43 protein-coding genes, 1 tRNA gene, 7 pseudogenes and 1 riboswitch (2 of these 52 only partly in view) are annotated in these 57,671 nt (G+C 42.7%); of the genes and pseudogenes, 21 read left to right on the top strand and 30 right to left on the bottom strand.

Going from position 1 to position 57,671, the window contains the following annotated elements:
* Positions 1-927: pseudogene (tauD, locus tag GT348_RS01925) on the bottom strand (taurine dioxygenase); it reaches 47 nt to the left of the window's first position.
* A gap of 1,540 nt (positions 928-2,467) precedes the next feature.
* Here tauD and GT348_RS01930 point away from each other — a divergent pair.
* Both GT348_RS01930 and GT348_RS01935 read left to right on the top strand, forming a co-directional pair.
* Positions 2,468-3,445, top strand: a complete 978-nt coding sequence (locus GT348_RS01930; RefSeq protein WP_160619401.1) for a CobW family GTP-binding protein — start codon at positions 2,468-2,470, stop codon at positions 3,443-3,445.
* Positions 3,442-4,524, top strand: a complete 1,083-nt coding sequence (locus GT348_RS01935) for a WD40 repeat domain-containing protein (protein WP_201740056.1) — start codon at positions 3,442-3,444, stop codon at positions 4,522-4,524. The genes GT348_RS01930 and GT348_RS01935 overlap by 4 nt, the downstream gene beginning before the upstream one ends.
* A 74-nt stretch (positions 4,525-4,598) precedes the next feature.
* Here the strand turns inward: GT348_RS01935 and GT348_RS01940 are convergent, their stop codons facing one another.
* The 6 genes and pseudogenes from GT348_RS01940 to GT348_RS01965 form a co-directional block, all read right to left on the bottom strand.
* On the bottom strand, positions 4,599-4,907 hold the full coding sequence (locus GT348_RS01940) for a hypothetical protein (protein WP_160618284.1): 309 nt from the start codon (positions 4,905-4,907) through the stop codon (positions 4,599-4,601).
* Positions 4,908-6,421: 1,514 nt separating this feature from the next.
* Positions 6,422-8,575 (bottom strand): TonB-dependent receptor, encoded by a 2,154-nt coding sequence (locus tag GT348_RS01945; protein WP_236646551.1) that lies wholly within the window; start codon positions 8,573-8,575, stop codon positions 6,422-6,424.
* Between the two features lie 104 nt (positions 8,576-8,679).
* A pseudogene (locus GT348_RS01950) lies at positions 8,680-10,142 on the bottom strand (carbohydrate porin).
* Positions 10,143-10,153: 11 nt separating this feature from the next.
* Positions 10,154-11,496: pseudogene (locus GT348_RS01955) on the bottom strand (GntT/GntP/DsdX family permease).
* Between the two features lie 129 nt (positions 11,497-11,625).
* Entirely contained in the window at positions 11,626-12,543 is a 918-nt protein-coding gene (locus tag GT348_RS01960; protein ID WP_160618285.1) for a cation diffusion facilitator family transporter, read from the bottom strand.
* Between the two features lie 20 nt (positions 12,544-12,563).
* On the bottom strand, positions 12,564-13,616 hold the full coding sequence (locus GT348_RS01965) for a cation diffusion facilitator family transporter (RefSeq protein WP_160618286.1): 1,053 nt from the start codon (positions 13,614-13,616) through the stop codon (positions 12,564-12,566).
* A gap of 131 nt (positions 13,617-13,747) precedes the next feature.
* Here GT348_RS01965 and GT348_RS01970 point away from each other — a divergent pair, with 131 nt between their 5' ends.
* Complete coding sequence (locus tag GT348_RS01970; RefSeq protein ID WP_160618287.1) at positions 13,748-15,358, top strand: NAD(P)/FAD-dependent oxidoreductase; 1,611 nt, start codon at positions 13,748-13,750, stop codon at positions 15,356-15,358.
* A 1-nt stretch (position 15,359) separates the two neighbouring features.
* Here the strand turns inward: GT348_RS01970 and GT348_RS01975 are convergent, their stop codons facing one another.
* Positions 15,360-16,577: an MFS transporter gene (locus tag GT348_RS01975; RefSeq protein WP_160618288.1), complete on the bottom strand. Its 1,218-nt coding sequence runs from the start codon at positions 16,575-16,577 to the stop codon at positions 15,360-15,362.
* A gap of 304 nt (positions 16,578-16,881) precedes the next feature.
* Here GT348_RS01975 and hemA point away from each other — a divergent pair, with 304 nt between their 5' ends.
* Positions 16,882-18,087, top strand: a complete 1,206-nt coding sequence (gene hemA / locus GT348_RS01980; protein WP_160618289.1) for a 5-aminolevulinate synthase — start codon at positions 16,882-16,884, stop codon at positions 18,085-18,087.
* A 65-nt stretch (positions 18,088-18,152) separates the two neighbouring features.
* On the opposite strand, the gene GT348_RS01985 is transcribed toward hemA, so the two are convergent.
* The 3 genes from GT348_RS01985 to GT348_RS01995 are packed head-to-tail and all read right to left on the bottom strand — an operon-like array spanning position 18,153 to position 20,562.
* The gene (locus GT348_RS01985; protein WP_160618290.1) at positions 18,153-19,157 is read right to left on the bottom strand and encodes a ShlB/FhaC/HecB family hemolysin secretion/activation protein; all 1,005 of its coding nucleotides are present in this window, start codon (positions 19,155-19,157) and stop codon (positions 18,153-18,155) included.
* Entirely contained in the window at positions 19,136-19,843 is a 708-nt protein-coding gene (locus GT348_RS01990; RefSeq protein ID WP_160618291.1) for a POTRA domain-containing protein, read from the bottom strand. Before GT348_RS01990 ends, GT348_RS01985 begins: the two co-directional genes overlap by 22 nt.
* Before the next feature lie 26 nt (positions 19,844-19,869).
* Positions 19,870-20,562: a hypothetical protein gene (locus tag GT348_RS01995; protein WP_160618292.1), complete on the bottom strand. Its 693-nt coding sequence runs from the start codon at positions 20,560-20,562 to the stop codon at positions 19,870-19,872.
* A gap of 175 nt (positions 20,563-20,737) precedes the next feature.
* On the opposite strand from GT348_RS01995, the gene GT348_RS02000 reads away from it, so the two are divergent.
* The 4 genes from GT348_RS02000 (at position 20,738) to GT348_RS02015 (ending at position 25,391) form a co-directional block, all read left to right on the top strand.
* The gene (locus tag GT348_RS02000; protein WP_160618293.1) at positions 20,738-21,034 is read left to right on the top strand and encodes a hypothetical protein; all 297 of its coding nucleotides are present in this window, start codon (positions 20,738-20,740) and stop codon (positions 21,032-21,034) included.
* A gap of 64 nt (positions 21,035-21,098) precedes the next feature.
* Positions 21,099-21,830, top strand: a complete 732-nt coding sequence (locus tag GT348_RS02005; RefSeq protein WP_160618294.1) for a CvpA family protein — start codon at positions 21,099-21,101, stop codon at positions 21,828-21,830.
* An 83-nt stretch (positions 21,831-21,913) separates the two neighbouring features.
* Complete coding sequence (gene purF / locus GT348_RS02010; protein ID WP_160618295.1) at positions 21,914-23,353, top strand: amidophosphoribosyltransferase; 1,440 nt, start codon at positions 21,914-21,916, stop codon at positions 23,351-23,353.
* A gap of 541 nt (positions 23,354-23,894) precedes the next feature.
* Entirely contained in the window at positions 23,895-25,391 is a 1,497-nt protein-coding gene (locus GT348_RS02015) for a sugar porter family MFS transporter (protein WP_160618296.1), read from the top strand.
* 73 nt (positions 25,392-25,464) lie between these two features.
* Here the strand turns inward: GT348_RS02015 and GT348_RS02020 are convergent, their stop codons facing one another.
* The 9 genes and pseudogenes from GT348_RS02020 to ccmC all read right to left on the bottom strand — a co-directional run bounded on the left by GT348_RS02020 (position 25,465) and on the right by ccmC (position 34,033).
* Positions 25,465-26,862 carry a class II fumarate hydratase gene (locus tag GT348_RS02020; protein ID WP_160618297.1) on the bottom strand — a complete coding sequence of 466 codons (1,398 nt, stop codon included), beginning with the start codon at positions 26,860-26,862 and terminating at the stop codon, positions 25,465-25,467.
* Between the two features lie 23 nt (positions 26,863-26,885).
* On the bottom strand, positions 26,886-28,547 hold the full coding sequence (locus GT348_RS02025; RefSeq protein ID WP_160618298.1) for an NAD-dependent malic enzyme: 1,662 nt from the start codon (positions 28,545-28,547) through the stop codon (positions 26,886-26,888).
* A 47-nt stretch (positions 28,548-28,594) separates the two neighbouring features.
* Positions 28,595-28,882 carry a zinc ribbon domain-containing protein gene (locus GT348_RS09315; RefSeq protein ID WP_236646552.1) on the bottom strand — a complete coding sequence of 96 codons (288 nt, stop codon included), beginning with the start codon at positions 28,880-28,882 and terminating at the stop codon, positions 28,595-28,597.
* Positions 28,879-29,619 carry a c-type cytochrome biogenesis protein CcmI gene (gene ccmI / locus GT348_RS02030; RefSeq protein WP_160618299.1) on the bottom strand — a complete coding sequence of 247 codons (741 nt, stop codon included), beginning with the start codon at positions 29,617-29,619 and terminating at the stop codon, positions 28,879-28,881. The genes GT348_RS09315 and ccmI overlap by 4 nt, the downstream gene beginning before the upstream one ends.
* 4 nt (positions 29,620-29,623) lie before the next feature.
* Positions 29,624-30,076, bottom strand: coding sequence for a cytochrome c-type biogenesis protein (locus tag GT348_RS02035; protein WP_160618300.1), 453 nt, complete (start codon positions 30,074-30,076; stop codon positions 29,624-29,626).
* On the bottom strand, positions 30,076-30,648 hold the full coding sequence (locus tag GT348_RS02040) for a redoxin family protein (RefSeq protein WP_160618301.1): 573 nt from the start codon (positions 30,646-30,648) through the stop codon (positions 30,076-30,078). The genes GT348_RS02035 and GT348_RS02040 overlap by 1 nt, the downstream gene beginning before the upstream one ends.
* Before the next feature lie 11 nt (positions 30,649-30,659).
* Positions 30,660-32,647: pseudogene (locus GT348_RS02045) on the bottom strand (heme lyase CcmF/NrfE family subunit).
* Complete coding sequence (ccmE, locus tag GT348_RS02050; protein ID WP_160619404.1) at positions 32,647-33,168, bottom strand: cytochrome c maturation protein CcmE; 522 nt, start codon at positions 33,166-33,168, stop codon at positions 32,647-32,649. The pseudogene GT348_RS02045 and the gene ccmE overlap by 1 nt, the downstream one beginning before the upstream one ends.
* A 184-nt stretch (positions 33,169-33,352) precedes the next feature.
* Positions 33,353-34,033 (bottom strand): heme ABC transporter permease CcmC, encoded by a 681-nt coding sequence (gene ccmC / locus GT348_RS02055; protein WP_160619405.1) that lies wholly within the window; start codon positions 34,031-34,033, stop codon positions 33,353-33,355.
* Positions 34,034-34,214: 181 nt separating this feature from the next.
* Here ccmC and GT348_RS02060 point away from each other — a divergent pair, with 181 nt between their 5' ends.
* Both GT348_RS02060 and GT348_RS02065 read left to right on the top strand, forming a co-directional pair.
* The gene (locus tag GT348_RS02060; protein WP_160618302.1) at positions 34,215-34,637 is read left to right on the top strand and encodes an EVE domain-containing protein; all 423 of its coding nucleotides are present in this window, start codon (positions 34,215-34,217) and stop codon (positions 34,635-34,637) included.
* 48 nt (positions 34,638-34,685) lie between these two features.
* Positions 34,686-35,518, top strand: a pseudogene (locus GT348_RS02065) (EcsC family protein).
* 9 nt (positions 35,519-35,527) lie between these two features.
* Here the strand turns inward: GT348_RS02065 and GT348_RS02070 are convergent.
* Positions 35,528-35,710: a hypothetical protein gene (locus GT348_RS02070; protein ID WP_160618303.1), complete on the bottom strand. Its 183-nt coding sequence runs from the start codon at positions 35,708-35,710 to the stop codon at positions 35,528-35,530.
* 43 nt (positions 35,711-35,753) lie between these two features.
* Here GT348_RS02070 and aat point away from each other — a divergent pair, with 43 nt between their 5' ends.
* The 9 genes and pseudogenes from aat to GT348_RS02115 all read left to right on the top strand — a co-directional run bounded on the left by aat (position 35,754) and on the right by GT348_RS02115 (position 46,770).
* Positions 35,754-36,416 carry a leucyl/phenylalanyl-tRNA--protein transferase gene (aat, locus tag GT348_RS02075; RefSeq protein ID WP_337251985.1) on the top strand — a complete coding sequence of 221 codons (663 nt, stop codon included), beginning with the start codon at positions 35,754-35,756 and terminating at the stop codon, positions 36,414-36,416.
* A complete protein-coding gene (locus GT348_RS02080) occupies positions 36,413-37,240 on the top strand; it encodes a DUF4412 domain-containing protein (RefSeq protein WP_236646553.1) in 828 nt (275 codons plus the stop codon). The genes aat and GT348_RS02080 overlap by 4 nt, the downstream gene beginning before the upstream one ends.
* On the top strand, positions 37,237-37,734 hold the full coding sequence (gene bcp / locus GT348_RS02085; protein ID WP_160618304.1) for a thioredoxin-dependent thiol peroxidase: 498 nt from the start codon (positions 37,237-37,239) through the stop codon (positions 37,732-37,734). Before GT348_RS02080 ends, bcp begins: the two co-directional genes overlap by 4 nt.
* Positions 37,735-37,750: 16 nt before the next feature.
* On the top strand, positions 37,751-40,987 hold the full coding sequence (locus tag GT348_RS02090; RefSeq protein WP_160618305.1) for a YhdP family protein: 3,237 nt from the start codon (positions 37,751-37,753) through the stop codon (positions 40,985-40,987).
* Positions 40,988-41,069: 82 nt separating this feature from the next.
* A complete protein-coding gene (locus tag GT348_RS02095; RefSeq protein WP_160618306.1) occupies positions 41,070-42,473 on the top strand; it encodes a replication-associated recombination protein A in 1,404 nt (467 codons plus the stop codon).
* Positions 42,470-43,439 (top strand): annotated as a pseudogene (locus GT348_RS02100) (RluA family pseudouridine synthase). Before GT348_RS02095 ends, GT348_RS02100 begins: the two are co-directional and overlap by 4 nt.
* A gap of 51 nt (positions 43,440-43,490) precedes the next feature.
* Positions 43,491-43,760, top strand: a complete 270-nt coding sequence (locus GT348_RS02105) for an AsmA family protein (protein ID WP_160618307.1) — start codon at positions 43,491-43,493, stop codon at positions 43,758-43,760.
* Positions 43,748-46,060 (top strand): AsmA family protein, encoded by a 2,313-nt coding sequence (locus GT348_RS02110; protein WP_160618308.1) that lies wholly within the window; start codon positions 43,748-43,750, stop codon positions 46,058-46,060. The genes GT348_RS02105 and GT348_RS02110 overlap by 13 nt, the downstream gene beginning before the upstream one ends.
* On the top strand, positions 46,060-46,770 hold the full coding sequence (locus GT348_RS02115; protein WP_160618309.1) for an ATP12 family protein: 711 nt from the start codon (positions 46,060-46,062) through the stop codon (positions 46,768-46,770). Before GT348_RS02110 ends, GT348_RS02115 begins: the two co-directional genes overlap by 1 nt.
* A 58-nt stretch (positions 46,771-46,828) precedes the next feature.
* Here GT348_RS02115 and ispF read toward each other — a convergent pair whose 3' ends face one another.
* The 3 genes from ispF to GT348_RS02130 form a co-directional block, all read right to left on the bottom strand.
* Entirely contained in the window at positions 46,829-48,028 is a 1,200-nt protein-coding gene (ispF, locus tag GT348_RS02120) for a 2-C-methyl-D-erythritol 2,4-cyclodiphosphate synthase (RefSeq protein ID WP_160618310.1), read from the bottom strand.
* A 25-nt stretch (positions 48,029-48,053) separates the two neighbouring features.
* Complete coding sequence (gene apaG, locus GT348_RS02125; RefSeq protein ID WP_160618311.1) at positions 48,054-48,527, bottom strand: Co2+/Mg2+ efflux protein ApaG; 474 nt, start codon at positions 48,525-48,527, stop codon at positions 48,054-48,056.
* A gap of 116 nt (positions 48,528-48,643) precedes the next feature.
* Positions 48,644-49,858 carry an aminotransferase class I/II-fold pyridoxal phosphate-dependent enzyme gene (locus tag GT348_RS02130; RefSeq protein WP_201740057.1) on the bottom strand — a complete coding sequence of 405 codons (1,215 nt, stop codon included), beginning with the start codon at positions 49,856-49,858 and terminating at the stop codon, positions 48,644-48,646.
* 68 nt (positions 49,859-49,926) lie between these two features.
* Positions 49,927-50,006: riboswitch (SAM riboswitch) on the bottom strand.
* Positions 50,007-50,137: 131 nt separating this feature from the next.
* Between GT348_RS02130 and GT348_RS02135 the strand changes: the two genes are divergently transcribed.
* Positions 50,138-50,211 (top strand) — tRNA-Gly (locus GT348_RS02135).
* A gap of 19 nt (positions 50,212-50,230) precedes the next feature.
* Here GT348_RS02135 and GT348_RS02140 read toward each other — a convergent pair.
* The 6 genes and pseudogenes from GT348_RS02140 to GT348_RS02165 form a co-directional block, all read right to left on the bottom strand.
* Positions 50,231-50,737 carry a hypothetical protein gene (locus GT348_RS02140; RefSeq protein WP_160618312.1) on the bottom strand — a complete coding sequence of 169 codons (507 nt, stop codon included), beginning with the start codon at positions 50,735-50,737 and terminating at the stop codon, positions 50,231-50,233.
* Between the two features lie 40 nt (positions 50,738-50,777).
* Positions 50,778-51,542 (bottom strand): 2OG-Fe dioxygenase family protein, encoded by a 765-nt coding sequence (locus tag GT348_RS02145; RefSeq protein ID WP_160618313.1) that lies wholly within the window; start codon positions 51,540-51,542, stop codon positions 50,778-50,780.
* A 68-nt stretch (positions 51,543-51,610) separates the two neighbouring features.
* The gene (locus GT348_RS02150) at positions 51,611-52,495 is read right to left on the bottom strand and encodes an NAD(P)/FAD-dependent oxidoreductase (RefSeq protein WP_236646595.1); all 885 of its coding nucleotides are present in this window, start codon (positions 52,493-52,495) and stop codon (positions 51,611-51,613) included.
* Positions 52,496-52,500: 5 nt separating this feature from the next.
* Positions 52,501-52,875, bottom strand: coding sequence for an FAD-dependent oxidoreductase (locus tag GT348_RS02155; RefSeq protein ID WP_160618314.1), 375 nt, complete (start codon positions 52,873-52,875; stop codon positions 52,501-52,503).
* A 183-nt stretch (positions 52,876-53,058) separates the two neighbouring features.
* Positions 53,059-54,296 (bottom strand): annotated as a pseudogene (gene argJ / locus GT348_RS02160) (bifunctional glutamate N-acetyltransferase/amino-acid acetyltransferase ArgJ).
* A gap of 18 nt (positions 54,297-54,314) precedes the next feature.
* A complete protein-coding gene (locus tag GT348_RS02165; RefSeq protein ID WP_160618315.1) occupies positions 54,315-55,235 on the bottom strand; it encodes a peptidylprolyl isomerase in 921 nt (306 codons plus the stop codon).
* Positions 55,236-55,650: 415 nt separating this feature from the next.
* Between GT348_RS02165 and secA the strand changes: the two genes are divergently transcribed.
* On the top strand, positions 55,651-57,671 hold the 5' portion of the coding sequence (secA, locus tag GT348_RS02170; protein WP_160618316.1) for a preprotein translocase subunit SecA. It continues 640 nt past the right edge of the window; the window shows 2,021 of its 2,661 coding nt (coding positions 1-2,021); its start codon is at positions 55,651-55,653; its stop codon lies off the right edge, out of view.

A 57,671-nucleotide genomic window follows, 5' to 3' on the forward strand; every position in this document is an offset into this window, starting at 1 on the left:
TCGTAATACGATGCATGATACGATGATGAGGGCGGTAATCGTCAACTGCATAATGTTGTGTAATGCGATTGTCCCAAAAAGCAACATCTCCCTCTTGCCAAGACCAACGTATATGAAATTCTGGTCTTTTTATGTGCTGAAAAAGAAAAGCAAGAAGTGCCTGACTTTCTTCTGGTTCTACACCGCAAATTTCAGTCGTAAATCCCTCATTAACAAAAAGCGCCCGTTGTCCTGTCTCGGGTGGATGCGGATAACTGGATGCTCGACTGGGGGATGATTAGCTCGGTTTTCGAGCCATTTCTTACGTTCTTCTTCGGTTCTGCCAAAGCGTGATATGGGAAAAGAGCGCGTAATATCATGCAAGGCTGTGAGATTATTGAGGTGCTCTTTCATATAAGGGGATAGGGCATCATAAGCGCCTGAAGCACTGGCCCATAATGTATCACCACCAAGAGGTGGAAGGTGACGTGCAACCAAAATAGCGCCTAAAGGTGGTGTTTCACTAAAGGTCACATCTGTGTGCCATAAAGCGTTATCTTTAAGGTCATTCAGAGCTGTGTCTAAAATAATTGCTTCTGGTACGTCTGGCACAGTTGGAAATACAGGGTGCAGGTGTAAGGAACCAAAAGCACGCGCAAAATCACGATGTTGATGCGGCGTTAAATTTTGTTTGCGCATAAATAAAACCTGGTGACGATGCAAAAGCTGTGTAAGCTCTTCTATGGTTTGCGCAGACAAACTGGCATTCATGTCAATGCCATGAATAATTGCCCCTATTTGTGGTGAAAGTCGTTCAATGTGCCAATTTTGATGACCAAAAGAATAAAATTTCAAATCACGATAATTTTTAGTTAAATTTTCATTATTGTGGCTAAAAGTGTAAGATTCTGAAAATTCTGCCAAATTTTGGGCATTAGAAGGAAGCATGAGAAATAAGTCCTTAGCGGGTTTGAGCAGTTATTATCTTTATTAGTTATCTAATATGAGTGTGAGTCAATAATTTAACGATTAAATTTATATATATTTTATATATAACTATTTAATTATGTTATTTAGGAAATAACGTTCTAATTTTCATGCTCAGATGCGCTTTCCTGCCGCGGTGTCGTAACAATTTTTATCAGGATGGTCGGGGATAATATAAAAAAGGTTATTTTAAGGCTGTACACAGAGTCATTTTTCTGTCGCGTGGAAGAAAGCTAACAATCAATGAGGCAATATTTAGCATAATTATTTCATGTTCCGCCAAAATTATAACGTTGGTTAAATAGCGTTATTTTGTAATTTTAAAATTCGACTTATTTATTGTGGTGTCTCATTTAGAGATAAGAAAAACTCGTGAATTCTAGTAATTTTATATTGTGACACTCAACTTTGGCGCTTTTAGCCAGTGTGAATATTTATTTTGCGGGGCTGGATACGGTTTAAAATCTCACAAGCGCATTTAACCTATTTGCAGGGTGATCTCTAACATTCTAAATTAATGAACTTTGCTTTCAACGCTGCGAGCTACCATAATTCCAGTAAAAATAAGGGTGCTAATGTGGCAGCGATAAAATAGATCAGTTTCCCTTATTGTAATGTGCTTTAGTAAGGTGACGCAGCTTGCGCATATTTCCTTTGGGCAGCTATGCGTATCTATTGTCTGGTAATAAATGATGTAAAGCTAAATTTTGCATAATCATTATGTGGTACGAGCAGAATAAAGACTTATCCTTCTATATCTTCATATATATATATGGCTCAGTAATTTATATTTCATCAAATCAAGAATCGGCGTTTCAATTGTAACATGTCATCTTAGATGTCGTTCTTAAGAACAAATTGCGTAATATTTTTACTGCTAAATTTGGTTTCTTTATTCAGATAAAAGAGTGTATTGAAAATATAATTGCTTTCTAAATAAAATTATAAATTTAGAATTTTTCTGATTGTAATTTTTGTTTCATATCATGAAAAGACTCTAGTTTGTCCTCCAGGTGCAGGTGGATTAGGTTAGGTAACGTGAGGATATATTTTTCAGATCTTACAAGTAAATCGTAGCTGTGATTTTGTAAGTGAGAAAGCTACCCTTAATATAAGGGTAAAAAAATTTAATATTAAATGGTTCAAGTTTTTATTCTAAAATATAGAATAAAAAATAGGACAAGGCCCTATGTTTGAAAAATGTAATGTGCCTAATTTTAAAAAAAAGAAATCTTTGTAATAAAAAAGAAAAATAAATATCTTTTGTGATCGGGTATTATCCTTTCTATTTCAGCAAAAAATAATTTAATGAGGTACTTTTATTTTTGATTAAAGCTTTATAACGCAACAATTATTCATAAATACTAACAAAAAAAGACAAGAATATTGTGATTGGTAAAAATTTATACAAACCAGTGACACAATCTCCCATAAAGGCTTATTCTTACTTAAAGCTGATATAAAAATTTATAGAGGAGAGCTTTTAGTGACTGTCCCAGAAATGCAAAATGAGACCCCTGATACTGTGCCAGTAACCGTGCTTACCGGGTTTTTAGGTGCTGGTAAAACGACCTTACTAAATCATATTCTCACGACTGATCACGGCCGAAAATATGCAGTTGTTGTAAATGAGTTTGGCGAATTAGGTATTGATAATGACTTGGTCGTTGATGCCGATGAAGAAGTTTTCGAGATGAATAACGGGTGCATTTGTTGCACAGTTCGTGGTGATTTAATCCGTATTTTGACCAGACTTCTTCGTAAACGTGGCCGCTTTGATGGTATTATCGTTGAAACAACAGGTTTGGCCGATCCTGCTCCTGTAGCGCAAACTTTTTTTGTAGATGAAACTGTTCGACAAAAAGCACGGCTAGATGCAGTTATTACAGTAGTTGATGCTTATAATGTTCTGCAAACGATAAAAGAAAGCCCAGAGGCAGTGCATCAGCTTGCATTTGCCGATGTTATAATTCTTAATAAATGTGATTTGGTTGACGAAACTCAGCAAGCAGAGATTATCCAAAAAATTCGCTCTATCAATGCTGTGGCGCAAATTCATAAGGTTGAGCGGGGTCAGGCTACCCTTACAGATGTTCTTGATAAGGGAGGTTTTGACCTTAAACGCGCACTCTCCACGATGCCTGACTTTTTAGAGAGTGATCATCACCATCATGAAGAAAATATAACCAGCGTTTCTTTTGCTGTAAAAGAACCTCTTGATGAGCAGCGTTTTCAGGAATGGATCGGAACCATTTTGCAGCAGCAGGGTCCTGATATCTTGCGGGCAAAAGGAATACTTCATTTTAAAGGAGAAAAAAGGCGTTTTGCTTTTCAGGCTGTGCATATGATGGCTGATGGCGACTTTATCGGTGAGGCAAAAGATCCTGCCGAAGCCACAGAGTCACGTATTGTTTTCATTGGCCGTAATCTTAATAGACCGCGTTTGCGTCGTGGCTTTGAAAGTTGCGTTGCTCAATGAGTACTCCATCATCTTCTCATAACAACCCTTTGAGTCACGAAATTTTTGCAACTCGCGGGGCAGAGAAACAATTTGAAGGTCCCATTATAGGGGTGCAAATTTCACGCGATGGCAAAGCCATAGCTGCCCTGACATCAGATGGAGACATGATCCTTCTAAAGCACCAGGATTTGCGTGATACTGCCAAGTGGCAACTCATTTCTGTGCATGATGGTGGTCTTTGTTTGAGCCAGGGATGCGAGGGTGACAGTTTTTTAAGTGGCGGAGAAGATGGCTCTCTGATCCGTGTAACAGCAGATGGCGATCGTAATATAGTTTATGAAGGTAAAGGCTGGATTGAATCTGTTGTTAGTACACCAAAGCACTACGCTTTTTCGGTTAAAAAAGACGTTAAATTGCGTGATGCCGCTGGCAAAGAGGATTTAAAATCATTTGAACATCCTTCAACCGTTACGGGGCTAGCTTTTGACCATAAAGGCTTGCGGCTTGCAGCTTCACATTATAACGGTGTGTCATTATGGTTTGTAAAAGCTAAAGAAAGCTCAGCACGATCTTTGGACTGGAAAGGAAGTCATATCGGTCTTGCCATCCATCCTGAAGGTGAAGCTATTGTGACCTCTATGCAGGAAAATGAGCTGCATGGATGGCGCCTTTCTGATGGGCATAATATGCGCATGAGCGGTTATCCTCGCCAGGTGCGTTCAATGGCTTTTACTAAAAAGGGACGTTGGCTTGCCACATCAGGAGCCGACGCGGCGGTCTTGTGGCCATTTTTTGGAAATGGGCCAATGGGAAAGCCTCCTTTAGAGCTCGCAAGATTGCCAGGACTTTTCAGTTCAGTTGTAGCAGCACATCCTTGTGATGATATTGTGGCTATTGGCTATGAAGATGGCACAGTAGTCTTAGCTGAAATTGGAGGAGAAGATCAGCGTGCTCTTCCTATCTGTCGTGGCAAAAAAAGTGGAGGTATTGAGCGCGGTGCGGTCACGTCTCTGTGTTTTTCGCCAAAAGGTGGGACGTTGGTTTTTGGGACAGAAGAAGGTTATTTGGGAGTTGTAGATCTAACGGCAAAAAATTAAAATTTTGCCTTTATGAAAGGGGAAATTTACTTTGCCCCTTTCAATTATAAAATCCCTCATTTCTACTTAAAAAGCTAAAAAGTAGAAAAACTAAAGTTATTAATGGTGATGAAAGATTCAGACTGGAATATGTCCAAGTCCTCCTGTGGATCTGGGACAGATTTAGGTAAGTTCTTCTCGAATTTTTCGGTTATATGCAGAATGGCATTTTCTAAGAGCTTCAAATCATCTATATCAATTTGAGGGTTGTCTTGATATTCAGTAATTTCGTTGCGTACCCACTGAAGTAATCCCAAAATTTTATTGCCCAAATCTGGGGTTTCTAGAGCCTGAGCAATACTAGATTTATTCCAAGAGGACGTGCTATCAGTACACTTAGCCATTTGACTGATTTCCTTGTTTTTTAGTCAATTGGTTAGGACCATGGCAGAGTGCTAGTCTGCTATGGTCCGTCTTATAGTAAAATATGTGTCCATAATATTTGAGCACATCAAATATTATTTTTCACCTAATAAAATCATTTTAACAGCTAAAAAATTAAACATAAGGTCATTTTTTTATATTATTCAAAAGTTTCTTAAATATAAACAGGGCCGTCCCAGCTATAAAAAAAGTTAAGAACTACCATAACTCCTCTTACAGCTGAACTAAGGCATATAACAACTACCTGGCACTATCGCCTGTTAGGCACCGCTCCTGCTAGGTGAGCAATAACTTAGTCTTTTAAATTCCTTTTGTTTAAAAGACGAAAGCAAAGCCGAGAGACCCTCTATTTGATGAAACATTGCCAGAATATTGCACAAATAGAAGAATAGTGTAGGTGTGTTATATAGTTTTACTGAATTTAATGGGGTAGAAGATTTTGATTTAGCGCGAGCAGACGCGCTATCAGTAAGGACGGGCATTGACTGATTCCTTGTTTAGTCAACCAAATTGGGGCTGCTTGGAGTGCTAGTTCCGCTACAGCCTGCTCTTTTTGTTTACTCCCAATAATTTATGTAAGTCAAGATTTTCTTTTACGTAATATTTTATTCTAAAGGAAAATTGAAGCGAAAGCTAAATATAACCCTATATATAAAAAGTTTTTTGTGTCTTATGATTCTTTTACTCGGAAGTTATAAACTTTAATTATTAATGTGGTTCAGTTCACTTTAGATATTTATTAATGAATAATTAAAAAATTTTGCATATGATGGGTTTATATGGCGTATTAATTTATGAAAGTATATTTTAGTTAGAACAAAATTAAAATATATGTTCCTAGACAAAATTTTGTTAGAGTATACTTTTTAAGTAAATACTCTTCTGATTGCAGAAAATATAAGTGGATTCAAATTAATTTTCTAATAATGACTAAATTTTTTTGGATAAAATATAAATATTATTATATTTTTACATCTCTTATAGTAGAGGATCTTGGCCTTAAAGGGGATAATTTTTAATATTACCTGTATCACCATATTACAAAAAAAGCAACTTGATGCATAATTTAATCAGATCGTGAAAGTAATAGAATAAAATGCACACTAATTTTAGCAATGATTTTTTATTGTTTTTATGAAACGAAAAATCAAATATAGATAAATTTGTCTCAGAAAAACACGCTTTTGTTTGGGTTTAAGAAGCAGTCCTGATACTCAATTTTTTTATATCTGACATGTGCTTCAGTAATTTGGGGCTGAAAGCGGTTTGGTCCTGAAAGTCATAACATAACAGTTCTAGAGGGATTATAAATCTTTTACGATGTCACAAAAGCCCTACTTTTAAGGTTAATAGAATACAGAAAAATATAGAGAAAACACTTTTCAAGCAAAGTTGTTTAGATGAATCCTTAAAAAGTGTTTTCTCTATATTTTAAAGCAGATGGAGATCATAGTTTATTTTAAAGGTTACATATTTAAAATTCTCCTATAACTGAAAAATATGTACCGCGCCTCTGTCCATATTGCGCTTGGTAAATGCCGATGCCACTACCGTCATGAAGAGCATATTTTTTATCAAAAAGATTTACGACATCCATACGTGCTTTGATTGTATGGTCCTTCACTAAGTGCAGAAAACTATATTGGTAGCCAATATTGAAAATGTCGTAAGGAGATTGTTTTCCTAAATTGGCAAAGCCCCTTCTTAAGCCATTTCCGTATAGGAAATCTATATAAGCAAGTTGGCGTTTTGTTTGCCATGCAAGTCCGGCGCTGGCTGTATATTTTCCCTGGTGGTCGAGGGTAACACCGCGTCTTTTAGCGTAATCAAGCTCTTCTTGGTCAAAGTGATATTGAGCTGAATTAATGTCACGGCCAAATGTTTTCACATAGGAAAAATTGCCAAAAACGCGCCACGGCCCAGAATGCCAGGAAATGCCAGCCTCGCTACCATAAACATGAGCGCGGCGATAGTTAAAGGGGGTCAAAATAATGGCTTGGCCGAATTGTCCAGAATCAAGAAGATTATGGGCCCATTTGCTAAAGGCATCGACGCTTATTTCTAAAGTGCGTGTAGGCGTAATAATGAAACCTGCATCAATATAGTGGGATTTCTCTACTTTGATTTTGTCATTCTTATGTGTTTCAGGTGCATTAGTTGTGTTTTCGTAAAGATCAATAGATCTAGAAGAAAGATATTGCGGCGAAGGCGGGGTGAAATAGCGCGCATAGCCAATATGGAAGGAAATTTTGCGGTTTGGTTTCCACACAATATTGGCGCGGGGGCTGAGCTGATTATCATTTTTAAAAGAAGAGGCAAAATTGTCGTAACGTAAACCATAATTCAGGGTCAAAGTGCGTGTAATACGGAACTCGTCCTGAATATAGGCACTCGTTTCTGCTGCCCAATTTCCAGAATTATCAATTATACGACGTGGCTTTGACGAGATTGGTCTTTCATTTTCATCAATTGGAAAAAGAAGCGTGTTTGTATCAAGTTTTTCGTCTGTATAGCGGCCTAAAAGGCCGAAACGCAAAATATGATCAGTTGCAATATCTAAGCTAAAGTCAGCTTGCATGCCCCCAGTTGTGAAATCGTTAATCTGCTTTTGTGCTACACCCTGATAAATGAGGTCACGAACATTATCGGGGTCATAAGCTATGCGTCCATAGCGAAAATAAGGTGAGAGCTGGAATTGTAAATTCTCTCCTTCATATTGATAAGAGAGAATGCTGTAATAATTTTGCTCATTTTGGCGGTCTTTAAGGTAGCGCGAATTAAGATCGTGTTTGCTCCAATCATGTCCTTCCAAAGGGTAGGCAGGCTCAAGATTGGGGGTGTTAGGTAAATGGAAATCACCGTAAGAGACGCTGGTAATAAGCGTCAGGCGATTAAGGTCATTTAGATGCCAGCTTAAGTAAGAAAATCCCTTGGCCTGTTGCGTTAGATCATGAATAGGTCGAAAAGATGGAGTAGGGTTTTCAATACCAATTGTGTTGTGGTTATAGGAAAGACTAATAAAATAATCCAACTTTTCTCTTGTTCCACCTAACTGTAGAGACGGGATTATGGTGTTGTAGCTACCTCCATAAAGAGAGAGTTCATTATGATTAAGGGCTGTGCCTTTTTTGGTAGTAATATCAACAATACCAGCCGTGCGCAGGCCATATTGAGCAGGTAATGTACCTGTTAATAAATTGAATGACTGTACAATACGTGTATCAAGCTCTTGTCCAAAACCCTGCAAGCTTTCTGGGAGCATAACGCCATTTATACGGTACGTTAAATTACTATGCTCACCCCTTACGTGAACTTCACCGTGACCATCCTGCACCACTCCGGGCATGCGTAACATAACCTGACTAAAAGCAGCATTTTCACCCTGTGGAAGAGCCTCAATATCTTTTGATGTCAAATGATAAGACGTTGCGCCAGAGGAAGAAGGAAACTGTACACGCGATGGTGTACCTGCCTTAACGATAATGTGCTCTTCGCGCGTAGAATTTTTCAGTCCTTCTCCATAAGAAAAGGTTGGTGTGACAAGCCCGAAAAAAAATGTTGGCCAAAAATAAGAAGACCTGAGGGAAAAAGGTCTGAGTGGTTTAAAGCGAGAGGAAAAAATAACCAATCTCCCATAATCTAGAGCAGTGGACACATAGAACGGGAAGATAGCAGAAGCCGTAATTTAAAGGATAGTTAAATATAATAAAAATTTCGCTATCAAAATTATTTCTAGAAAATCTGAACGTGGCTTTTAAAGCCGAGCATTGCGGCATCACGAAGATTATGTTGCCCATTAGGGTGGAAGTAATATTCAAAAAGTGGGGTGAAAAAGACACCACGCATGACATGAATAGAGTAATTAACTTCCAAAATCATAGTGCGATATTGAATGCCCGTAGCATGGTAAGGCAGGGTTTTATTATTAGCCTTTAATAAGCGTTCCGAACGTATAACGCCGGGGGCAATTTTTGTGTAACTAAAGCCAAGTCCAAATGTATCATGTGGTCTTGAATAAAACATGCCCCGACTGAGGATGGCTCCATAAACTTCATATTCGCGCAGAGATATTCGGGGGTCATTATAAATGGCTCCCCATAGGCCTGTCAGGCCGCTATCTTTAGCTTTGTATGTAAGAAAACGCTGGTCAAACATAGCCCAGACAGACCATGAAACACCATGCACTTTCTGTGGGCGTCCTGTTTCAACATAAGGATTGTGATGGTCGTCATAATAAGTATCAGGGCTATTTGTCCTAAAAGCCTGTCCACCTATTTTATAATGGCCTGGCAATGTACCGTGAGCAAAGCTGGGTTCCCATGCGGCTTCTAACGGGACGGCATAGCCAATGATATTGGCGCCATTAAATTTAAAGCCTGTTCGGTGCTGGACTACCCTGTAGATCCCATCTTCAATGGGGTAGAGACCAGCCTGAATATATATATGATCTACAGGGCGACCACGAACGCGCAGCCCCATGTAGCGGCAGGGTATCCAGCAACATAATTTGTTTCTGTAATGGCTTTGGGACGACCGCAAAAACTATTATTTTGAAAATTACAAAAAAGCGGACTGGCAGCAAAATCTGAAAGTTCAGCCATGCGTCCTGCTGCAATGGCTAATTTGCCATTTAAAACAGTTTCTTCTCCATAGGCATAAACAAGATGGACAACAACATTGCCTCCACCTCCATAATCTTCTGATGAATGATTCATCCAGTCACCAAACATGCGATTAGCTGTTGTGCCATAGCGCCCTACAGTGACCATATGGGTTGCAAAGCCTTTTAGTCCTGCCAGTTTTTCCCAGTCTGCATCAAGTTGCATTGAATATTGACCTGCATTGCTTGAACCCTGTTTATAATTTTCGAAAAGTTTACTTCCTTTGGTGGGTGGAGTGATGGCGCCCGCAAATTCATTGGTATTGTCTAGTAGAAAATTAATACCCTGTTTACGAAGCCATCGCGTAACCGGATTGGGTAACAAGGCTTCAGGATGAGAAAAAGAAGGGACGCTCGAAGGGGCAGGTTTTTCAGAAATGGGGGATGATGTCACAGTTTTTGCAAAAGAAATTTCAGTGACAGGATCCTGCGTTTGGCCATAGCTATAGGGGATGATGCTTAGGAGCAAAGCCGTCAGAAAAGCTTTGCTTTTCCAGTGTAAAATTTTCGGGAAACTAAAATATGGAATAATCATAAAATTTAGTTTCAGCTTATAATAAGAGACGCCAGCAGGCAGAAAATTAAACCAAAAACAGCAATCAAGGTTTCCAGAACCGACCAGGTTTTAAGGGTTTGTGTTACAGTAAGGCCCAAATATTCTTTGATTTGCCAAAACCCGGCATCATTCATAGGGCCAAAGGCTACAGATCCTGCACCAGTTGCAATGACCATTAATTCGGGTGAGACATTTGTGCTATGGGCTAAAATTGGCCCCATAATACTGGCAGCTGTGGCCGTTGCGACAGTGGCAGAACCCGATGCAAGGCGGACAATGACGGCAAGTAACCACCCTAAAATAAGAAGTGGCATATGATAGCCCAAAGCCGTTTCTGTAATGGCGTGAGAAACGCCACTATCAATCAAAACGCGCCCAAAACCACCACCGGCACCTACAAGTAACATAATAAGGGCTGTTGGAGCTAAGCTTTCATTGGTAAAGCGTAAAATTGTCTCTCTTGAAAAGCCACGTGCTGTTCCTAAAACATAAAAAGAAAGAATAGTCGCAACGCCAAGGGCAATATCTGTATTGCCAATAAAATGAAGAGTAGAATTTATTTTACTATGTGGTGGGCTGACAAGATTAGCAGTTGAACCGATAAGCATTAAAATTACCGGCAGCATAATCGTAAAAACAGTGATAAAAAAACCGGGCAATTTCTTGGTGGGTTCTGATTTAACAAACAAATCAGCCATAGCATTATGCCCCGTTAGGGGAACACGAGCCGCCGCAAATCTGCCAAAAAGAGGCCCCGCAATTATTGCTACGGGGGTGCCTATGAGAATACCAAACATAATTGTTTTTCCCATATCGGCATTATAGGCTGATAGGGCTAAAAGTGTGGCTGGGTGAGGTGGAAGCAATCCGTGCGTTACTGAGAGGGCAGCCCCCATTGGAAGGGCTACACGTAATAATGGTGTTTCAGTGCGGGCAGCCAAAACATAAGCAAGTGGAATCAGTAAAACAAACCCGATCTCAAAAAAGACCGGCAAACCAACTAACAGGCCTATAACCATCATTGCCCAGTCAATGCGTTTTCTTCCGGCAATTTGCGAGATTGTAAGCGCAATACAGTCAGCCCGCCTGATTCAGTGAGCATTTTGCCAAGCATTGTGCCTAGTGCGATTACGGGGCCCACATGCCCGAGCACATGTCCGACACCGTCTTCAAAAGAACCAATGACCTTCTCGGCAGGCATACCGGCTAGAAGAGCTAGGGCAATGGAAACAGTAAAAAGGACGATAAAAGGATTTATTTTAAAACGACTAATACAGATAACGAGTGCTAAAATAGCTGCCGTCACTAAGAGGATAGCGAAAAAAGTACTCACCCAGAATAATCCTTCAAAATAACTTTCGGGAATGAAAGAAATTTTGGCAGAATATTACTTTGGCCTTAAAATAATTTTAAAATAAAATTATAGTATAATTGTAACAGGTTAAATTATGTCGACGTTATCTTAAGATAAGGTGAGCACATTACGGTGCTTATGTCCTGAAAGATGCTCTTCTTTAGCAATTTTTTCTGGTTCAACATGAATATGAATAGACGCTGAGCCTAGATATTTTCGAATAGCTGATTCAATGTGGTCGCATATATCATGTGCTTCGGTAATTGACATGTGGTCGTCAACAACAAGATGGAACTCCACAAAATAAAGCGCTCCAACTTTGCGCATTCTTAAATCATGTGCCTCAAGAGCGCCTTCACCTTTTTCTGTGATAATCTTAAAAACTTTTTCTATAAGTTCAGGCGCAGGGGCTTCATCCATAAGGCCTTTCATCGAATGACGCATCATGCCAAAGCCTGTCCAGAGGACATTGAGGGCAACCAGAATTGATAGAAGGGGATCAATCCAGAGCCAGTGTAAAAGCGGTATGAGAGAGACACCAATCACAAGAGCCAGACTTGCCCACACATCGGACTGAACATGTGCCCCGGCAGATAATAAGGCCTGTGAATCATATTTGCGGCCAATTATGATCATGATGCGTGCCCAGATAAAATTGACCATACCTGCAAACGCATTCAGAAAAACACCAATAAATGGCTCTTTAAGAGAACTGGGATGTAAAAAATCATAACAGGCAATTAAGAAAATACCGATTGCTGTTAAGACAACCAATATACCTTCAATAATGGCCCATAAATATTCGGCTTTGCCATGCCCGTAAGGATGGTTCTCATCAGCTGGCTGAGCGGCAATATTAACTGCCCACAGCGTGCCAATGGCTGCGATGACATTAAGAATTGTTTCAATGGCGTCGGCTAACAGAGCGCTAGAGTGAGAAACATAATAGGCGCTATATTTTATGGCCAGAACAATGAGGCTAATAAGAATAGATAAACGTGCAATATTTTGGCGAAGAGGTGTCATTATGGGTTTAAAACGTCAATTTAATGAGAATGGCTATGGTGAGTTTCATTTAAGGGCTCACAATTTTCATTGAGGCAATGCGGTGTCCTGTCTTCTATTTGGAAGGTTGGGTGCTGAATTGCAAAGCGTTTTCTAAGCAGTTCATTGGCCTGATTAATAATCTGGCGTGTTTGTTTAATGAGCTGGTGGGCAGATGGTTCAGGTACGATCGTCTCTGGCACAATATGAACCGTCAATGCTGTTTCAGTCGTGCTCATTGGCCATATATGGAGGTGGTGAAGATCAGCAATTTCAGGCAGTTCCTTTAGCGCATTTGCCACCTCTTCGGTGTTAATGGAAGCGGGAACACCATCAAGGGCGAGATTAAGCGATTGTGTTAAAAGTGACCAAGTTGCCCAAATAATGGCAAAGGAAACAATCAGGCTCACAATAGGATCGATAATGTTAAAGCCTGTCCAGGAAATGGCAAAACCAGCAATCACGACACTCAAGGCCATTACGGCATCCGATGCCATATGCAAAAAGGCCCCGCGCATATTAAGATCGTGTTTAGACCCTTTTACAAACAGCCAGGCTGTAAGGCCGTTAACAATAATACCGATAAAAGCAACCAGACTAACGGTTGGGCCATGAACAGTGTCAGGGGTGATAAGATGTAAAATCGCCTCCCATACAATACCGCCAGTCACTAAAAGCAAAATAACAGCATTACCTAGAGCCGTTAAAATCGTGGCGCGTTTCAAGCCATAGGTGAATCGGCCTGAAGGAGCACGCTTAGCTAAAATCTGGGCAAACCAAGCGGCTGCCAGTCCTAAAATATCAGAAAGATTATGCCCTGCATCAGCAAGAAGCGAAAGTGAATGAGCCCAAACACCCCATATGGTTTCTGCTATGACATAGGCAGAATTAAGCGCAATACCTATTGCGAACACAGCTCCGAAAGAATCGGGAGCATGAACATGATGATGTCCAAAGCCACCATGATGATGGCCTTCGTGACTATGCTCATCATGAGCATGATGGTCATGTCCGTGATGGTGATTATGGTCTTTAGAGTGTGAATGATGGCTCATAAAATAGGGTGATACTCTAAGAAGGTGGTTCGAGGTAAGAAAAAACTGTTTACACCAGCGAGATTATTATAAAATAAAGCCTCATAAAGATTATTATCCCTCAAAAACGTTTAAAAGATAAAGAGTTTTCAGTGCTTCGCTTAACCAATCTCCGTTTAGTTTTAGATCATTCTTCCGAGGCACTAAAAACCGCCATCCTCGAACGTTTGGGGATTGATAGTCAGGATTTGGAAGAATTTCATATTTTTCGCCGCGGGCACGATGCTCGTAAAAGGGGCGATATTCATTTTGTTTATACGATAGATTGTAAGGTAAAAAACGAAGAGACTCTTTTAAATCGTTTTAAAGAAGATGCTCACGTTAATATCACGCCTGATATGAGTTGGGCTCCTCCGCAGCTTCCTAAAGCAGAGATTAGAACAAGGCCGGTTGTTATAGGGGCAGGTCCCTGTGGGCTTCTTGCGGCACTGACTTTGGCTCAGGCAGGGCTTAAGCCCATAATTTTAGAACGGGGACGCGATGTGAGATCGCGTACGGTTGATACATTTGCGCTGTGGCGTAAGTCCCTTTTTACCGCTGAAAGTAATGTGCAATTTGGCGAAGGCGGAGCGGGAACTTTTTCAGATGGAAAGCTTTATTCAGGAATATCTGATCCCAGACATTTAGGACGTAAAGTACTAGAAGAATTTGTCAAAGCAGGGGCGCCTGAAGAGATTTTAATGCTGTCTAAGCCTCATATAGGTACATTTCGCTTAGTAACAGTTGTGCAATCTCTTCGTGCACAAATCGAAGCTTTGGGTGGTGAGTATCGTTTCGAAACCCGCGTAGATGGTTTTGAACTCCAGGGTGAGGGTGCTTCTCGCAAGATAAAAGCACTTCATCTTTCAACAGGCGAAATATTAGCTGCTGAGCGTGTGATTTTAGCAGTGGGACATTCTGCTAGAGATAGTTTTGAGGTGCTTCATGCCTTGGGTGTTTCAATGCAGGCCAAACCTTTTTCAATTGGGGTGAGAATTGAGCATCCGCAGTCTTTGATTGATGTTGCGCGCTTTGGAGCACAGGCTGGGCATAAATTATTGGGAGCGGCAGATTATAAGTTGGTCCATCATGCATCTACAGGGCGGGGTGTTTATTCATTTTGTATGTGTCCGGGTGGTCAGGTTGTGGCAGCGACTTCAGAAGAGGGGCAGGTTGTCACAAACGGCATGAGCCAATATTCAAGGGCTGAGCGCAATGCGAATAGCGGCATTGTGGTTGAAGTAAAACCTGAGATAGACTTCCCCAAAGATGACGTTCTGGCTGCAATTGCTTTTCAGCGTAAATGGGAAAAAGCTGCCTTTCAGGCCGGGGGTGGAAATTACAAAGCGCCAGCCCAAACTGTTGGAGATTTTCTTGCCGGGCGGGCCTCAACAAATTTGGGAAGGGTTGTGCCTTCATATCAGCCAGGTGTTACGCCAACCGATTTAAGGCTTTGTCTGCCTGATTTTGTTACTGAGAGCATAAAAGAAGCCTTACCCCTTTTTGACCGTAAAATTAAAGGTTTCACGATGGATGAAGCCGTTATGACGGGGGTAGAAACACGCACGTCTTCTCCTATACGGATTACAAGAGATAAAACAGGTCAAAGCCTTAATGTGCGGGGCCTTTTTCCTGCTGGGGAAGGTGCTGGCTATGCAGGAGGAATCCTCTCAGCGGCTATTGATGGCATCAGAGCTGCTGAGTGGTTGGCTGCAAGTCTCTAGCCTAGAATTTGGGGAGCTTGGGTTTGAAAATGGCACTGGCGGCTGTCAGCACGCTAGACCCTAGCACGAAAGCCACGGCTGAAAGAGGAAGAGTCGCAGCTGTCGCTCCAAAAAAAGGCACGATTTTGCCTGCCAGACCCTGGCCTAAAGATCCCAGCGCATAGCTTAGTCCCATACCAAAACTTCTTTGGGCAGAGGGGAAGCGTTGGGCCAGATAATGCGGTATGAGGGCAAAAATACCTGAAGCCGCAGCGCCCATAATAAAGGCTGAAATAAGCAATAAATTCCAGTCCTGCACGCATAAAAAGGGCCAAATTGCGCACATCACAATTAAAATCGCCCCAATCATTACCCTACTTTCGCCAAAATATTCGGCCAGTTTTCCGCAAAAAATCTTTCCGCTAAAAGATCCAATGCAATAAAGCATGATAGGCCAGAATATGGCTTGGGGTGATAAGTGATGAGAGTCACGTAAAATAGTGGGATAAAAAGTATAAATAGCTGCTTTTTGAAATTCTAAAAAGCTCATAAGAATAATGGCCTGTAGAGCAGCCCCGCTCCAGGAAAATCGTGTTTTAGAAACAGTTTTTTTCTGTTGAAGAGCACGTTGCTCAAGCCATATTGGGCTTTCTTTCACGCCTATACGAATGAATATGGATAAAAGAGCAGGAAGAATGCCAATGAAAAAGAGAATACGCCAGCCAAAGTGAGGTAAAATAAGTGCCTGAGCACCTGCCGCTGCAAAATAACCTAATTCATAACCAGACATCATGAGAGCTGAGGCCAGAGGGCGTGATGCTTCTGGTACAGTCTCCATTAATAAAGCAGCTGAGGCAGTCCACTCACCGCCAAAACCAATGCCAAAGAGAAATTGGATAATAAAAAGAGTGTATATAGAGTGAGAAAATCCCGTTAAGGCGGAGAAAATAGCAAACCAAATAACGCCGAGCATAAAAGCAGGCTTTCGTCCGTAACGATCGGCAAGCCAACCCCACGCTGTATTGCCTATAAAGCGGCCCACGGCCTGGCCAAAAAGAACACCACCCAGCATAGAAATTGTACAGCCAAAGTCACGTGCGATATCTGGCAGGGTGAACATGAAGCTTGTTTGATCAAACCCATCTAAAAACCACCCCATAAAAGCAGCAAATGTGACCTGCCAGTAAGGTATTAAGGCTTTGAAACCTGGCCTGGCTGTAGAGGATGATGCAGCATTCATGCAGTGATAAGAGCCTTTGAGCAGAGATCGTTATTAAGGTTGAAATGACCTATCATTGCTATGATCATTTGAGAACAAAAATATCTGTTTGGTATAATATTTAGAGTATATTTTTTATAAAAAATGCGATGAGTAGTTTATGAAAAAATACGGACTTCATCTGGGACTTCTTGAAAAAGAAGTACTTAAGAGATAGGTTTAAATATCGTTTATATAAGCAAAGATTGCACTATGCTCCTCTCACATACTTTAAGGGCCGGCTTACAAAGCACCACATAGAGCAGGGGCAAGGAGAGTAATATTTATGGATTATGATGCTCTGTTTCAAAAGGCCCTTGATGGCCTGCATGCCGATGGCAGCTATCGTTATTTTGCTGAATTGGAAAGAAAAGCAGGCCAGTTCCCCCGTGCTTTTCATCACGGGATAGGTCGTGAAGTTACAATCTGGTGTTCTAATGATTATCTCGCAATGGGACAGCAGCCTGATGTTCTTGCGGCTATGCACAAAGCATTAGATGAAACTGGTGCGGGGGCAGGTGGCACGCGCAATATTTCGGGCACAAATCATTATCACGTGGCTCTTGAAACGGAGCTGGCCAGTTTGCATGGGAAAGAAAGCGCATTGCTTTTTAACTCAGGCTACCTCTCAAATTGGGTAACGCTTGGTACAATTGCTGCCCGTATTAAAGATTGTGTTGTTCTTTCTGATGCGCTGAATCATGCATCTATGATCGAAGGTATTCGCCATTCTCGAGCAGAAAAAAGAATTTTTCGCCATAATGATTTAGAAGATCTCGAACGTCATCTTAAAGAGATACCTTTGGATGTTCCCAAAATTATAGCCTTTGAATCAGTCTATTCAATGGATGGAGACGTAGCACCCATTGAAGCGATTTGTGATTTGGCTGATCAATATGGAGCTATGACATATCTTGATGAGGTTCATGCCGTGGGTATGTATGGCTCTCAAGGGGGAGGCATGGCACAGGAATTAGGGCTTGAACATCGTCTTACAGTTATTGAAGGCACATTAGGAAAAGCTTTTGGTGTTGTCGGTGGATATATAGCAGCTTCTGCACCTTTATGTGATTTTGTGCGTTCTTTTGGATCTGGCTTTATTTTTTCTACCTCACTACCTCCCATGATTGCAGCAGGTGTATTGGCCAGTGTAAAGCATTTAAAAAAGAGCAGCACTGAAAGAGATGGCCAGAAAAAAGCTGTTGCATTATTGCGGCAGAAATTAGGGCAGGCCCGTATTCCCTATATTATGAACCCCAGTCATATCGTTCCTGTTATGGTGGGAGATGCAAAGCTTTGCCGTGCCTTGTCTGACGATTTACTCAAGCGGTTTGGCCATTATATTCAGCCTATTAATTACCCCACCGTGCCAAGAGGTACAGAGCGTTTACGCTTAACGCCGGGGCCTTTACATAGTGAGGCTGATATTGAGGCAGTCGTACAAGCCTTATCTACTTTGTGGAAAGACTATAAGCTTGAATATGCTGCATAGGTTTAGCGACTAAGGTAAAACCATATTAAATGGCGTTTAAGAGGTCATCTTAAGCGCCATTATTTTTAAAATCCTGCCACAATCTGAAAGTCACAAAATGCGCCTTTACGGGCTGCAAAGGCTGTTGTGTGAACCCGTCTTAGACGCCAGCCTACGTCATAAGTTATATTAAGATATTGGTTGATTGTGCTATTTACGTCTATTCCAACTGAAGAGAGTGTGGCAGCTCTCGGCCCGTCGCCAATTCTTTTGACCTGTCTATTATCTGCCCAATCCCAGAAAAAACCCAGCTTATTGCTATCTTCCAAAGTAGGGAAGGACGTTAATTTAGCCAATGAAAATTGTGGTAAAAATAACTCTTGGCTAAAGCTGTTGGCATTACTGCCAAATGATGTATTAACAAAATACCCTCTTGCATTGCTCATGCCACCTGTTGCGAGTTGCTCGCTATAAAGCAGGTTTTTTGAAGCACGCTGAAATGTTACTTTGGTTGTAGTGGATAAACCCCATGGTAAAGAAAATGACCGCGTGAGCATGAGGCGGTCATAAACGTAATTGGGGCCAGAATGTTCAACAATTGACCTATAGTCTTTTTTGTTATCATAATGCGTCAGGCCGCCGGGACTATAATAAAACTGGTTATTAAGCTTCGTTTGTCCCCATGGGTCCTGTACAGAACCATCATATCCTATAACAAACTGATTTGTATCAGCATTTGAAATATTAGCATGGCGCTGAGAAATGGGCATATAGGGTTTATATTCGTCAGAGTTCGTGGTCTTCCAGTCAAAACCAATCTGAAGAGTACCATCAAGACCGAAATTTTGCCCTAAGGTAATGTGGTTGATCATATGAAGCCACCTGATAGAGGCTTGGCCGCTTTCGCCCTTATTTTTCATATTAGGTTCATTGGGCACAGGGTTAGTATGAGAGTATGTGCCGTAAATCTGAATGGCGTTACGCCCAATTAAGGGAATTGTCCAACTGGCAGCATGATTATTAGAAAGACCTGATACAGAACGATTAAATTGATAAGTTAAAATTTGCCCTAAGTTAAAGGCATTGCCCATGAGGCTCCTACATACCAATTTAAGCGGCCTGTTGTTGGATCTCCCTGGTTATTATAGGCAGCATAACCATAAACAGGAAAACGGTCTGCTACACGTAAATCAATATCAGTATATCCTGGTTTGACACTTGGTCTAGAGACCATATCAACAGTATGAAAAGGATTTCGATTGATCCAATTAAGATCAGTTTGCAATGTTCTTAATTTTAGATGTTCACCTGGAGATAGCCCACTATCACGTTTAATAGTCCAGCGTGGGCTCCACTGATTATCATGGACCGTTATTGAACCAAGGCGATATTCTAACAAAGTAATGTGCAAAATACCTTTGTGAATAATTTGTGGTGGAACACTAACATCAATAAAAGCGTGATTATGTTTGCGTAAAAAAATCCCCACGGTGCTTGTCAGTTCATTTAACTGATCAAATGTCAGTGGATGGCCTATATAAGGCAAAAGAATTTTCTTTAATTTGGTTGAATGCGTTAAATTCTTTAAAGAGTCAGATAAAATATAATCCTTATCTAACACCCCCTTTATTTTTAGTGGCTCAAAAATAATCTTATTAAGGTAAGGAACGGCTATTTTTTTCTGGCTATCGGCAGCAAAGCCATTATGTAACGGGGCTAAAGCGAGCAAATGCCCTAGCCACAAAAGAAAGCCTCTTTTTATTGCTGCTTTAGGCATTAAATGCCTCAAATGCTTTATAAATATCACGGTGCCACACGCACATCAGTTGGACCATAAGGAGGCGTACTAACGAGTTCGATATCTCCGTTGGGCAAAATATGAGCTGTATCAGCCTCTATAACGTCATCCCGGTTGCCAGCTAAGGCAAAAGCATTTCCATTAGCAGAGGCTAAGGAAGCGGCTGCATCCATTGTTAGAGAACGGTCATTGAGTTTGCTGTTAATACAAGGACGCGGCACAACATAAAAATTTGTTGGACCAAAAGAGGCATTTAAAGTTGCTCTATGGTCAGTATGCTCATCTTTATGCCCAAGCGGTTCTGAACTAATGCGTGGCTGGTCGCTAACACCAATTATGACGGTCTCAAAATTTTTCTTTTGAGCAGTAAAGTCAAACCGATACTTCCCCTGCTTGGGAGTAGTTCCATCGCTGTTACGTAAACAACCTGCATTTACCACCAGACCGTTAGGGGCAATTACATTGCCATTTTCAGTGATGTGATAGTGAGCACCTGTTACTTTTGTTTGAGTCTTGATTGGTGACTGACGATTTCCCACCACATTATCAAGCATTGTATTACTTGTTGTCGAACTACGGGCTCCCGCAGCGTAGCCAGCAGCACGCTGGGCATTAGCGTTACTTTGCATAATGCAAAGAAAGCAAAATGTTCCCATGAGGAAAAAATGGCGTTTTGAGAGCATAAGAGAAGATCGCATCAAAACAACTCTATGACAGGCTTATGTAAGCGTTTTGTGAAATAGTGAAGGTAAAAATAAATTGGGGCGAAACCAGGCGAAATCTGTCACAAAGTTATTGATAAACTCTTACCCGATCACTAATTTTGTAACGTGTGTCTCTTGCTTAATCGTTGAATAGATTGCATCATTTTTTATGGCCGATATGAACCCCGATTTTCTGTCAAAAGATTCGCCACGCAATATGGTTGATGATTTAGTGGGCTATGCCTCTAATTGCTTACTTGCCTATCTGCGTAATGATCCTAAGAGCCTGGTGCAGGAAAGTGCTGTTTTCTTGAAAGCAATAGAAACATTATGGGTTCAACACGGTATCTCGGAGCAAGATGTTTGGGAGGAAATGTCTCAACGCATCCTTTTATCTGAGACGCTTTTGAAGCGCGGTATACGGGCCCGTAAAGGCGGACCCTATCGGTCGACAAAATTACCTTAAGAATTTTTTTCCGAAATTTGTGCTGAGTAGTTGTTAGGTTATATTTATATAAAAGGGTCATATTATGGACGAAGACGCTGCTTCAACATCTCATATGGCTGATGGCGTCTCCTCTGGGAGCAGTACAACCACGCCCCCAGGCGATCTGGCACCTAACTCTTCAGGATCATTCCCTTCGGAATCATTTACGGGGGGAGATCATGCAGCCTCGGCCAATAATATTGCTATTCCTGACTCTATAAGTGGTCATTATCCGGCAGGTTTAGCCCATCATTTAACCTCATTTGACATAGCCTGTCTGGTTTTAGTTGGGGTTTCGGCTCTTTGGGGTCTGCTTCGGGGTGGGGCTAAAGAAATAACAGGTGTGCTTGTTTGGATCGGAGCATTATGGCTCTCTTTCCGATCGAGTAACGCAGCCTTAGCCTGGGTTAATCCTTCTCTGCCGGCTAATTTTCAAAATTCAGAAGTCGCTCTTTGGGGAGTAAGAATAGCGATTTTTATGCTTGGGATGATTTTGCTTAATGCATTAGTTGAGCGATTATCTTATATGGCAAGAAGTGTGTTATCACGCGGTGTCGATACATTATTGGGGTTTGTATTCGGATTCATCAGAGGTTACGCCTTAATGGTTATAGCCTGCATGGTTGCCAGTTGGATTTCATCTAGCTGGTTACAATCTGTTACAGAAGAGAGCAATTTTGCCCCTTATCTGATGAAAGGGGTGCAAATTTTACAAGGATATGTTCCACCTTCTTTGGAATCCTATCTTGCTTTACCGAACACAAATAGCCATTGAAGGGGTGTAGTTTGTGAGAGTTCGCTCATTGCTACATTTTGTTTGTCATTATTACGGGAAATGTCCCAATAGGTTGTGCCTTTATGACTTTGCTTGAATCCTCGAACCGGCCTCATGAGGAATGTGGTGTGTTTGGCATCTGGGGTGTCCCAGAAGCTGCCGCTCTCACAGCTTTGGGGCTTCATGCGCTCCAACATAGAGGTCAGGAATCTGCGGGTATTGTTAGTTTTGACGGAAAGGAATTCCATCAACATAGAGGGCTTGGCCTTGTTGGAGAGGTTTTTGCCGATAGTGCTGTAATAGCCAGTTTACCTGGCCAGGCCGCTATCGGGCATAATCGTTATGCAACAACAGGGGGGATGCATTTGCGTAATGTGCAGCCTTTTTATGCAGATTATGCCTTTGGAGGACTGGCTGTTGCTCATAATGGTAATTTAACCAATGCGGCAACATTACGTAGGGCTTTAGTGGGGCGTGGCTGTATTTTTCAGTCAACCACAGACACCGAGGTTTTTGTTCATTTAATAGCGATCTCGCTCTATAGCAGTATCGTTGACCGCCTGATTGATGCAGCTAAGCAGGTTAAGGGGGCTTATTCTCTTATTGCCTTAATGCCAGATAATGGCCTGATTGGCATGCGCGACCCTCTTGGTGTGCGGCCGCTTGTTCTGGGAAGAATGCCAGGGCATGAAGAAAATAATGGCGGCTGGGTTCTTGCAAGTGAAACTTGTGCGTTAGACATCATTGGGGCGCAATATGTGCGTGACATTGAACCTGGCGAGATGGTCATCATCAATAATAAAGGTCTAGAGTCAATCAGGCCATTTGGTGATTTGGGCCATCGCTTTTGCGTTTTTGAATATATTTATTTTGCCCGCCCTGACTCAGTGTTAGAGGGAAAATCTGTCTATGACAGCCGCACACTCATTGGTGCAGAACTAGCACGTGAAAGTGCGGTCGAAGCAGATGTCATTGTTCCTGTGCCTGATTCAGGTGTGCCCTCAGCAATTGGCTATGCCAAGGAAAGTAATATTCCCTTTGAATTAGGGATTATCCGAAATCATTATATTGGGCGTACCTTTATTGAGCCTACCGATCAAATTCGCCATCTGGGTGTTAAGATGAAGCACTCAGCTAATCGTGCCATTTTGGAAGGTAAAAGGGTAATATTGGTTGATGATTCCATTGTGAGAGGAACAACATCGCGCAAGATTGTTGATATGGTAAGGGCGGCAGGTGCAACCGAAGTTCACATGCGCATCACGTCACCTCCAACAAAACATCCTTGTTTTTACGGCATTGATACGCCCGATGAAAACAAACTTCTTGCAGCAACTCATACGATTGAAGAGATGAAAAACGCTATCGGTGTTGATAGCCTGGCTTTTATTAGTTTTGACGGGCTTTATCGGGCTCTCGATTATAAAAGCCGTGATGAAGCTCAACATCGCTTTTGTGACGCCTGCTTTAGTGGAGACTACCCAATATCTCTGGTAGATAAAGAAGGGAAGCTGGTTCAGTAAAAAAGTTTTTTGAAACTATAAAGTTCTATAAAGCCATTTCTAAAATAATAGAAATGGCTTTATTTAATTGTGGTAATAAATATAAGAATTATACAAAATAATTTATTTGAGAATTAACTTTAATAATTAGTTTATTTTGGTAAACATTTTGTGTACTGTTGCTTATGAATAAAATGTAATATATAAATAATAATCTCTATTGAAGCCTACTTACTTTTGTAAAGTTTGTTTGAGCTTGCTTACAGGTTTAAGCGCATTCGTAAGTGTTTTTAAGGTTTCATCTTTTTGTGAGAAGTTAGGGCTGTCTGACAATAAGGTCAGGCTTAACCCTGTTTAGCCGTTAAGTGCTCTGAAGTCCTTATTTACGACTTAAAATTTGTAGTGCTCTGGCTAAAAGAACTTCTTTGAAATTGTAGTGGGAGAAAATGTCTTATCGAATGGTACTTTCTTAAGAAAATTAAAGCCATTTTACCTTTAAGCTCGTTTCTGAGAGCCAATAAGGAAAGATATCCTTTCATGACTTACAACTGGATAGGAACATATGACAAACTCTGACTTGCCGGCTGGCCCCCCTCCTGAAAACCCGACCGTACAAAGTGCAGAGAAAACGACCTCGCCACAATCAAATGAACAGTCTTTGCCTTTAAATGCAAAATGGACTTTGATTATTGCAGCTTTTATTGCTGGTAGCTGTGGCGGTCTATATGGTTACGATACAGGGATTATTTCAGGAGCTCTTTTATTAATTACAAAAGACTTCCACCTTAACCATGTTTTACAAGAACTCGTCACTTCGGCTATCTTATTAGGGGCCGTTCTCGGGGCTTTTATTGCAGGCTATTTCTCAGAAAAACACGGTAGAAGAGCCACAATTATTTTAGTATCCGGGGTTTTTGTTCTTGGGGCGACATGGTGTGCGCTTTCACCTGATGTTTATACTCTTATCATAGCCAGAATTTTCTTGGGCTTGGCGGTAGGGGGCTCTTCTCAGGTTGTACCGATGTATATTTCAGAGCTTGCCCCTGCGGCTAAGCGTGGTACGTTGGCGCTCTTTTTTAATGTCTCAATTGGCGTTGGTATTCTTCTGGCCAATATCGTTGGCCTTACATCGCAAGAAGCACTAGGCTGGCGCGGAATGATAGCCATTAGTGTAGCACCAGCTGTTTTCGTATTTTTGGTAATGTTCTTTATGCCAAAAAGTTTCAGATGGGTGGCTGAAAATATCAGTATTAAAAAAGCTGTGCCTATTCTGAAGAGCCTGCGTGACAATCCAAAAGAGGTCAAAAAAGAGCTCGCTCAAATTAGAGAAAACATCGAAAATGCTGAAGAGAAAAATCAGGGTTGGCGTGGTCTGGCTCAGCCCTGGGTGCGTCCTGCTCTGATAGCTGCCTTAGGTGTTGCGTTTTTCACGCAATGTGGTGGGCTGGAAATGATGATTTACTATGCTCCAACCTTTTTAAGAGATGCGGGCTTTGGTGATTCGTCAGCCTTAATGGCTGGGCTTGGCATTGGTATTGTCTATCTGACGATGACAGCTTTAGGGTGCCTCTTTGTCGATAAAATTGGTCGCCGCCGCCTCGTTCTCATTATGGGGCCCGGCTCTGTATTATCACTAATTGGGTTGGGTATCATGTTCTTGATTCATCCAGCACAAGGTAGTACCGGCTCTTATTTAGTCATTATTTTCATGCTTCTCTTTATGCTCTTTAATGCAGGGAGCATTCAGGTTATAGGCTGGCTTTTGGGAGCGGAATTATTTCCTCTTTCCATGCGGGGGCAAGCAACGTCTTTGCATGCAATGGTATTATGGGGAAGTGATCTTTTAGTGACAGCTACGGCCCTGTCACTTGTTCATCTTATTACTCTTGGTGGAACAATGTGGTTCTATGCTGGGGTAAATCTGCTTTCAATTATCTTTGTCTATTTCTTCGTGCCCGAAACGGCAGGAGCAACCTTAGAGGATATTGAGACAGCTTTGCTAAAAGGAACTTTCCGTCCAAAAAAAGGGCGGACCCGTATTGCCGATCAAAGCTCATAATTTAGGGATTTTTTATTCCTAAATCACGTAATGGCCTTCCAGGAGAGATAGTTCCTGGAAGGCTTTTTGTTATTTAACGTTTAATATTAGGCTTTAACATAAGGCGCGGATCGGCGACTTTGTCATAGGTGGCGCCATCTATAAAACCAAGCTCAAGGGCTGCTTCACGTGGGCTTAAACCGTGTTCCACTGCATGATGAGCAACTTGCGAAGCCTTATCATATCCAATGATGGGAGAAAGGGCTGTTACTAAAACAAGAGAATGATCCAAAGCCTGTTTTATGTGGTCTTTGTTGGCTGTGGTTCCCTCAATAAGAAATTTCCGAAAATTTTCCATACCATCATGTAAAAGCGTCAGGCTTTGCATGATATTTTGGATTATGAGGGGTTTGTAGGCATTCATATCTAACATGCCACCGGCTCCTCCCATACCAACAGCAACATCATTACTCATGACTTGAAGGCATAGCATTGTAAGGGCTTCGGCCTGAGTAGGGTTAATTTTACCAGGCATGATAGAAGAGCCAGGTTCATTGGTGGGGAGTGTAAGCTCTCCTAACCCGGCTCTGGGGCCACAGGCGAGTAAACGTATGTCATTAGCGATTTTAAAAAGACTGCCTGCCAGCGTGCGCAAACATCCCGAAAGATGGACAAGACCATCATGTGCGCCCTGAAGAGCAAATTTATTGTTACCGCTATGAAAATCTAATTTCGTATAATGCGCGATTTCCTGGCATGCTTTTTCGGCATAGCCCGCTTCAGTATTAACGCCAGTTCCAAGAGCCGTACCACCTAAGGCAAGCGCAAATATGCCTCGAAGAGCCTGTTGCAGGCGCTCCTTATTGTCTTTTAGCATGCCCACATAGCCATGCCATTCTTGACCTAGTGTGATAGGGACAGCGTCCTGAAGATGAGTGCGTCCTACCTTGACGATGTCTGACCATTCTTGTGATTTTTGCTCAATAGAGTTTTCAAAGCGGTCTAAGGCTGGCAGTAATTTACGGTGCACAGCCAGAGCACTGGCAATATACATCGCACTTGGAAAATTATCGTTAGTTGATTGCGCCATATTGACATCATCATTGGGATGAAGCGGCTTTTTGCTGCCCAGAGGTTGGCCTGTTATTTGGCTAGCTCTGTTGGCAATCACCTCATTAACATTCATGTTAAATTGCGTTCCCGAGCCGGTCATCCAAACATGTAGCGGAAACATTTGGTCATGCTGACCTTTGATGATCTCGTCACAAATGCGAACAATAAGGTCACATTTTTCCTGTGAAAGCCGGCCTGATGAGGCGTTAGCAAGGGCACATGAACGTTTCAAAATAGCATAGGCTTCAATCATTTCATGGGGAATGAGTTCACGCCCAATGCTGAAATAATGAAGAGAGCGCTGCGTCTGTGCTCCCCATAAAACATTTTTGGGGACTTGAATTTCGCCTAGTCCATCAGTTTCAATGCGGAATGACATAGAAAAAGTTCTTTCAAAAATAATTAAGCTTTGGGTGCAAAGTGATAAGGCCGATAGACTGGCTCCCAGCTTAGGGATGCGATATTTTCTTCTAAGCTGGTTTCATCAAAGTCAGGGCACAGCCCTTCTTCTTTTGCCTGTAAAGCAACAAAGCGTGCTACTTTATGAGCCACATCTTTTATAGCGCTTAGAGGGGGTAATAATCCGTCATGTTCCTGAGAAGCGGAACAAGAGACAACAGCTTTGGCCGCTGCCATAAGCATATTGTCACTTATTTTTTGCGCCTGACAGGCAAGCGCTCCCAAGCCTAATCCTGGAAAAATATAAGCGTTATTCGTTTGGTCGATCTTGATTATTTTGCCATCAAATTCGATTGGTAGAAATGGGCTGCCTGTGCCGATAATGGCTTTTCCTTTAGTCCAGGCCAAAATATCTTCTGGTCTGGCCTCAATATGGCTTGTTGGGTTGGAAAGAGGGAAAATAAGAGGGTTTTCACAATAATGAGCCATGCTCGTAATCATGTCTTTTGTGAAAAGTCCTGCTTGTCCTGATACGCCAATCAGAATTGTGGGGCGGATCTGGTTTATGGCTTTTGTAAGATCTGTATTGCCCCCATCAGTGAGAGCGTCAGGGCGAGCAAAAAGCTGCTGCGCTTCTGTAAGGTCATCCATTCCCTGGAGTAAAAGGCCTGGTCGGTCAAAGATATAAAAGAGATTAAGAGCCTCTTTTTGGCTTAATCCTTCAGCTATACAAGCTTGTAGTAACTGGTAAGCAATCCCACATCCTGCCGAGCCACCACCTATAATAACAATGCGCTGTTGTGAAAGGGTTTCTTTCTTTTTAGCAATTCCTGCTAAAATAGCAGCATTGGCGATAGAGGCAGTACCCTGAATATCATCATTAAAGCTTAAGATTTGATCGCGATAGCGTTGCAATAAGGGAGCAGCATTACGGCCTGCAAAATCTTCCCAGTGTAAAAGACTGTTAGGCCATCTTTTTTGAACAGCTTTTACAAATTCATCTATAAATTCATCATAGGCTTTGCCTCGTAATCTGCGTTGCTTTAGGCCAATATAATGAGGGTCATTTAAGAGGGCCTCATTTTCTGTCCCAACATCAAGCGTGACAGGGAGCATGTAAGAAGGATTAAGGCCGCTACATGCTGTATAAAGTGAGAGCTTACCAATAGGTATACCCATACCATTAGCGCCCAAATCACCTAGGCCTAAAATACGCTCACCATCTGTGACAATAACCATACGGATATTGTCATAGTCAGGTGATGCCAGAATTTGGCTGATCCGACCTTTATGCTCAGCCGTAATATAAAGCCCGCGAGGTCGTTGATAGATTTTGGAGAAGTTAAGGCATGCTTCTCCAACCCCTGGCGTATAAACGAGGGGCATCATCTCTATAAGATATTTGTCTAATAAAGCATAAAAGACAGTTTCGTTTTCGTCTTGAAGTGCTCTTAAAGTGACGTGACGGTTTAAATTACCTTCCTGGCGCATAATGGACTCATAAGCGTTTGAAACCTGAATCTCTAAATCATGCTCTGAAGAAGGGAGTAAGCCATTGAGGTGAAATATGTCTCTTTCCTGTTTTGTAAAGGCAAGGCCTTTATTGAAAAAAGGTGAGTCTAACAGAGCCTGCCCGGTAAGTGACACGGTGAGTGGGGAAGACATGGATGAGACCTTCCATCATATGAAGATATAAAGTTGAGTGGGAAGGCTTATTTAGCCTTGACCCACCTTTCTGTGGTGAAGCGGAATTGTGCAAATATAAAACCTGCCCCTAATCCAATGAAAGCAATAAGAATGCTCCATAGTGATAATGGTATGAAAAGGGTAGACAGGGCGGGAAACACAACCATTCCGACTAAGGAAAAAAGTGCGGTTTCTAAAAGAGCAGGTCCAAACTGCTTTATAGCCCCACAATGAGGGCAGTGCTGGGCTGAGCTTTTTAATGGCTTATGGCAAATTGGGCAGAGGGCTATACCCGTGTTAAGGGGTGTGTTCATTGTTTTTGATCCTTATCATGCTCACCTGTCGCAATGCGGGCTTCTACAGCAAGGCGCCAGGGCGCATTATCAGGCGCAGCCTCTAGAGCCCGGTGATAAAGATTGAGAGCTTCAGCTGTGACATGACCTGCCTGCCGTGTTTCTGACTCTGCAATTTGCAGAGCTAATTCAGGTGTGAAGTTTCCTTTTAGAGCTAGTTTCCATTCTTCTATGGCAGCTTCTGCTAAACCTAATTCTGCTTTTAGGTCTCCCAAACGTTTATGTATTGGGCCATAGCGCCGATCCATAGGGGAAAGATGAGCTGCCTGTGCACCTAACTGTCTTATTTCAGAAAGCTGAGGACTCAAATTTTTCTGTGATAATTCTTGAGCCGGTTTTTGTGGTGAAAATGTAGGAAAGCCTTTTTCCATATAAAGCCAAATGGCCAAAATAGGTGTAAGAACAACAGTACTGATCAGAATTAATTTTTGGCTTTTCCCCTCGCTTACTTGCAGAGGAGGAGGGGGAACAGAGCTATTTAGCAAACGGCGATGAAGCTCCAGGCGCGTATTATCATACTGATCTTTATCAATAAGCTTTGAATCCAGGTCTTTTTTTAACGTATCAAGCTGTTCTTTATAAAGATCGGCAGTACTGTCATACGTCTCTTTTGTAGAAACTGAACGTTGCCACAGGCTTAATCCAAGCGGAAGCAGTACAATGATCGTGACTAGAAATATGCCTAATAGGAAAGACATGAGGTCACTCCTTTTTCAATAATCGCTCAAGCTGCTCTTTTTCTTGTGGAGTAAGCGCTTGTAACTTTGTTCTGGGGCGGTGCCAAAAGCGCCATGCTGATAGAGAACCGATGATAAGAGCTAATAAAGGCATGAACCAAAGTAAAGCAGTACTAAGCTTAAAGAGTGGCTTTAGGAGGATAAAGTCACCATAACGTTGTGTCATCCACTGCATGATTTCATCATCTGAGCGACCTTGCTGAATTTGCTCGCGCACAATATGGCGTAAATCGCGTGCCAGGGGAGCACTGCTATCTTCTATGCTTTCATTTTGGCACACTAGGCATCTTAGCTGTTGGCCTAAGGCTTCTGCTCGTTTTTCCAATAATGGATTGTCTAGCTGCTCATGAGGGGAATCAAGAGCTATTGCTGTTATAGGGAAAAGAAAAATGAATAGGGCGATTAAAAAAGGTTTCATTATTTATGGTCTGAATAAGTACGACCCAAAAAAGGGTGTATATTTTCCTGAAATATTTTCTCATCCAAAGCGGCTGAACCATGCCAGGCAATTTTTCCTCCTGGAAGAATAAGGAAACTTTCTGGCACACCGGTAACCCCCCAATTAATGGCTGTCAGCCCAGACGGGTCCTGTCCTATACGTTGATAGGGATCTCCATTGCGCTGGATAAAAGCGGCAGCGCGTTCGGCCTTATCTTTATAAACGACCCCCCAAATGATGATCTGGGATGAGATTTTTTTCAAAAAAGGCATTTCAAGCACGCAGGGCACACACCACGACGCCATGAAATTAACTAATATAGGCTGGGTTTGAGACTGCAATATATCTGAAGAAAAACCTTCTCTAAGGTTAGCCAGACCATCAAGTGCCTGAAATTTAGGAATATCCTTTCCCAAAAGAGGCGTACTGACGGCGTGTGGATCAAAGGAACCAGATTTCATTCCTTTGAGCATTTCCCAAAAGCCAAACCCTAAAGCGGCAGAACCTGCAATAGGGAGAGCTGTGAGGAGGTGGCGGCGTGTTACAGCCATAAAGTCAGCTCCTAAAAGACGTGAGAGGATTTTTTCTCTCTTCTGGCCTGAGCAGAAAGAGAAGCACCTTTATGAAAGCGACGGTCAGTTAAGGAAATAAAGCCACCAATGGCTATTAAAATGCCACCGAGCCAAATCCAGGGGCAAGTGGGTTTACGTGAAGACGGAGAATATAGCTTGTTTCTGTACCATCTTTATGAAAATCACCCAATACAGCGTAAAGATCACGCATGAAATTGGTCCGGATGGCGACATTCATCGTGCTTTGATTTTGTCGAGAAAAATAGCGTTTTTCAGGATGTAAAATAGCGATTTTACGACCATTTTTCTGCACAATAATATCAGCTCTAAGGGCTGTATAATTTTCACCTTTTATATGATGCACATTTTGAAGTTGCCAGTCATAGCCTGCCAAAGCGTAATGAGCTCCAATAGGTGTTTCTATGACAGTTTGCTGGGCAGCGGACATACCACATAACCCTAAAATCGTAATACCCACGCCACAATGAGCCAGAAGCGTTCCAATGAAAGAGCGGGGAAGTTTGCGAAGTGAGGTGATAGCGCGACATCTGAACCAGAAATCACTTAGTGAAGCAGAAATGACCCATATTGCCAGTGCTATGGAGATACAGGCCAAAAGGCTTGAGACCCAGAGAAGTGAAACCAGACCGCTAAAGAGAGCTAATATAAGAGGAAAGGTTAGTCGTTTTTTCAGAGACGTAAGTTTTGCTCTTTTCCAGGATAAGGCTGTTCCTATCCCCATGACAGCTAGAAGAGGCAAAGTAAGAGGGATTGTTGTTGCGTCAAAAAACGGCTTTCCGACTGACAGAGTGTCTCCAAAAAGAAGCTGCATAAAAGGGGGGTACATCGTGCCTGTAAGCACTACGGCACAAAGAGCTGTGAGCAAAATATTGTTAAGTAATAAAGCACCCTCTCGCGAAAAAGGCGCAAAAATGCCACCCTCTGTGAGCAAAGATGGTGCTTTCCATGCGAACAGGACGAGGCTTCCTCCTGTAATAATGCCTAATAAAGACAGGATAAAAACACCACGAGCAGGGTCGTTAGCAAAAGCATGAACAGAGTTTAAAATTCCCGAACGGACTAGAAAAGTACCGGAAAGTGAAAAAGAAAAACACGCTAATGCTAATAAAATGGTCCAGATTTTAAGAGATTCTCTTTTCTCTACAACAATGGCTGAATGAAGAAGAGCAGTGCCACTTAACCATGGAATAAGAGAAGCATTCTCAACAGGATCCCAAAACCAATATCCACCCCAGCCAAGAACGTAATAAGACCACCAGGAACCAAGGGTAATACCACAGGTGAGAAAAGCCCATGCGGCAACAGTCCAGTTTCGGACCCAACGGCCCCATAGCGCATCAACTCGCCCTTCCATTAAAGCTGCGACAGCAAAGGCGAAAGGCACTGCAAACCCGACATAGCCCGTATAGAGAATGGGAGGATGAAACGCTAAACCAGGATCTTGCAAAAGGGGGTTCATTCCCTGGCCATCAACAGGCACAGGATAGAGGCGTTCAAAGGGGTTGGAGGTTAAGATACAAAATAGTCCAAACCCACCAGAAATAGCACCGAGAATAGCTAATACACGTGCACGCAGCGCCAAAGGCAAGCGCGCTTTACGCCAGCCTGAAAGAGCTACGGCAAAGCCACAAAATCCAAGGATAAGGATCCATAATAAGATTGATCCTTCATGATTACCCCAGACGCCGGTAATCTTATAAAGAAGAGGCTTATTTATAGCAGAATTTTCTGCAATGTTACGGACGGAGAAATCATCTCCTACAGAGGCAATAATCAGGCAAATAAATGAAAAGCTTAGGGCAATAGTTTGGGCAATGGCTAAAAAAGGCGCCAAAATAACCAGTTTTGTGCGATGAGTGCGTAACCCCCATAAAGGAAGAACACACTGCCATATAGCTATAATAGTGCCTAGGCAAAGGGCATATAACCCTTCTTCTGGGCCTAATAAAGTAAGCATTAGGGATTATCCTGATGAGTCTGAGCGGCTTTTGAGGCTGTCATTTTGTCCCAGCTTGCGGCATCGGGTGGAGGGCCAAAGCGCGGGTCCCATTTACCGCTTTTTTTCAATGCATCAGCCACTTCTTTGGGCATATAAGTTTCATCATGCTTGGCAAGAACAGTATCAGCTAGAAAATAACCGTCTTTATCCATATGGCCCAAGGCTACGACGCTTTGTCCTTCTCGGAAAAGGTCAGGCAAAATGCCGCTATAATGCACCGTTACGGCCGCCTGGCCATCAGTAACGTCAAATATGGCAATGGGATGATGGTCTGAAGTTTTTGTTTGAAATGATCCTGCAACGACCATTCCACCTAAGCGAAAATGTTTTGTTAGAGAAGGAGGGTGTTCCCTAACTTGTGATGGAGCCATGAAAAACATGATGGAGCTTGAAAAGGCGCGTAACATTAAAAAAGCTGCCGCTGCCAAGCAGATCACACAAATAATCACGATCCATAAGCGTTTCATTTTTCGTGACAACGTTTTGGAAGGAGCCATAATTATAGCTCCTCTTGAGAGGTTATTTGCTCCACATCCTTTAGTCGTTTGACCGACTTTCTAAAGCGTAGGAACGTGCTTATACCCCAATAAGCGCTAAAGGATATTACAATGACATAACTTGCAACAACGTAACCCCAAATATGGAGCCATGTTCCAGGATTGTTCATAAAGTCTCTTCCTGGGTGAGTAATCTGTTAAAACGGCGCTCATTAATGCGAGCACAAAGCCGTCCTCCAATCAGGGCGGCTGTGCATAGGGTAAATCCCAAAGCACATAATAAGAGTGGAACTAAAATTGTCATCGCCATTGTAGGGGCTTTGGTTAGTGTAAGGCTGGCTGGCTGGTGGAGTGTATTCCACCATTGAACGCTAAATTTGATGATGGGTAGGTCAATAATACCGATAATAGCCAGAATTGCCGCAGCTTTTTGCCCTCTCACAGGGTCATCGAAAGCACGTATAAGTGTGATATGGCCAAGATAAAGGAAAAAAAGGACAAGCATAGAGGTTAGGCGGGCATCCCATACCCACCATGCTCCCCAGCTTGGTTTGCCCCAAAAAGAGCCTGTTAAAAGGCATAAGGCTGTTGCACACGCCCCGATAGGGCCAATTTCAATAGCGGCTAAATCGGCAATAGGATGACGCCAAACTAATGAGAGTATGCCACAAACAGCTAGAGCCGCATAACAAGCTGAACCGAGCCATGCCATAGGGACATGTATATACATAATGCGCACATTTTCACCTTGTTGCCAGTCAGCGGGGGAGAAAAAGAGGGCGTTACATAAGCCTACAGCAAGAAGTGTTAGTCCCAATCCTGCCAGATAGCCGAGACAGGGGCGCATAACCCTGTAGAAAGCACCAGGGTTTGCAAAGCGGTGAAACAAAGAAGAAGATGTTGTCACGGGATCTTTTAGCTCTTTTCTAAAACGTGCTTACACCTTTAAGCGAACTTCTCTAAAGTGAAAAGCAACAAACTTTTGATAATGTTCACAGATGCGATAGGTCTGGTTAAGAGGGGCGTGTATGCAGCATTATTGGCTTATTAAATCTGAGCCTTCATCTTTTTCATGGGAAGAGCAGGTTAAAAATAATATTGAGCCCTGGACTGGGGTTCGGAATTACCAGGCACGGAATAATTTATCATCCATGAAAAAAGGCGATTTAGCGCTTTTTTACCATTCTGTGACTGAAAAATCCATTGTGGGGGTAGTGGAAGTCGTAAGAGAGGCCTATCCTGATCCAACGAGTGATGATGAAAGATGGGTATGTGTTGATGTGCAGGCGAGGGGTGCTTTTAATGAACCCATAAGTCTGGCACAGATCAAAGCAGATGAATGTCTCTCGGAGCTGGCTTTATTAAAGCAGTCACGTTTATCTGTGGCACCAGTGGCCAAAAAAGATTTTGATTATCTTACCAAACTTGGGAAATGGCAGAAAAAGTTCTAAATAGACTTATAAGAACTTCTTAAAAAGAGAGAAAACGGAGGTCAATTTATGGTTGCTCAGGATAAATCACAACTTCCCAGTACCACACTTAACTTTCGTCCTCTCGATACGGAAGCCATAAATCAGCTTCATTCAGTCTTGTCCGAGGTCGAACAAGGGCGGGGTGCACTCGTTCGCTTGGCCGATCTTATGGGTGGTGCTGTGGGGCAGGCCACAAAGCTTGGCTTTCAGGGTTTGTCATTAGTGCCTGGATTGCAGGAAAAAATACAAAAACTTGCAGAACTATCTTTAACGCAAGCTTTCAATATTGCCATTTTAGGCATGAGACATAGTGGAGAGCGCCAACGCTCATCTATGAGAGATACAATGGCGCAAGCTGCTGTCGCTGTTTCTGGAGCCATGGGAGGGTTTGGCGGAATTTTCAGCTTAGCGCCCGATGTCGGTTTTACGACACTGACAATTATGCGTGAAATTGCCATTATTGCCCGTGAGAATGGCGAAGATTTAAAAGATGAAGAAACGCGTCGGGCTTGCCTGGAAGTTTTTGCACTTCAGCATCTTTCTCAAGATAAGAAGTCTGAAGATAATGGTGAGAAAGAACTTGGTTTTTTTGCCGCACGCTCATTAATGAGGGGCAACCTCTGGTTTTATTAATGGCGGAAGTGGCAGGACATTATGGAATTGGATTATCGCGTAAATTTGCAGCTCAAATGGTGCCTGTAGCTGGTGCTTTATGTGGGGCGTCTCTCAATACAGCCTTTTTAGCTCATTACCGTGCTATGGCTCGGGCTCATTTTACCATTAGGCGGTTAGAGCGCACATATGGGACTTCAGTCCGTGAGGCAGCGCAAACCTATCAGGGTGAGAGTAAAAATGAGTAGAATGCCAGCTCAGATTTGGCCTGCATTTTTCCCATATTTATAATTGAGGTAAAATTCCAAAAGGCCAAACAGCACGATACAAGCCAGCCACATATATTCTATGACGGTAAGCAAACGTGAAAGCTGTGGGAAAAAGAATTTTACAAGCGCCGTAATTAAAAAGGCGATCACATAAATATAAGTTTGTGGCATGTTTTGCTTTCCCGTAAAAAGGCTTTTTTAGAATAACGCGATCATGATTATTACGCCAGAAGTAGTTTTACAGGCCTATGCTCAGGGGTTATTCCCTATGGCGCCTTCTCACGATAGTGATGAGCTGGACTGGTATGAAGCGGAGAAAAGAGGCGTTATTCCGCTTTTTAAGCCACATATTCCGCGCCGTCTTTTAAAAACTGTTTTAACAGGGCGTTATAACGTTTTTACAAATCGGAATTTTAAAGACGTTATTAAGGCTTGTGCTCTTAGGCGTGAAGGGCGTGATGAAACATGGATCAGTCCAAAAATAGACTCTCTCTATTGTGCTTTGCATGAGCTTGGTTATGCTCATTCTGTAGAAGTTCTTAATGAAAAGGGTGATTTTGTTGGTGGGCTTTATGGTGTAGCACTTGGTGGGGCCTTCTTTGGCGAAAGTATGGTCTCTTTTGAACGTGATACGTCTAAAATTGCTCTTATTCACCTCATTGCAGCTTTGCGTGAGGGGGGGTATCGCTTGCTCGATACGCAATTTGTTACACCTCATTTAGCGACAATGGGATGTATTGAAATTGATAGGTCCAGCTATCATTCATTATTGAGACAGGCTTTAGAGATTGAAGCGACATGGCCTGAGGATATAAGTTTAAAGGCTTTGAAAAGGCCCATTTTAGAATTACGGAACCAATCGAAAGGTGCAGTGTGATAAATTATTTTAATAAAAAATTATTATGGCGTGGCTCAGCTACTGCATCCTTATTTATGGTAACTGCTTCCGTTTTTATTGGCTCGGCTTTTGCTGGTGCCTTAACTGACCATCCGAGGCTTTCTCCTACACGCGATGTTATAGTAACTTATCGCTTTAGGGCAGGAGATGATCCTCAAGAAGCAGCAAGAATGAGCGAAGTTAAAGTATCTTTTGCTGCTTCAGGGGATCGGTTGCGTATTGACCACCAGAATCATCAAATAGCGACTTTGCTTGATCGTCCTTCTCAGAAGGTTACGATTGTGAATATGACTAACAAGACTTATGCTCAACTTATGCCTTTGCATGGGCTGCGCAATCCTTTTTTACTCGATTTGAATATGCATTATAAAGCCGGCGACCGGACACGCGTCTCGGGCTATCCCTGCCAAAACTGGGCTATTGAGAGTGAAGAAGGAAAAGCTCAGGCTTGTGTTACAGATGATGGTGTTATCCTGTCTGAAAAAGGGGTCGATGCAGACGGGATTACAGGCCAGTTAGAAGCGATAAATGTTGAATATCGTGATATCCCGGCCTCAGCTTTTCAGCCTCCTGCTGACTTTAATAAACTTGAGCCGAAATTAAGAAGGGAAAAAGGATCTGAAAATCCTGTGCCGGAAATGAGTGTGCCACACGCTAAAAGTGCTGCTGAGGCTCCAGGGGCTGAAATAGTGCCCGTCAATCCCGAAGGGAATATTCCAGACACGACCCAACCCCATGTCGCTAATGATTCAGCAAATGATGGCAGTGTGTCGCACGCTGATCAACCGGGATTAAATAAATGACAGTTTCAACTCTAAAAATTGGTGATAAAGCTCCCTCTTTTACGCTGGCAGGTATTGGCCCTGAGGGTGAAGTCAAAATTGAAAGCTCAGCTCTTTTAGGCAAGCCTTATCTGATTTATTTTTATCCCAAGGCACTGACGTCTGGTTGTACTACTCAGGCCTGTGCCCTGCGTGACGCATTACCTGATTTGAGGATCCCTCAAGGTTTGGAGCTTCCTGTTTTTGGCATTAGTCCTGATCCTCTAAAAAAATTGAGTCGTTTTAGTGAAAAAGAAAAACTCAATTTCACGCTTTTATCAGATGAAGATCATGCCCTGGCTGAATCCTATGGCGTGTGGGTTTCCAAAACACTTTATGGCCGCTTTTTTATGGGTATTGAGAGAAGCTCTTTTCTTATCGATGAAAAGGGTTTTATTTCAGCGCTAAAACGTAAAATTCGTCCTGCTGAGCAGGTGGAGTGGACCAAAACCTCCTTAGCACAGCTTTCTTCATAAAAAACGTTTCATTAGAATGAATTTTTTACAGTATCTCCGTCCCTCACAGGCACAATCATGGTGGGGGCGGGGGATACGCTGGACTATTTGCCTTTTAGTGCCCCCTTTTTTAGTGGCGCTTTTAGGTGTGGCTTTTCTAATATGGCGCCTTGGGCAAGGGCCTCTTAATATCACACCTTTTGTTAGTCACTGGAGGCCTTTTGTAGTTTCTGGCTCTAAACAAGATAAAAATCATGTTGCTCTTTACTGGGACTATATTTCGCTCCAGTGGCTTAGTGAGAAGCATTTTTCTCTATCGGCCCTAAAAATTCATGCTCAGGGATTAAAGTTATCTTCAGCAAAGGGTCATGATTTCGACTATATTCATGACGCACAAATTATCTTTAAGTTACGGGATCTCATAAAAGGAACTTTCAGTCCTACGCAGGGCCAGCTTATAGGGGGACATATTTCTCTTAAGCAGGATCCTCATGCAGCTATCACGTTGGATTTGGGAAAGAGAGATAACGCAACACAAGGTAAAGCCTTACCTTCAAATAAGAAAAAGATTGATCTCGCTTTTTTTCACAGTCTCATTTTGCAAAATTTTACTGTGAGGCTGAAAAAAGGTGGGGATGAAACGAAAAAAATACAGCTACAAATTTCTAAGTTAAATCTGTCTTATGAGTCTCAAACTGGTTGGCAGGGTGATGCTGCTTTAGAAATTCAGCAAAATCACAAAAATATTGCTCTTTCACTTCTTTTAAAATCTGCTGGTTCAGATCTCACGCAATGGATAGCGCGTTCATCTTTCTTTATGCCTAGCGATTATGCTTTATGGCTTCCACCATCTTTGCAAAACATATCATATGTTAATCTTCCAATTGCCCTGGAAAGTCGGGGGCATTTTGTCCGTAAAGATAGAATGGGCCGTTGGAGTAATTTTACAGTTCAGCTCAAACTTGGAGAGGGGAGCTTAAGGCAAGATCATAATGCGCCTCTTATGGTTTCTCATGGGAATTTTAAAATCATAGGGCAGAATGATTTATCTGCTCCATTATCGCAGAGAGTAAAGCTGCAAATTCCACAAGGCCATCTGACATTACGTGATGACAATCATCAAAATGCGGATTTTTTTCTTAATGGAGAGATGAAGTCAGATGATCTTTTTACACCCAAAAATATAAAAATCACTCTTGCTCTTGCTGTTCCCAAACTCGATTTTGCACATCTGGCATCTATATGGCCTGTTAATCTAGTAGAAGGTGGAAGGCGCTGGATTTCAGCAAACATGACTTCTGGTTTGGCTGAAAAATTTAAACTTAAAGTCACTTTGGAAAGTCGTCATGGGTGGAGTGATATTGACGCAACGGGTTTGGAAGGCGGTTTATGGGGTCATGACCTTACTGTTCATTGGTTAAAACCCTTACCGCCTGTAAGACATATTAAAGCTCATGCTCATTTTTTATCTGCTGATGCGCTTCAAATCGATTTAAAACACGGGAAACTCATTACAGGAAAAGGAACGATTAATGTTCCCACAGGTCGCATCTTACTGACTGGTCTCTCAAAGCGGGATCAAAATGGGGATATCCGCCTTAATTTAAAGGGGGAATTACCAGGTTTTTTAGAAGTTCTCTCTCATCCCAGGCTGAAGCTCTTATCGCGTTATAATATTCCTTTAAGGAATGTTAAAGGCTTGCTTGAGGGTGATTTGGGTTTGACCTTGCCGCTTGATAGTCGTGTTTTGATGTCAGATATTGGCTTTGATGTGAAAGCAAAATTTGACCAGGTTGGATTTTACAACCCAGTTATTGGGGCGTTAGAACAAGGTCAGGGTTTTTTTCGTGTCACAAGCTCTGAGCTTACAGCAGAGCTTCAAAGCGTAGTAAGACATATTCCGCTCTCTTTATCTGTCAAAGAATCATTTGCGAAAAAACCGCCTGGTGAAATTGACCGGGCATTAAAGGTACAGGCCACTGTCAAACCAGAGCAATTAGCTCAGCTAGGTATAAATTTACCTCCTCATATGATGAGCGGTAAAATTTTAGCACAGGCACATTATGACCAAATGCAGACAGTATCTAAGAAAGCTCAAAGTGACTTATCACTCTCACTTGACTTAACTCACGTTAATTTCAAAGCGCCTTTCTGGCAAAAGAGCGCGGGCGCTCCAGCGCACATAACGGGGCATGCTCAATGGTTGGATGGCATGCTTACTTCTATTGATCATTTAAATGGCAATGGCCCTGCTTTAAAAATAAAAGGGCAAGCTGTCTTGAATAATGGCGATATAACCGGGTTAACTGTCACTCCCCTTCTTATTGGGAGAAATAAAGGTAGCTTAACTTTAGGGTGGCCTATAAACAATCAAAAGGAAAAAGATTATAAGGTTTTCTTTAAAGGTGATGTTTTGGATATATCGCCCTGGCTAGCCAAAAAGCCTGCAACAAATTCAAAGAAAAAAGATGAGATTCCCCAAAAGGCGCTCTTAAATCCAATATCCCTTCCAACAGGGAATTGGGCAGTAGCTGTAACAGCCAAAAAAATCTTTTACGATCAGGATCAGTTTTTTTCTAATTTTTTAGCTGGTGCACATTGGGCAGAACAGAGTTTGCGAGAAGCACATATTTCTTTAGCAAGGCCCTATAAGCTTGGGGTGGTCCTGGAAGATAGCTCTACAGACCCGCTTAAAAAACGCTTTACCTTCAGTAGCAGTAATGTAGGGGGACTTCTCTCTAAATTGAATCTGACAAAGCAGCTTGAAGGGGGGAGGTTTCAGCTTAATGGGTATTTTAAAAATCAGCAGGAAGAAAATGCCTTTGGTTTAGGTTTGGGGCCTTTTTACGGTAAAATGCAATTACGCAATATCGCTATTTTGAACCCTCCTGCTATTTTAAAATTAGCAACGTTTTTTTCTCCAACGAAATGGGGGCAGTTAGGGCGAAATCGATTTGAAAATGTAGATGCATCTGCCACTTTAAGAGTAGATGATAAACGCCTTATTTTTCACAATGGGCAATTGGGAAATAATGCTTTAGGGGGGTGGTTCAGAGGTGTTATGAATTTGAAAACGCAAATTCTTAAAATGAAAGGAACAATTTCTCCTTTCTTTTCCTTTAAAGAACCTTCTCGTAAATTACACAAAGAAGAAGCGATCACTAAGCTGAAAAAGAAACTGAGTTTGACAGCATTAACTTATAAAATTGACGGAACTCTGGCTAATCCGCATATTGACGTAAATCCCTTTTCTATCTATTCGCCCGCTCCTTAAAGTTATCTTTCCAATCTTGTGATTTAGAAAGTCTAAATCACTACAAGACTTTAGAGGGAGCAGTCACATCCAGAGGCAATGAATGTCGCATATTGTTCCTGATCTTTTTGGCTCTCCTTCAGCTCCTAAAGGCGATATAAAAACGCCAGGGCGTAGCACAACTGCTGAAAAGATGCCTCATAACAGGCATAATGTCCCCCGTACTCAACCTTTGGCAGACCGCTTAAGACCACAAAAATTAGAAGATGTGAGCGGACAGGAGCATCTTTTAGGTCCAGATGGCACTTTAAGCCGTATGCTTGAAAGCGGTAGCCTTCCCAGCCTTATTTTATGGGGCGGTCCAGGATGTGGTAAAACAACAATAGCGCGTTTATTAGCCAGTAAGGCAGATTTGTTTTTTGCGCAAATATCAGCAGTTTTTTCAAATGTATCTGAGTTGCGCAAAGCCTTTGATGAGGCTGATCGCCGTTTGGAAGCAACAGGAAGAGGAACGCTTTTATTTGTTGATGAAATTCACCGCTTTAATCGTGCTCAACAAGATAGTTTCCTCCCTTTTGTAGAAAGAGGCACTATTGTTCTTGTCGGGGCAACGACCGAAAATCCCTCTTTTTCACTAAATGCGGCACTTCTCTCGCGTTGTCAGGTTCTTGTTTTAAACCGGCTTGACCATGTATCTCTTGAAGAGCTTTTAAAACGTGCAGAGCGTGAAGTAGGGCGTCCTTTGCCCCTGACACCAGAAGCGCGTGTTTCGCTTTGCGCCATGGCTGACGGAGATGGCCGCTATCTCCTGAATATGACAGAACAGGTTCTTGCTCAACGTCCTCGGAAACAGGGTAGTGACCTTACAGATTTTGGTCCCGCCGAGTTGGCAACAATTTTGTCTCGTCGTCCCGTTCTCTATGACCGTGACCGGGAAGAGCATTATAACCTGATTTCAGCTTTGCATAAATCTTTGCGGGGGAGTGATCCTGACGCGGCTTTATACTGGTTTGCCAGAATGCTCGAAGGAGGAGAAGATCCCCGTTATATTGCTCGCCGTCTCGTACGTTTTGCTGCTGAAGATGTAGGTGAGGCTGATCCCACATCCCTTCCTCTCGCTCAGGCAGCCTCGCAGGCTTATGAAAGGTTGGGCTCACCAGAAGGAGAGTTAGCCCTGGCTCAGCTTGTGGTGCATTTGGCTGTGGCCTCCAAATCTAATGCTGTATATGTGGCATATAAGGCAGCACGGCAGTTAGCGCGTCAGACTGGAAGCCTTATTCCACCGGCTCATATACGTAATGCCCCCACGAAATTGATGAAAGATCTTGGTTATGGTAAAAATTACGCTTATGACCACGATGAAGAAGATGCGTTTTCGGGGCAAAATTATTTCCCTGATGGGATGGAGCGTGTAACGCTTTATCGTCCTACTAATCGTGGCTTCGAAGAGAGAATTCAGAAACGCCTTGATATCTTGGCTCAAAAACGGGCATCCCGCCACACATGACAGTTCAAAATCGCATTATTACCGAAGATGAAACGGATTTACGTCTAGATCGCTGGTTTCGTCGCCATTACCCTCATATAACTCAAGGTGCTGTGCAGAAATTGTGCCGCAAAGGGCAAATACGTGTTGATGGAGGGCGGGTTCAGGCCAATCATCGCCTTATTGCCGGCCAAAAAGTACGTATTCCTCCCATGCCTAATGTGGAGCAGCCTGCGCCTCTACCGCCGCCCGACCCTGCTTTGCTAAAGCGTGTTGAGTCCATGATTTTATATCAGGATGATCAGCTTATTGTGCTTAATAAACCTTCTGGTCTGGCAACTCAGGGGGGGCCTGGTATCACTGAGCATGTTGATCAGATGATTGAGGTTTTACGTCCAAAAGGGGGTGATCGCCCAGGCTTGTTCATAGACTGGATCGCGATACGTCGGGTGTTCTTCTTTTGGCCCGTACTCCTGGTGTTGCGGCAAAGCTTGCCTCGTCTTTTCGCACACGTGATGTTGAAAAAACCTATTGGGCTATTGTTGTTGGGCGTCCTAATCCATCTGAAGGTATTATTGATCAGCCACTTGCCAAAGTTGGGGCAGGGGAGCCGCTCTTATTGTGCCAGCACAGCGTGGTGATGAAGATGCCATGTCAGCCAAAAGTTCATATGAAATTATTGATAGTGCAGGGCGTAAATTTAGCTGGTTAAAACTTTCTCCTTTAACAGGACGAACTCATCAATTGCGTGTGCATTGTGAAAGTTTAAAAACCCCTATTTTGGGAGACCCTCGTTATGGTGGGAAGGCGGCTCATCCTGATGGCTTTATCAATAAACTGCATTTACATGCGCGCCAGCTAGAATTTCCTCATCCTGCGGGGGGAACGTTGCGTGTTACGGCGCCTCTGTCACAACATATGACAGAAAGCTTTAAAGCATTAGGTTTTGTCGCGGGCACCACAGAGCACCCAATGAGAAAACGCTAATTTTGCTAAAGTGCAAGATAAATAGACGCTAAGAAAAGAAGGTCAGGCTTGATGAAAAAGCTTTTAGGTGGCTTGCTTGGTTTATTGCTCGCTTTCATTGCCATAAGCGTAGGAGCCCATTTCCTTGCTGATCAAGATACGATCCGCAAGCAGGTCGTGCAGGCTGTCAAACAGCAGACCGGGCTTAATTTAACGATGGAAAAAGCCACCTTTCAGCTTTTGCCCTGGCCGTCATTTCATGCCGAAGATGTGCGCTTGGCCCGCCCCATTGTGCTGCTTTTGTTACAGCACGATTGGTTCATGCTGATATGTCTTTCTTAGCACTTTTTCATCGTGAGATTGCTCTTCAGGATTTCACGGCAGAAGGAGCAAACGCTAATTTTTCTACTTCGCCTAATCAAAAATGCTCAAGCTGGTTTGATGTTGCAGGTTATAAAAATGCAAATATCTCTGACGGACCAGATCTTAAAGATAAAGCAAAAGATTCAACGCCCTGGAAAGTCTCTTTTGATTCATTGCGCCTTAAAAATACGCAGCTAAAGTGGGATAATGGCGACATAAAAACAGAAAAGCTTCAAGGCAGTGTCTTTATTGAAAGGCTTGATCTTGCAGCCCTGACAAGTGCTAGTCCATCAATCAACTTAAAGGCATCTCGGGATAATGTTCCTTTTACTCTTATCGGGCATCTTGGTCCTTTAAAAGATATTTTTGCCTCATTACCAACAAGACCCTGGGCCTTTAGTGTGGGGCTAAATTTTGGCCCAGATCAGAAAAATGATCATGTAACTATTGATGGTACAATGAGAGACTTTCCTCGTCTGGATAAGGCTCTTTTTACCCTTCAGGGCCACATTGATAACTTGCAGGATTGGCAGGCGCTTTTCCCCGATAGGCACTTTGGGGATGTTCGTAATATTAGCGGTAAAATTAGCTTAAAATTTAGTGAGGCAGCTCAAGAGGCTTTACCTTATAGCACCTATATGAAGTTTATGGGCTATGATTTAAATCCTGTTGCCGTGGCACTCAAACTTGGTGAAGTTAATTTGCCTGATGCGGCTTTAAAGGCGCATGATATAGAGTTCATGGCAGAGGGCTCTTCTGTTCCTTTAAGAATAGAAGCGGCGCTGGAACTAGGAAAATCATCCTGGCAAATGCTGGCTAATTTGGGTGATTTTGCACAAATTATGTCTTTACTGCATGGTGAAGATGAAGCGCAAATTCCACTTGATGTGCAGTTAAGAGAGCGGGCGTTGCTATCAAAACAGACATCACCAAATAAGGTCTCAGAAGGTGTTAACAGTCAGGGCAATTTTCAGCTTCATGCCAAAGGTGTGCTTGGCCTAGGAACAAGCCAAATTTCTTTTAATGGAGAAGGGAAAGCCTTTAAATTTCCACAGCTCTCTCTCCTGCCCGAATTTCTTAATAATATAGTGACTGATACGACATTTCACGATGTTGCCTTACAGTCTGATTTAAAGCTTGAAGATCTTTCCGCTAAAGGTCAGCTTGCAGCAGCTTCACTTCAAAATATTAAATTCAAAAGCCGTGAATTAGAGGGTGAAGGTGAGATTGCCCTTTCTCAGCTTTCTTTAAAGCAACCTCGTTATGATGTGCATTTGCACTTCAAAACTATTGACGGTAACAGTTTTTTATCCTCATCCGAGGCTTCAAAAGAGACAGTAGAAAAGTCTCATTCAGTTCGTAAGAACATGAATCAGGCTCAGAATAAAAATCTCTTTTTTAAAAATTTGCGTTACCTATCAAAAGGATGGGATGGTCTGCTTGATGTAAAATCAGATCATTTCACTCTGGGGCCGCTCATTTATGACAATGTAGCCTTTTATGCCCTCATGGGAGGGGATAAAATTACAGTTGATCCAATTTCGGCACAATTTGGTGACACGCCCCTTAGAGCACGCTTTTCCTACAATAATACAAGTGAGGCTCCTTTATTACATGTGAGCACCGGATCATTTGTTCTACCGGCTTCCTTGTTATTAGAAAGCTTCCATAAACCAAGCTTTATTGAAGGTAATATGTGGCTTGATGGTCATATTGAGGCACAAGGGGAAAGCTGGCCAAGCATAATGTCTTCTCTGAAAGGTCCTGTTGATATTTCTCTGATTGATGGAAAGATCAAAAAATCCTTTCTTGCTCCGTTGGCTGGACCAGCTGCACCTTTATTGACATTGGGAAAACCAACTCTAAAGCTCCATTGTGCTTTAGGTAGTATGAAATTTCTGAATGGTATTGCGGATTTTAATAGTATCGTCTTTCAAACAAAACATTATGCTATGCAAGGCCGTGGTAAGGTCGATCTGAACGAAAACTCATTGGACCTTGTTATTAACCCACATTTAAACGCTATTGATCGTGAGGTTTCGGCTTCTATGGAAGTGACAGGGTCCTGGAGCCATCCACGCATAACAGCTTTACGTAATAAGGAAGGTTATTTTCAGCTAGATCTAGGCAAGGCTGGGTCTGACAATGATCCTTGCTCAAATGCTTATAAAAAAGCTCATACGGGCCATGAAGTGCCAGCGTTGGGGCCTCAATCAGAACCCAAAAAAGGTAACATTAAAGATATTCTAAAAAGCTTGGATATTGGAGGAAAATTATAATGTCCTCATTGCCTAAGAGATTCTGGAAAAAAGTAACTTTGAAAGAGAGTGAAGGCCTTTATGGCCCCGCTCTCGATAACCGGCCAGTAAAGCTTACGGGCGGAGCTATATTAGCTGTTAGGTCAAAAATTTTAGCACAAGCTTTAGTGGATGAATGGAATATTATAAAAGAGGGAGAGTTTATTTCTCCCGATAAAATCCCTCTCACGCGTATTGCAGGGAGCCATATTGAACAAATTGTCCCACATCTTTCCGAAACAAAAAAATCTCTTTTTTCTTTTGGATTAGATGATGCCCTTTCTTATCCGAGCAAAGCGCAGGATGAGAGTGTGGCGCAAAAATTATATCAGTGGATAAGAGGCATGAAGAGTGATTTGGAACCTCTTCAGGCAAAAGATTTAAGCCCTTTAGAGCATAAAGACTCTTACAAAGTCGCTCTTCAATGCCTTATTGAAAATTTAGAGCCGGATCAACTTGTTATATTAAGGCTTTTAGCGCCCTTAATGAGTAGTTTTTGGCTTTCTTTTGCTTTGATCAATAATGTTATTTTGCCAGAAGAAGGCTTTCTATTTGCCTATGCTGATGAATATCAGCAATTGCGCGACTGGGGGCATGATGAGGTTTTTGCCAAATCTTTAGAGCATAAAAAACAGGAATTTTTTGATATTATCCGTTACTGGTCATTGCTCCATAGTGACCCTGTCTCATAAGAAAAAACCCCGGTATGACTTAACCGGGGTTTTTGACATCTAACTATTTTGCAAAAAATTAATCGACGTCATCAGGCACCATAATGCTAACAGCAGCTGTAGCAGCAATGCCTTCTTCACGCCCTGTAAAGCCTAAACGCTCTGACGTTGTTGCTTTGACAGAAATACGGGAAACAGAGACGTTCAGAAGTTCAGCCAAACGCTCCCTCATAGCTTGAGCATGGGGGCCAATTTTGGGGCGTTCACAAATGATAGTGATATCAGCATTAACCAGATAGCCGCCTTTTTTGCGAATGAGCTCGCCAGCATGAACCAGGAACCGGGCTGAATCCATGTCTTTCCATTTATTTTCACTAGGGGGAAAGTGACGCCCAATATCGCCTTCGGCTAAAGCGCCGTAAATGGCATCGCATAAAGTATGAATACCCACATCCGCATCGGAATGACCAGCCAGGCCTTTTTCATGAGGGACTTCAATACCGCATAAAATCAGTTTGCGATCCTCAGCAAAGGCATGAACGTCATAGCCAAGTCCGACACGAGGAACAAATGTTTTAGAAGCCTGGTCTATGATACGCTCAAGCCGCATAAGATCCTCCATTACGGTCAATTTAATATTGTCTTCAGAGCCTTGTACAATAGCAACATGATGCCCTTCTAACTCTAAAAGAGCAGCATCATCAGTATGGGCATCGCGGTGGCGCTGATGCAGGTCATGTAAAAGAGGGAATGAAAAACCCTGTGGCGTTTGGGCACGCCATAAATTTTCGCGAGAGACTGTATCAATAATTATATTTTGCGAGACTTTTTTAAGCGTATCACTCACAGGAACAGCAGGAATGACACCTGGATAAGTCTCAAGAGCTTCTAGTGTTTCAAGAATTACACGCTCAGGGACAATAGGGCGCGCACCATCATGAACGAGCACGATATCAGGAGGGTTGGGCAATTTAGCTAAAGCTTCCAGGCCTGCACGAACACTATCATGGCGCTCAGCTCCACCTGGTACGGGGGGTAATACATCCAGCCCCTCTAAGGCATGAGCAAGAAGAGGGTCACTTCCAACAGGTTGTACTATATCCACAAAGGGGAGAAGTGCCATAGCAGCATGGCGGATAATGGGTTCACCTTTGAGGCAATGAAACTGCTTGCAGATTGTCTCTTTTTGCGGTGAGGAAGCGGCACCGGCCGCAAAGCGGCGCCCTTGACCAGCGGCTAATAGTAAAGCAGCAATGCGTTTACGTGGGGCAGAAGACATACCCAAACTGAGTCCTTCCTTTAAATTAATGAATTAAGCCACTTTGGTGCGGGCTATCGAGGCTGAACATAGGAATAGATACATAAAAATAATGATCTTCTCCCACCAGAGTGGCATGATAATGACCTACCATAAAACCAGTAGGCGTTTTTAATTCAGCACCGGAAGTATATTCAAAATGCTCTTTGGGGGGAATGATGGGCTGCTCGCCAGCAATCCCCTGGCTGTAAGAACTACTTTTCTTTCCCGTGCTGTCAAGAACAGTCCATGTTCGCCCTGTAAGCTGGACTGTTTCTTTCCCGCCATTTTCAATAATGACGTAATAAACCCATGTGTAAAGCTGCTCTGTTGGATCTGAAAGTTCTTCAATCCAGATAGGGCGGACAGTGACTGTAATATCCCCTGTTTTAGCACTAAAACTTGGAGGTGAAATCAGAGAGGTGGCATCACTCAACCCATGCTCTAAACTTTCTGGAAACTGTGATGAATGATCTGACATACTCTCCCTTATAGGCCTTTAAGGTCTCTATTCGGCCTGTTTCTCCAAGGATCCACTCACTCTCCTCGGTCCCTATTACAGCTCTTAAAATGGCACCATTATGGTTTTGATAAAACTTAAATTTTTAGAGCAGCGTCTGTAGCTTGTTTTAGCTCTTCAATCAAATCTTGCGGATCTTCTAGTCCAATAGAAAGTCGAATAACACCATCGCTAATACCCAATTCTGCTCGCTCTTCGGCTGAGATTTTTTTATGCGTTGTTGTGGCAGGGTGCGTTGCCAAGCTTCTTGCATCGCCCAAATTATTGGAAATAGCGATGATAGAAAAAGCATTCATGCAGGCAAAAGCCCCTTTTTGTCCATTAACTACCTCAAAAGCGATAAGAGAACCACCATCTCTCATCTGTTTTTTTGCAAGTTCTCTTTGAGGGTGATCAGCGCGTCCTATATAGCGCACGTTTTTGACACCGGGCATTTCGGCCAGGGCATCAGCTACTGAGGCAGCATTTTGTGCCATAGTTCTGGCTCTGAGGTCGAGTGTTTCTAGCCCTTTAAGTAATACCCAGGCATTGAAGGGAGAAAGGCTATTGCCAGTATTACGCACAAAAGGCTGAAGAGTTTCTGTTATCCATTGATGGCTCCCTAAAACAGCACCGCCTAAAGTACGGCCCTGACCATCAAGATGTTTAGTGCAGGAATAAATCACAACGTCAGCGCCCAGCGCTAATGGCCTTTGCCCTACGGGAGTAGCAAACACGTTATCGACCATTAAAACAGCGCCCGCCTTGTGAGCATATTCAGAAATTTTGCGTATATCGAGCACGTCTAGCATCGGGTTAGAAGGGGTCTCAATAAGCACAGCCTTTGTAGGAAAGGAAAGAGCGTCTTTCCAGGCGGCTTCGTCCAGCCCGTCGATTAAAACTGTCTCTACACCATAGCTTGGCAAAAGATGCGTTAACAGCCAATGAGTTGAGCCAAATAAGGCTTTTGCAGCTACAACCCTGTCACCTGATTTAACATGGCTGAGAAGAGCACAGGATACGGCCCCCATGCCTGAAGACATGGTCAAACAGGCCTCTGCTCCTTCAAGTAAAGCGAGGCGTTCTTGAAGCGTATCGACTGTGGGATTTCCGTAGCGAGAATATTGATAATGCTCAATTGTGCCTTCAAACGTTGCTGCTGCTTGTTCTGCACTATCATATACATAGCCAGATGTCATAAAGAGCGCTTCAGACGTTTCTCCATGCACTGTTCTGTTAGGGGCATTATGAAGAAGCTGAGTTGCTAAGCGCCAGGCTGAATCAGTTTTTGTTTGTTTTGGAAATTGTGACATTAAAAAACCCTCCATTACAGTCATGTTCCGAGACATAATCTGTGGCGGGCCGTGGAAGTCCTGCTCTTTAATAAGCAAACAGGGCCTCTTTAGCGCAATTATTTAACCTCGCCGCAAGCCGGCCGCTCAAATCACGAGGAGAATTTCAGCTTTCTCGCCAAAATTCTGGGGGAATTATGCGAGGCAGTTACTATGACGTCAAGAGGGAATATGGAGCAAACGCGAAACAGGGGAAAGGGATTGCATGAGCCTAAAGGAAAGGTTATAGAAACCTCCGATGCGGATGTAGTTCAATGGTAGAACGGCAGCTTCCCAAGCTGCATACGGGGGTTCGATTCCCCTCATCCGCTCCAGATTTCTCTAAAATTATCTCTATTTTTCGGGCAGAGTGTCTTGATACGTTTGTCCATTCCAGATCCATTTATCATTTTTGTCGATAATAAGATCGTACATGCCTTTGTGGCGTGTGGAAAGCACAGCGATATCGCCATTCACAGCATCAAGAACCGGTACCCACTGCGGGCCTCTATGAAGATAAACCGAGGTTGTGCATCCCGCTGAGCCACAAAGTCGTGCAGACTGAATCTGCACAAAAAGCCCCTTATCGTTTTTATGCTGGGAAAGAGGTGCTGAGCCAATCAAAATGACAGGAACATCATTATGTGCAGCAGCGTCTTCCAAAATATCTTTATTTAAAGAACGTGCAATTTTATCCAGCTTTGTTCCGGGCTGTGCTGTAAGTAAAACAGGTTTCGAATGTGCTTTGTGCCGATGATGAACTGTCTTAGCCATAAGAGGAGAGGCAAGATTACCAGCACCTGTTATAAGTGTGAGCGCTAAAAACGTTTTGCAAATTTTAGATTTTGATAAATACCGCATAACCTCTCCATATTTATAATAATAGAATATTACCTAAAGGTTATTCATGTCTTAACGTCACGACAAGTACATCACGATAAGCAGGCTTATCTGGGTCCTCTGGTTCTACATTTGTTACACCATGATAGACTTTGTGATCATTGACAATAGCCGTATCAAGAGGGGCGGCGAGTGTAAAACTACCTAAGAGAGTTTTACGATCGAGAGCATGAATTGTGGTTATGCCTTCCTTAATATTTTCGCGGTGAATCATAATTACCAAAACTAAATCTACACCATCGCGATGCATGCCTTCAGGAGTAGGCTTTGCCTGCTGGCCTTTTGCTGCCTCAATGCGAAATTGATGTATTTCGCTATGCCAGGACTTTGGTTTATGTATTTCCGAAATAAGCGATTCAGCAAAATATGTTGCAGTTTGTATAATCGATAATAAAGCAGGATGTTGGCCAATATCCTCTTTAATAGGACTGAACCAGCGTTCTATACCGCCATTTAAAAGGTTGTAATCTCTGCTTTGATAATGAGGCTGATGTTTTTTTCTTTTAATGATGCCATCAGTGACCGAATAAGTCGCATGTCGCCTTTTGCGGTAACGCCCACCATCAGCCATGTAACGATCAAGGCCCAGATCGTTCCAGCTTTCGGCAAATTGTTCCCAGTCTTTCAGAGAAAAATTTTGCAAACCAAGATTTTGATAAAGTAAATGTGCTTCTTTAGAGGGGAGAAAAGCAAAGCTTTGCTCCCTTAATTTTTCTAAAGCGTAGGATGCTAAAGAGGCACCAGTTCGTAGAGATTTATCACTCATAATAAGGCCTTTTCGAAAGGAAAGCCCCACTTTGTAGCAATTAACCTCTCGCTACTTAGGCTTTCTCTTTATGGTGAGTGTGCTTTATCTTCACCAGAAGATCCAGAGCCTAAACGCGGGCGGTAAGGTTTAAATTTTCCTAATAAGGCTGCTTTACCTGCATGGAAAATACCCGTTAAATCTGACTGATGCTGGCGATAAAGTATCTCATGGATAAAGTGAGCAAATTTTGCTCCTAGGCCACGTCCACCAAAGTCTTTTTTGGAAGGCCACATTCCCCAGGCATTATAATGAGAAAGCACCACCACAGCACCCCGATCAGTATAATCAAACGGAATAGGGTTTCTGCCATTTAACAAGGTTGGAACAGCAATATATCCGGCATAACGCCCTTGCTGACGTGCGACCTGAGCCGTAGGGGGAAGAGGGTTTGTCTCTACCCGTGCACAATCACCTATTGCAAGAATAGATGGATCTTTTGTGGACTGAAGTGTAGGTGTAACAATAATCTGACCAGAACGGCTTAAATCCAAACCTTTAAAGATTGAAGTTGCGGCACTTGCCTGCACACCTGCAGCCCAAATACGGATACTAGCTTCAATGTAACGGCCATCTTTGAGCTTGATACCTGTAGCATCAATTTCACTAACCATGGCGTTTGTCATAACGTCATAGCCAATTTTAGTAAGTTCTTCTTCCGCCTCAGCCGACACTGTTTCGGAAAAAGTGGGAAGAACACGTCCCATGGCTTCAATTAAAATTGGTTTGAGATATTTGCGGCGCATCTCAGGGCCCATATCGGGCGTATTATCAATTGCATTACATAATTCTGCCGCTAACTGAACACCTGTCGCCCCGCAGCCGATAATAGCTAAAGAGAGCGGCTTATTATCCTGTCGAGCTTGTTTTATAGCTTCCTGAAAGGTGGTGTGTAAGTTTTCGGCATCATGAATATTATCTAAAAAGAGGCAATTCTCTTTTGCCCCTGGTGTGCCAAAATCATTTGCACGCCCCCAATACTGACTATCAGATAATCATATTCGAGAGTTTGACCATCACTTAATTTGACAGATTTTGCCTGTCTGTCGATGCTACTGGGAGCGCCTTGAATAAAGTTAAATTTAAATTTTTTGGAAAGCTTTTCGAAAGAAAAAACATTTTCTTCAAAATTTAAGGTGCCTGCTGCAAATTCATGCAAAGCTGGCTTCCAGACATGAACAGCATTAGGATCGACAAGTGTCAGGCTAACACCAGCTTTACGGCTCAACGCAATGGCAGCTTCTATACCACCAATGCCGCCACCCAAAATAATCACTCGTCTTTTAGCAGACATAAAACCACCCTTCATGTTCAGAGCGTTTAACTGCACAAATGTGCAACAGCCATCAACTAGAAAAATTACTACGCGAACCTACTCAGTAGTGACAGAGTGAAGCAAGTAAAAGCTTAGTAATATATTCGTTACGTAAAAATTATCTGCCGTCGCTTTGTCATAAAATTTTATAGCGAGGCGCAGCTAGCTGCGATATGAGCCATTAATATCAATATAACCGTGAGTTAAATCACATGTCCAAACGCATGCATTGCCAAATCCTATATTCAAGTCAGCCGTAATGGTTATTTCCTGACCTTTCATATAATTTGTTGCCTCTTCGTCATTGAAGTCGGGGCAACAGTACCATTTTTAGCAACCCACGAGTCCCCTACCGCAATGGAAAGACGGTCTCTGTCAGCAGGCTCACCACTTTTTCCTACAGCCATGACCACGCGGCCCCAATTGGCATCTTCACCTGCAATAGCTGTTTTAACGAGGGGAGAATTGGCAATAGCCAGAGCTATCTTTTTTGCCGAGATATCATCATGTGCATTTTTAACAATAACTTTAATGAGTTTTGTAGCACCTTCACCGTCTCGTACAACTTGCAGCGCCAAATCAAGCAAAATCTCATTTAAAGCATTTTTAAATGCATAAAGCTCTGGGTCATTATAATCAGAAATATCGCTATTATTAACCTGACCCGTAGCAAAAATCATAACCATGTCAGATGTTGAAGTGTCTGAATCCACAGTTATAGAATTAAAGCTCGGTTTCACACCTTCAGAAAGAAGTGTTTGCAAAACGGGGCGAGGGAGAGAGGCATCAGTCACAATATAGGCCAGCATGGTCGCCATATCCGGGGCAACCATGCCCGAGCCTTTGGCGATGCCCTGTATCCGAACCTTTTTAGAGCCGATCATAACTTCCCTTTGTGCAGCTTTAGGGAAAGTGTCGGTTGTCATAATGGCGCGTGCTGCGTTTTCCCACTCATCTTCCTGTAACGTTTCAGTCGCCTTTGGAAGAGCATCAATAATGCGTTGATAGGGTAAAATCTCACCAATTACGCCAGTAGAGGCAACAAATATTTCTTCATCTCTGCAACCAAGATGTTGCGCAAGAGCTGTTACGCAATGATGCACGGCTTCTTCACCAGCTCTGCCAGTAAAGACATTCGCATTACCAGAATTTACTAATAAAGCGCGTGCTGTAAAAGAGCGGGAAAGTGCGGTGCGGCACCATGTAATGGGAGCACCGGGGCACTTATTTTGTGTAAACACACCCGCCACCGTTGTTGATGGAGCGAACTCCATCAACATTAAATCGGTCCTGCCTTTATAGCGTACACCGGCTGCCACACTGCTTAATTTCACTCCCTTCACAAAACCAAGTTTTGGAAGAGGCAAAGCCAGAGGAGAAATGGAGTGCGTCGGTGCCATAAAGGAAAGCCTTAGTTTTTAGTGTGCTTTAGTTGGAGCAGGAGCATCAGCAATGGGTTTGCCTTGAGCATCATAGCGAACAATTTTGACGCTTTTTTCTGCTGCTTCAACAACCTTGCCAATTTCTTCTTTTAAAAGATTTTGGCGGATTTGGTTTTTTACTTTGTCATATGTTGGCACAGGGGCTGTGCGTGTGCCAAGAACCTGAATAACGTGCCAGCCATAGACAGTATGAACAGGTTTTTGAGTGTATGTGCCAGATTTTGTGTCAAAAGCTGCTTTTGAGAAATCAGGGATCATATCACCGCGTTTAAACCAGCCCAGATCACCACCATTATTGCTTGCTGTCGCTTTGTCTGATGAATTTTTGGCTGCTAATTTAGCGAAATCTCCGCCTTTTTTAAGCTGAGCAATAATATCTTTTGCTTTAGCTTCTGAGTCGACCAGAATATGGCGGGCATGCACTTCTTGCTCTGGCTTTTTATTCGCATAATGTTTGTCATAATAAGCCTTCATAGCGTTTTCTGTGATTTTTGGCGCTACTTTTTGCTTAATATAACCATTCATTAATGCAGCTTCAGAGGCACGCATCATGGCTGTTTTAATTTCTGGGTTATTTTCTAGCTTTTCTTTTTTAGCAGCAATTTCGATTGCTTTTTGGCTAATAAGTTGGCCCAGAAGTAAAGGAATAAGCTGCTCACGTGGCACGCTCATTGCTGCTGGTGGCAACTCTGAAAGAGCCCCCTGAACGTCACTAAGGGTAATTTTTTGACCGTCAACAGTTGCAATAACCATGTTAGGGTCAGCTTTGACAGGAGCAGGAGCTGTGCTGGTTGGTGAAGCTTTTGGTGCAGCGAAAGCAGGAACAATTGAAGCAGTCGAAAGAGATAGGCCACCAATTAGAGTCGTGCAAGCAAGCATGAGGCGGTTGAACCGCATAATAATACCTCGATAAGTTTATTAATTAACAATCCTGACCGACCATGACAAAGGCTGCAACGCATCGCAAGAGGGCAATTTTTTTTAAATTGTCTCTGAAACAGATATTCTGTAAGATAGAATGAGTGATTATCACGAAAAAAATGGCGGTATATCGTCTCGTTTTAGATTATGTTCCGCTGTAAATTATATGAAATTTTCTTAAAGTTTAAGCTTTTGTAATAAAGAATTTACTGAAAAATGTTCAATTTTACTAACTCCGTCTTCTCAAGCCATTGACCGTTGAGTCTGTGGTTCCTAATTTCCTTTTCACGCGAAAGCGTGACAAAATGTAGTGATGGTCTTAGTTTCTGCATTTAAGAATTATCTGAGTTTTTAAGTCCATCTAAGCGAAGTCATTATTTCAGGGTCTCATATGTTTTCACGCCTTGCACGTGCTATTTTCGGTTCCGCCAATGATCGTTATTTAAAACGTTACCAAAAGCGAGTCCCTGACATTAATGCTTTGGAGCCTAAAATTCAGGCTCTCAGCGATGAAGAGCTGCGTTTAAAGACTGGTGAATTTAAAGAGCGTCTCTCTAAGGGAGAGAGCCTGGATGACCTCTTGGTAGAAGCTTTTGCCGTTTGTAGAGAGGCGTCAAAGCGTGTTTTGGGAATGCGCCATTTTGATGTGCAGCTCATTGGTGGTATGGTTTTGCATGAAGGACGCATTGCTGAAATGCGTACAGGCGAGGGTAAAACACTCGTTGCGACACTCCCCGTTTATCTCAATGCCCTTACTGGTAAGGGTGTGCATGTCGTTACTGTAAATGATTATCTGGCCCGACGTGATGCTGAGGAAATGTCTCAGCTTTATGGCTTTTTGGGCCTTAGTACTGGTGTAATCGTCCCTGATTTATCTGATGATGAGCGCCGTAAAGCTTATTCTTCCGACATTACATACGGCACTAATAACGAGTTCGGCTTCGATTATCTTCGCGATAATATGAAATATAGCCTTGATGAGATGGTGCAGCGTGACTTTAATTATGCCATCGTCGATGAGGTCGATAGTATTCTCATTGATGAGGCAAGAACGCCGCTAATCATTTCAGGTCCTGCTGAAGATAGTTCTGATCTTTACCGTCAAGTCGATCTTGTAGTGCTTAAATTAGTCGAAGATCCTGAGACATACGATAAAGACGAAAAATTACGCACTGTCACTTTAACCGAAGCAGGGTCAGACCGGGTTGAAGAATTACTCAAAGAAGCCGGTGTGCTGAGTGATGGTGGTCTTTATGATGTGCAAAATGTAGCAGTCGTTCACCATGTTCAGCAATCCTTACGCGCTCATACGTTATTTTCACGCGATGTCGATTACATCGTGCGTGATGGTAAACTCATTTTAATTGATGAATTTACAGGCCGTATGATGGATGGTCGGCGTTATTCCGATGGTTTGCATCAAGCGCTTGAAGCTAAAGAACATGTTGAAATCCAGCAGGAAAACCAAACTTTAGCCTCCATCACGTTCCAAAACTATTTCCGCCTTTATCCCAAATTGTCTGGCATGACCGGAACGGCTATGACCGAGGCGGATGAATTTGCAGAAATTTATAAATTAGATGTTGTTGAAATTCCCACCAATTTGCCCGTTAAGCGCCAGGATGGGGATGATGAAGTTTACCTCACTGCGGGCGAAAAATATAATGCTGTCGCACAGTTAATTGCGCAAATTAATGCCAAAAAACAGCCTGTGCTGGTGGGAACAACCTCTATTGAAAAGAGCGAATATTTATCCTCAATCCTTCAGAAACATAAAATAAAGCATAGTGTTCTTAATGCCCGCCATCATGAAAAGGAAGCGAGCATTGTGGCTCAGGCTGGGGCTCCTGGCGCCATAACTATTGCGACAAACATGGCTGGCCGTGGCACAGATATTAAGCTCGGTGGTAATGTTGAAATGCTGGTCAAACAGCGCACGGCCGAAATTGAGAATGACGAAGAGCGCAATCTTCTGGCTGATCGTATTAGAGAAGAAGTTGCCCAAAACCGTAAATTGGTCGAATCAGCAGGCGGGCTTTTTGTCATTGGTACTGAGCGCCATGAAAGCCGCCGCGTTGATAACCAGTTGCGTGGTCGTTCAGGCCGCCAGGGTGACCCAGGAAATTCACGCTTCTTCCTGTCATTAGAAGATGATCTTATTCGCATTTTTGGTACTCACCGCATGGGCGGTATGATGCAAAAAATGGGCTTAAAAGAGGGAGAAGCGATTATCCATCCCTGGCTTAATCGCGCCCTTGAAAAAGCACAAAAGAAAGTCGAAGCACGTAACTTCGATATGCGTAAAAACACGCTCAAATATGACGATGTCATGAATGACCAGCGCCGCGAGGTTTATGCTCAAAGGCGTGAATATATGGCGTCAGATGATCTTTCACCGATCATCAAAGATTT

It is taken from the genome of Aristophania vespae (genome assembly GCF_009906835.1).
Classification (GTDB): Bacteria; Pseudomonadota; Alphaproteobacteria; order Acetobacterales; family Acetobacteraceae; genus Aristophania; species Aristophania vespae.

Bases quoted from the DNA above. Each gene is read 5' to 3' on its own strand.
- GT348_RS02110 (WP_160618308.1), top strand. From the start codon at position 43,748: ATGTCTTTCTTAGCACTTTTTCATCGTGAGATTGCTCTTCAGGATTTC.
- GT348_RS02165 (WP_160618315.1), bottom strand. From the start codon at position 55,235: ATGCGGTTCAACCGCCTCATGCTTGCTTGCACGACTCTAATTGGTGGC.
- GT348_RS09315 (WP_236646552.1), bottom strand. From the start codon at position 28,882: ATGAACACACCCCTTAACACGGGTATAGCCCTCTGCCCAATTTGCCAT.
- GT348_RS02095 (WP_160618306.1), top strand. From the start codon at position 41,070: ATGTCGCATATTGTTCCTGATCTTTTTGGCTCTCCTTCAGCTCCTAAA.
- purF (WP_160618295.1), top strand. From the start codon at position 21,914: ATGACTTTGCTTGAATCCTCGAACCGGCCTCATGAGGAATGTGGTGTG.
- GT348_RS01995 (WP_160618292.1), bottom strand. From the start codon at position 20,562: ATGCGATCTTCTCTTATGCTCTCAAAACGCCATTTTTTCCTCATGGGA.
- GT348_RS01990 (WP_160618291.1), bottom strand. From the start codon at position 19,843: ATGCCTAAAGCAGCAATAAAAAGAGGCTTTCTTTTGTGGCTAGGGCAT.
- GT348_RS02155 (WP_160618314.1), bottom strand. From the start codon at position 52,875: ATGTCTGCTAAAAGACGAGTGATTATTTTGGGTGGCGGCATTGGTGGT.
- GT348_RS02130 (WP_201740057.1), bottom strand. From the start codon at position 49,858: ATGTCACAATTTCCAAAACAAACAAAAACTGATTCAGCCTGGCGCTTA.
- GT348_RS02145 (WP_160618313.1), bottom strand. From the start codon at position 51,542: ATGAGTGATAAATCTCTACGAACTGGTGCCTCTTTAGCATCCTACGCT.
- ispF (WP_160618310.1), bottom strand. From the start codon at position 48,028: ATGTCTTCTGCCCCACGTAAACGCATTGCTGCTTTACTATTAGCCGCT.
- GT348_RS02005 (WP_160618294.1), top strand. From the start codon at position 21,099: ATGGACGAAGACGCTGCTTCAACATCTCATATGGCTGATGGCGTCTCC.
- GT348_RS02035 (WP_160618300.1), bottom strand. From the start codon at position 30,076: ATGAAACCTTTTTTAATCGCCCTATTCATTTTTCTTTTCCCTATAACA.
- GT348_RS02115 (WP_160618309.1), top strand. From the start codon at position 46,060: ATGTCCTCATTGCCTAAGAGATTCTGGAAAAAAGTAACTTTGAAAGAG.
- apaG (WP_160618311.1), bottom strand. From the start codon at position 48,527: ATGTCAGATCATTCATCACAGTTTCCAGAAAGTTTAGAGCATGGGTTG.
- ccmI (WP_160618299.1), bottom strand. From the start codon at position 29,619: ATGTCTTTCCTATTAGGCATATTTCTAGTCACGATCATTGTACTGCTT.
- GT348_RS02015 (WP_160618296.1), top strand. From the start codon at position 23,895: ATGACAAACTCTGACTTGCCGGCTGGCCCCCCTCCTGAAAACCCGACC.
- GT348_RS01960 (WP_160618285.1), bottom strand. From the start codon at position 12,543: ATGACACCTCTTCGCCAAAATATTGCACGTTTATCTATTCTTATTAGC.
- GT348_RS01930 (WP_160619401.1), top strand. From the start codon at position 2,468: ATGCAAAATGAGACCCCTGATACTGTGCCAGTAACCGTGCTTACCGGG.
- GT348_RS01940 (WP_160618284.1), bottom strand. From the start codon at position 4,907: ATGGCTAAGTGTACTGATAGCACGTCCTCTTGGAATAAATCTAGTATT.
- GT348_RS01965 (WP_160618286.1), bottom strand. From the start codon at position 13,616: ATGAGCCATCATTCACACTCTAAAGACCATAATCACCATCACGGACAT.
- GT348_RS02090 (WP_160618305.1), top strand. From the start codon at position 37,751: ATGAATTTTTTACAGTATCTCCGTCCCTCACAGGCACAATCATGGTGG.
- bcp (WP_160618304.1), top strand. From the start codon at position 37,237: ATGACAGTTTCAACTCTAAAAATTGGTGATAAAGCTCCCTCTTTTACG.
- GT348_RS01985 (WP_160618290.1), bottom strand. From the start codon at position 19,157: ATGGGCAATGCCTTTAACTTAGGGCAAATTTTAACTTATCAATTTAAT.
- GT348_RS02070 (WP_160618303.1), bottom strand. From the start codon at position 35,710: ATGCCACAAACTTATATTTATGTGATCGCCTTTTTAATTACGGCGCTT.
- GT348_RS02000 (WP_160618293.1), top strand. From the start codon at position 20,738: ATGGCCGATATGAACCCCGATTTTCTGTCAAAAGATTCGCCACGCAAT.
- hemA (WP_160618289.1), top strand. From the start codon at position 16,882: ATGGATTATGATGCTCTGTTTCAAAAGGCCCTTGATGGCCTGCATGCC.
- ccmC (WP_160619405.1), bottom strand. From the start codon at position 34,033: ATGCGCCCCTGTCTCGGCTATCTGGCAGGATTGGGACTAACACTTCTT.
- aat (WP_337251985.1), top strand. From the start codon at position 35,754: ATGATTATTACGCCAGAAGTAGTTTTACAGGCCTATGCTCAGGGGTTA.
- GT348_RS02060 (WP_160618302.1), top strand. From the start codon at position 34,215: ATGCAGCATTATTGGCTTATTAAATCTGAGCCTTCATCTTTTTCATGG.
- GT348_RS02025 (WP_160618298.1), bottom strand. From the start codon at position 28,547: ATGTCTTCCCCACTCACCGTGTCACTTACCGGGCAGGCTCTGTTAGAC.
- GT348_RS02020 (WP_160618297.1), bottom strand. From the start codon at position 26,862: ATGTCATTCCGCATTGAAACTGATGGACTAGGCGAAATTCAAGTCCCC.
- GT348_RS02140 (WP_160618312.1), bottom strand. From the start codon at position 50,737: ATGCGGTATTTATCAAAATCTAAAATTTGCAAAACGTTTTTAGCGCTC.
- GT348_RS02105 (WP_160618307.1), top strand. From the start codon at position 43,491: ATGAAAAAGCTTTTAGGTGGCTTGCTTGGTTTATTGCTCGCTTTCATT.
- GT348_RS01975 (WP_160618288.1), bottom strand. From the start codon at position 16,577: ATGAATGCTGCATCATCCTCTACAGCCAGGCCAGGTTTCAAAGCCTTA.
- GT348_RS01935 (WP_201740056.1), top strand. From the start codon at position 3,442: ATGAGTACTCCATCATCTTCTCATAACAACCCTTTGAGTCACGAAATT.
- GT348_RS02040 (WP_160618301.1), bottom strand. From the start codon at position 30,648: ATGGCTGTAACACGCCGCCACCTCCTCACAGCTCTCCCTATTGCAGGT.